Here is a 55,096-nt window from a genome sequence, read left to right as displayed (position 1 = left end):
TTGCGGGTCCACTCCGGATCCTCGCGGGTCTCGATCTTGTGCCAGAGGCGGACGGTGTCGGCGCGCTGGGCCCGCTTCGGGGCGTAGCTGTCCACGTGGTGCCAGCGGCCGTCCTGCAGGGCGACGGCGAAGATGTACATGATGGAGTGGTCCAGCGTCTCGCGGCTGGCCTTGGGATCCATCTTCTGCGGGTCGTTCGCCCCGGTGCCGATCACGTAGTGGGTGTGGTGGCTGGTGTGGATGGTGATGCGGGTGATCGCGTCCCAGTCCTTGATCTTCTCCCGCATCCGGAAGGCGAGGTCGATCAGCGCCTGGGACTGGTACTCGGCCGAGTGCTCCTTGGTGTAGCTGTCGAGGATGGCGCGCTTCGGCTCGCCTGGCTCGGGCAGCGGGACCTCGTAGTAGACCGGGTCGTAGACAGTCTTGCGGCCCTTGCTGTCGGCCTGCGTCCGGCCCGACAGCACCCAGGCGATGACGCTGTCCTCGCCTTCATAGATGGGGGACGGCGCGCCCTCGCCGCGCATGCAGCGGTCCACCGCCTCCACCGCCAGCTTGCCGGCATGGGCGGGCGCATAGGCCTTCCAGGAGCTGATCTCGCCCTTGCGGGACTGGCGGAAGGAGATGGAGGTGTGCAGCGCCTGCTGGATGGACTGGAACACCACCTCCTGCTTCAGGCCGAGCAGCGTGCCGATGCCGGCGGCGGCGGCGGGGCAGAGATGGGCGATGTGGTCCACCTTGTGCTCGTGCAGGCAGATCGCGCGCACCAGGTCGATATGCAGCTCGTAGCCGGTGGCGAGGCCCCGGATGAGGTCCTTGCCCGACCGGCCCATGGTCTGGGCGACGGCAAGGATGGGCGGGATATTGTCGCCGGGGTGGGAGTAGTCGGCGGCGAGGAAGGTGTCGTGGAAGTCGAGCTCGCGCACCGCCGTGCCATTCGCCCAGGCCGCCCATTCGGGGCTGACCGTCGTCGCCGACTTCACGCCGAAGACGCTCGCGCCGCCCTTGCGGGGATGGCCGAGCGCCATGCCGCGGGCGGAGACCACGGGGCGGCGGTTGATCGCGGCGATCGCGACCGAGGCGTTGTCGATGATCCGGTTTATGATCATCGCCTGCACGTCCTTCTGGACGGCGACCTTGTCGGTGGCGACCGCGGCCATCTTCCAGGCCAGCTGCTCCTCGCGCGGCAGCAGCGCCTTGGAGGGGTGGACCTTCACCGCATGCTTCTTCACGTCTCTTCCTCTTCCTTGCTTCGACATCCGGCCGTGGGACGGAACGGTGCCTTGATGCGCCCGCCCGGCATATTCGTCCAATCCGATCACGCAAGCGGGACGATATGGATTTCGTATGGAAGCCAGAGTAAAACGGCGCGGCAAGGTTGAGGCAGGCCCGAAAAGAACAACGAAGGGCCGCACGGCACCGCCATGGATTTCCGACTCGTCCGCCGCCTGGGCCATTTCCTCGCAGTCGCGGAGGAAGGGCATTTCGGCCGCGCCGCCGCCCGCCTCGGCATCTCGCAGCCACCGCTGACCGCGCAGATCCAGGCGCTGGAGAAGGAGCTCGGCGTCCAGCTGCTGGAGCGCACCGGCAAGGGCGCGCGCCCGACGCGGGAGGGCGAGGCGCTGATCCCGCTCGCGCGCCGGCTTGCGCAGGACGCGGGAGAGCTGGAGTCACTCGCGCGCGAGCTGCGCGCGGGACGGCACGCGCCGGTGTCGATCGCCTGCGTCACCTCGGCGCTGTTCGACTACCTGCCCCCGCTGGTCCGCGCGCTGCAGGCGGCGCGGCCGGACGCGGCGGTCAGCGTGCGGGAGCTCGACACGACCGACGCGGTGGAGGCCCTGCGCCGCGGCGAGGTTGACCTGGCGCTGCTCAGGCTCGAGCGCGACCGCCACCCGGTGAAGCTGCGTCCGCTCGGGCGCGACGTGCTGGCGGCCGCGCTGCCCTCGGGGCATCCGCTGGCCGAGAGCAATGCGCCGCTGCCGCTGGCCTCGCTCGCGGACGAACCGCTGCTGATCCTGCCCCGCGGCATCAGCCCGGCCTATTCGGACGCGATGGTCGCCGCCTGCCGCGCGGCGGGCTTCACGCCGCGGGTGGTGCGCGAGGTCGGCAGTGCGATGGCGCAGCTCGGCTTCGTGGCGGCGGGGCTTGGCGTCGCGCTGGTGAGCGCGGGCATGGCGCGGCTGCGACCGCCCGGCGTCGCCTTCCGCGAGTTGGAAGGGCCGATCCATGCGGTCGGCGTCGCGCTCGCCTGGAACGCGGAGCGGGAAAGCGAGGCGACCCGGCTCGCGCTCGACTTCGCCGAGATGCTGTTCCCCTCGGCGCAATAGGCCGTCGCGCCTCGCGCTCGGGACTTGGAAAGAACGCGCCTTCTTGCCGCTTGAGGCGACGGAAGGCAGGGTCACCCGGCTGGTGCGCGGGTCGATTCGGGCGGCCCGCGTGCCGGACTGGGCATCGGGCGCAGCTCCGCAACGTGGCAGACGGGACATGGCGGAGAAACACACCACCGGCGAACCCGCTGCGCTCGCCACTGTCGTGCGTGTTGCAACGCCGGGCGAGACACGCGGCCTCGAGCGCGTGGTGCTGATCCTCGGCCTGCCGGCACTCCTCCTCTTTCTTGGGGTGCTGCTGCCGATGCACATCTTCTCGGGTGGCGGGGAGGCGGGGGCGCCACCTGTCGTTGACTTCGCCGTATTCTGGATGGCGGGGCGCATGGCGCTCGCTGGCGATGCGCCACTCTCCTATGACTGGACCACCTTCGCCGCCGCCCAGTCGGCCACATTCACACAGGACTTCGCACCGGGCGGCCTTCCCTGGCTGAACCCGCCGAGCTTTCCTCTGCTTCTCGCGCCGCTTGCGACACTGTCCTATCCCTGGGCGTGGCTCGTCTGGTCGGTGTTCTCGGTTGCCCTGGCCGTCGTTGCGGCGCGTGCGGTGCTGCCGCGTTGGTCGGCCGGCGTCGCCTTCCTAATCGCGCCCGGGTCGATCTTTTCTCTGCTGCTCGGACAGAACGGACTCGTCACTGCGTCGCTGCTCGGGCTCGCACTCGCCTTGATGGACAAGCGACCAATCGCAGCGGGCGTCTTCTTGGGCCTGTTGTCATACAAGCCGCAATTCGGTCTGCTGTTCCCCATCCTTCTGGCCGCGACAGGACGCTGGCGCGTCTTCTTCGCGGCAGCGGCGACGGTCATCACGCTGGTGCTCGTCTCGGGTCTAGCCTTCGGCGTCGGAAGCTGGGCGGCATTCCTTGGCGCGATCGGTCCAATCGCGGGCCTCATGGAGGCTGGCGCAGCCGTTATCGTCGAGTTCCAGTCGGTCCGCGCGATCCTGGTGGGGCAGGGCGTGCCGGGTTCCATGGCCTCGGCAGCGCACGCCGGCATCGCCCTAGCCTCTGCCGCCCTCGCAGTCCTCCTGTGGAAAGCGGCCGGGCCAGATCGGGACGAAGCAGCGGCCGCGGCCACACTGGCAGCCTTGTTCCTCGCGACGCCTTACAGCCTGCCCTACGACACGACGATCCTCGCCCTCGCCTGCGTCTTCCTTGCGCGCGCAGGACTGCGCGACGGCGCTCTGCCAGGCGAGTTGGCGTTCGGTTTCGGTGCCTGCCTGCTCACGGCGCTGCCGCTCTGGCTGGACACTCATGCCGCAGGAGCCTGGGCGGCAGCGATCCTGCTCGCGCTGGCGGTCCGACGGGGCCTGGCGCACCGCATTCCCCTTGCGGGGAATCGCATCTAGCGTGGGCGCTCAGACCATGGAGCAAGCTGCATGACCGACGCCGCGCCCTTCGACCTCGTGCTGACCGGCGACGTGGTGCTGTCGGACCGGGTGGTGCCGGGCGGCTATGTCGCGGTGCGGGGCGAGACGATCGCCGCGATCGGCGAGGGCGCGCCGCCGCCGGCCAAGACGATCGCGGACTACAGCGGCCGGCTGATCCTGCCCGGGCTGGTCGACGGGCACATGCACACCTCCAGCAGCACCGGCTGGCCTGGGATCGAGGGGGCGACCATGTCGGCCGCGGCGGGTGGCGTGACCACCGTCTGCGACATGCCCTACGACGTGCCGCAGCCCGTCACCTCGGCGGAGATCTTTAGGGAGAAGGTCGGCTGGGTCGAGCGGACGTCGCATGTGGACGTCGCGCTCTACGGGACGATCAAGAAGACCGGCGGGCTCGACGACATCGCCGGGCTGGCCGAGGCCGGCGCCTCGGCCTTCAAGGTCTCCACCTATGAATATGACGCGCACCGCTTCCCGCGCATCGACCACCCGACGATGCTCGCCGCCTTCGCGGAGATCGCGACCACCGGCCTGATGGTCGCGGTCCACAACGAGGACCAGGAGCTGGTGGTGAAGCTGACCGAGGCCGCGAAGGCCGCGGGCAACACCTCGCCGATCTGGCATTGCCGCACCCGTCCGCCGATCACCGAGACGATGGCCGACCTCGAGATCTTCGAGATGGCGCTGGAGACGGGGGCGCATGTGCACATCGCCCACTCCTCGCTCGCGCGCGGCTTCGAGCTGGCGCGGATGTACCGCGGCCAGGGGGCGAAGACCTCGGGCGAGGCCTGCATCCAGTATCTCTGCATGACGGAGGAGGACATCGTCCGCCTCCAGGGCTTCGGGAAATGCAATCCGCCCTTCCGCACGGCGGCCGAGGTGGAGCGCATGTGGGGCGCGATGGCCGAGGGCATCGTCGCCTATGTCTCGACCGACCATGCGCCCTGGCCGCGGGAGCGGAAGGAATATGCGGGCGACATCTTCGCCGTCGGCGCGGGGCTGACCGGCATGCAGAGCTACGCGCCCCTGATGTACACGCTGCTGGTCGAGCGCGGCCTGCCGCCGACCGTCATGGCCCGCATGTGCTCCGAGGAGCCGGCGCGCTTCCACGGCCTCGATCCGAAGAAGGGCGGGATCCGCCTCGGCGCAGATGCCGATTTCTGCGTCCTGCAGCCCGGCGACCATGCCTTCGACGAGCGCGAGATCCGCGACCGCGAGGATGCCCGCTGGTCGCCCTGGCATGGGCGGGTGATGAAGGCGCGGGTCGCGGCGACCTGGCTGCGCGGGACGCAGGTCTGGGACGGGGCGCAGGTGCTGGCGAAGCCGGGTGATGGCCGTTTCGTGCCGCGCCAGCACCGCCGCTCGGCGCTCGAGCCGTGAGCGACACGAGCCCGAGGCCGCGACGGGGCGGCATCTTCGAGCCGGAGGTCGACGAGAAGGCGCGCGCGAAGCTCCTCAATGGCCTCCCCAATCCGCCGCCGGAACCGGCGGTGCGCTGGACGCCGCTCGGCATCCTCGGCGCCGTGCTGCTCGGCGCGGCCGGGCTCGGGCTCATCGGCGTGATGGCGCTCGGCCTCCCGCTCGCGCTGGTCGGCGGGAAGCTCGCGATCATCGTGCCGATCCTGGCGATCGCCCTGCTGCTGCGCGGCCGGCGCTGATGCCCGACCCGCGCATCCCGCCCCTGCCCCGCGCCGCCATGCCGGAGCGCTGGCGCAAGGCGGCGGAGACGGCGGATCAGGTGCGCGGCGAGGCGACGCTGATCGAGGTGCTCGCCCAGGCGCCGGAGCTGCTCGGCTGGTATTATGACGGCTTCTACGCCGAGGTCTTCTTCAAGGGGCGCGTCGAGCGCCGCGCGAAGGAGCTGCTGCGGCTCCGCCTGTCCACCCTGCATGGCTGCGCCTTCTGCAACCGCGGCAACACGCGCTCGGCCGAGGAGGCGGGCGTGACGCCGGCGCAGATCGCCGCCATCGGCGATCCCGCCGCACCGGTCTTCGATGCGCGGGAGCGTGCGGTGCTGGCGCTCGCCGACGAGATGGCGCTGCCGAACATGGCGGGCGAGGTGACGCCGGCGCTGGCCGCAGAACTGCGCCGCTTCTTCACCGAGGCCGAGCAGGTGGAGCTCGCGATGGTGGCGGCGGTGCTGACCGGCATGGCGAAGATGCTCTTCGTCTTCGACCTGGTGAGCCGCGAGGCCAATTGCCCGATCGGGCCCGCGGCGGTGCGGGGCTGACGGCCCACCGGCCCGGGTCTAAACCTCCGACCGCATGTCCGACCGTCCGAAGCACCAGCGCTGGATCAAGCGGCCGCCGCGGCCCTCGCGCCCTGCGCCGCCACGCGAGGCGCGGAACAAGCCGGGGATGACGCAGTTCATGCTCGCCTGCGGCTTCGGGTTGATGGCCGGGCTCCTTGGTGCCGCAGTCGGTCCGTCGTTGATCCCGGACCGACCGGGCATGGGCGGGCTCTTCGCCGGCCTCGGCTTCGTCGCCGGCTTCATCGGCCTGTGGCGGGGCTTCGGCGGCACGCGCCAGGACATACGGGACCTCTTCCGATGAGCCGCATCCTCACCGTTGCCGGCGCCCAGATGGGCCCGACCCAGCGCGCCGACCGCCGCGAAGCGACGCTCGCCCGCATGATCGTGCTGCTCGAGCAGGCGGCGGCGCGTGGCGCAAAGCTCGTCGTCTTCCCGGAGCTCGCCTTCACCACCTTCTTTCCGCGCTGGCCGATGGACCGCGACGACCCGGAGCTGCTCGGCTGCTTCGAGACGGCGATGCCGAACCCGCGCGTCCAGCCGCTGTTCGACCGGGCACGCGAACTCGGCGTCGGCTTCTATGTCGGCTATGCGGAGCTCACCCCGGATGGCCACCGCTTCAACAGCGCGATCACGGTCGGGCCGGACGGACAGATCCTGTTCAAGTACCGCAAGGTCCACCTGCCGGGCTCCGACCGGGTGAAGGACGGGCAGCGCTACCAGCAACTCGAGAAGATGTATTTCGAGTATGGCGACCTCGGCTTCCCCGTCGCGCGCGGGCCTGAGGCTTGGGGCCGGCCGGTGCTCGGCATGCTGGTCTGCAACGACCGCCGCTGGCCGGAGGGCTGGCGCGTGCTCGGCCTCGGCGGGGTCGAGCTGGTGATGGTCGGCTACAACTCGGCCGCCTACGACCCGAACGGGGGCGAGAGCGAGAGCGCGGAGCTGCGCACCTTCCACTCGACGCTCGCCGCCCAGGCCAATGCCTACATGAACGCGACCTGGGCGGTGGCCGTGGCGAAGGCGGGCAACGAGGACGGCGCCGGGCTGATCGGCGGCTCCTGCATCGTGGACCCCAACGGCGTTGTGGTGGCGCAGGCCAAGACGCTCGGCGACGAGGTGATCGTGGCGGAGGTGGATCTCGACGCCTGCCGGCAGGGCAAGGAGAAGATGTTCAACTTTGCCCAGCACCGCCGGCCGCAGCATTACGGCGCGATCGTCGAGAAAGTTGGCGCGACGCCGCCCGACTGAGGTCGGCGCACGCGGCCATCGGCGTGCTCAGCGCGTCCAGACCTCGAGATGCGGCTCGGTGGACTGGAGCCGCCAGCCCGCCGCCGGCAGTGCCGCGTGCAGCGCCTCCACGGCGAGTTCGCCGCTCACCTCCACGAAGGTGACGAGCAGGATGCGGCGCGCCGAACCCAGCCGCGCGAGGAACTCGCCCGCCGGATTGTGCTCGTTCACCACCGCCATCGGCCAGTCGTCCGGCGCTTCCCAGAGATAGGGGGCGTTCTTGCCGATCCCGTCGTAGCCGATGGGCACCGCGAGGACCGAGGCGCCCGGTTCCCAGTGCCGCGACGCCGCTGCGACGATGCCCCGGAACTCCTGCTGCGTGGCAGGCCAGACGACCTGCGATCCGGCCCCGACCACCTGCCAGAACAGCACGTAGCCGAGCATCACGCCGGCGAGCCGCGGCCGTGCCCTGGCGATCTCGCCGAGCCCGGCAGCGAAGCACAGCGCGACAAAGGGAATGCCATAGCTGAAATAGCGGGAGACGAAGGGCGCGCGGTCGGTCAGCGCGCCGAGCACCACGAGCCCGACCGGCATGGCCAGCGCCCCGGCCAGCAGCATCCGGCGAACGGGATCGGTGAGGAGCCGGCGCGAGGCGGCCAGCAGGGCGAGGCCGACGAGGAGCAGGCAGGGCGCGATCGCGAGCGCGAGCAGCGCGCGCCAGGGCTCGTCGAACAGCACCGGCGTCCGCGCGAACAGCGCCGCCGCCTGCACTTCGACGAGGCGGACGAGGTCGCGCGCGGGCTCGAAGTTCGGGTGGAACCACTCGGCCGAGCCCTGGTCCGCGCGCACCGCCAGCACGGCGACGAAGGGCGGCAGCAGGCCGAGCCCCGTGAACAGGACCGGCAGGGGCCGCCGGCGCCATAGCGCGCTTGCGGCGAAGCTGCAGAGAAGCGCCGTCGCGGTTAGCATCGCCAGGTAGTGCGAGAAGCCCGCGAGGCCGAAGGCGAGCCCGGCCGCAAAGGCCAGCCACCCCCCGTCGAGGCGCTGCCGCGGCCGCTCCTCCTGCATCTCGCGCAGCAGGAGCGCCAGGGCGAGGCTGCCCGCAAGCGTCAGCAGCAGCGCCAGCGCGTAAGCGCGCGCGAGCGTGCCGGGGTAGAAGACGGCGTAGGCAAAGGCGGTGCAGGCCAGGGCGGGCAGCGGCGGCACGCGGGCCACCCTGGCCAGGATCGGCACCAGGGCCAGCGCGCCGGCCGTGCAGAGCACCGAGAAGACCCGCGCCACCAGGTGGCCGGGTCCGAAGACCTCGCGCCACAACGCCATGATCCAGAAATGCAGTGGCGGATGGTGCTCGAGTTCCACCAGGTCGCTGGCGATGCGGCCGAAGCCGGCCGTCTGCCCCTCGATCCAGCCTCGCAGGATGCCGACCGGCAGGGGCTCGATCGGCCAGGCGAGTTTGGCCAGGCCGGCGACATAGAAATGCAGATAGGCCTCGTCGTATTCGAAGCCGCGGATCGCGGCGGCAACGGCCATCAGGCTGACCACCAGCGCGCCGAGCGCGATATTCCGGCCGACCGGCGGGCGCAATGCAAACCAGGCGGACCGGTGCTGGCGATCGGCAGATCGTGTGGCCGCGCCCTCAGTCCGGGCGACGACGTGCCACAGGCGAGGGGCGGTAGCGGGAGCCAGGGGTGCTGGGCTCTGACGAGGGCGCACGACCCCTCCACCCCCGGGATACCTCGATTTCGGGGCCAAGCGGGCGCTCCGGATCCACTCGTATACGTTTGCAGCTAACGCTTGTCGCTACGACCCGGAGGACTGGACGGAAACCGAAAACTTCGTGTGCGCGCCGCCTGCCAGTGCGCGCGCTGCCGGGGCAGGGCTGCAGGGGACGGGCGGTCTGCGGCTTCTTGACCGCCCGGTCGCGCTTGCGCGCGGGTGACGCGCCTGCGCGGCGGCGAGGCGGTCGCCGCCTCGGCCCTCGCGGCTCCCCGAGCCGAAACGCAGCCGGAGTGAGGCGCCGTCAGAACCGGTAGCGGTAGCCGATCATCAGGACGTTGGAGCCTTCCCACACGCCGTTGAAGCTGCCGAAGATGCCGCTGCGATGAGCGTAGCGGATCGCTACCTCGTGCTGCGGCGCGGAGGGCAGGGCGAAGGCGATCTCGGGCGAGAAGTAGTGCAACCACTTGGAGCGGTTCGGCTCGGGTTGCGCCGCGGTTCCCGTCTCGACCTCCGGCAGGCGGTTGATCCAATGCAGGCCGGTGGACAGGCCGAAGCTGGTCAGAAGCGTGTTGCGCCAGGGGAAGCCGTCGAAGCGGACATAGAAGGCGCCCCAGGCCTCGGGCGTGTCGGTGCCCCAGCGGTAGCCGGCGCCGACCTCGCCATCGAGAGTGAAATGCGTCCAGAAGCGGGTGATGCGGCCGCTGTAGGTGACGCCGGCAAACTGGTCGCCCCAGTTCGCATTCCAGGGCTGGGTCGCGATGTCGCGCAGGATGCCGTCCTCCGCGGCGCGGCCGTACCACACGCCGATCGCCCGGTCGCGCCGATCCTGGATCAGGCGCGGGTCGTTCGGCTGGAGTTGCGCCTGGGCCGGCGCAGAGACGAGCGTCGCGACAAGGGCTGCGGCGCAGGCAGCCTGGAGCAATGACTTCACGGATCCGTGTCCCCTGACGCTCCGTCCCTAGAGGCTGCATGGCGTCCCCGCAAGGGCGGGCCGGGGTGGCAGGCTGGTCGTGATGCGGGGGGCACGTTTATGTCGTCGGCTCTCGGAGTTCAGGGAATCCGTCGCATGTCGCGCCGCCTCGTCGTCGCCGCCGCCCAGATGGGGCCACTCCAGAAGGCCGAGGGCCGCGACGTCGCCGTCGCGCGCATGGTCGCGCTGATGGAGAAGGCGGCGCGCCGCGGCGCCGAGGTGGTGGTCTATCCCGAGCTCGCGCTGACCACCTTCTTCCCGCGCTGGTACCACGAAGACCTCGCCGAGGCCGACCACTGGTACGAGCACGCGATGCCGTCCAACGCGACCGCGCCGCTGTTCGATGCGGCACGCCGGCTGAACATCGGCTTCCACCTCGGCTACGCGGAGAAGACGCCGGAGGGCCGGCGTTTCAACACGGCGATCTACGTGCACCCCTCCGGCCAGGTCGCGCTGAAGTACCGCAAGGTCCACCTGCCGGGCCATGCAGAGTACGACCCGGTGCGCCGCGTGCAGCACCTGGAAAAGCGCTACTTCGAGCCGGGCGACCTCGGCTTCCCGGTAGTCCGCGCGCCGGTCGGAAGCGCCGGGCCGGTCAATATCGGCATGATGATCTGCAACGACCGCCGCTGGCCCGAGGCGTGGCGCGTGCTGGGGCTGCAGCAGGTCGAACTCGTCATGCTCGGCTACAACACGCCGAGCCTGAACATGGAGAACCGCGGCTTCGAGGCGCATCACCTGCGCGTCGCACACAGCCATCTCTCGATCCAGGCCGGCTGCTACCAGAATGCCTGCTTCGGCGTCGGCGTCGCGAAGGCGGGGACGGAGGACGGCCACGAGCTGTTCGGCCACTCGATCATCGTCAACCCGCAGGGCGAGATCATGGCCCAGGCGACGAGCTGGGACGACGAGGTGATCACCGCCGAATGCGACCTCGGCATGTGCGAGCTGGGCCGCAGCACGATCTTCAACTTCGCCCGCCACCGGCGGCCGGAGCACTACACACGCATCACGAGCCAGGTGGGCAGCGAGCCGCCGCCGGTCTGGACGCCCTGAGGTCCGGTTGACGAGGGCGCGGCCCAGCCTTCGCGCACCGCGCCGCCTTTGCCTTGAAACGCCGCGCGCGCCTTTGTGCGTTGCGCGTACATAGCCCTCAGCGGCCATATGTTGCGCGGCGGTCCAGGCTCCCGTCTCCCGGCGCCCGCGCGGGACGAGACCGGGTCGGGCCGTCGCGCGTCCTCGCGGGCCGTCAGAGGTGCCCGCAGCCGCCCAACCGGCCCGCGCCCTCGACCGGCGGATGGCCGCGGCGCCTCCTCAGCAAAGAGGAGAGCGACATGATCAGGCCTGTCTTGCTCGCCGGCGCCGCCGTCTCGCTGGGGCTGGCCCTTCCCGCGACGGCGCAGTCGCCGCCCAGCGCCGCGGACCGCGCGGCGATGATCGAGAGCGCCCTCAGCGCCGCGCCCGCAACGCTGCGCGGCACCGTCCGCGTCGCGGATTTCGACGGCAACGTCCTGCGCGAGGGGCCGCCGGGCTTCACCTGCCTGCCGGCGCCTCCCGGCATCGCCGGCCCGATGTGCGTGGACGAGGTCTGGATGGGCTGGATCCAGGCTTGGTCGAAGCGCGAGCCCTTCACCGTCCCGCGCGTCGCCTTCGCCTACATGATGGCCGGCGACAGCGCGACGGGCGGCGCAAGCAACATCGATCCGCACGCGACGACGCCGTCTGCGGCCAATGACTGGATGGTCGAGGGCCCGCACATCATGATCCTGACGCCGGATGCCGCATCGCTGCAGGCGATCGGCGCCGCGCATCACCATGGCGGCCCTTATGTGATGTGGGCCGGCACGCCCTATGCGCACATCATGGTGCCCGTCGGGCCGCGGCCCGAGCAGCGGAGCGTCGCCACGGCGCGCTAGGCGCACTGCGCCGGCGCCGCTGAACGGCAGGCCCTGGGCGGGATTGGGGCCTGCCGGCCAGGCGACCTTTCCGCGGCACGGGCCGCGGGCGGGCTCAGGAGAGCTTCCCCTTCCGCGTGATCTTCACCCCGAGGCCGCAATGGTCGGTGACGGTCACCGCGCCGGAGGACTGCGAGAGGTAGGCCAGGTCGTCGAGGGCGCAGAGGTCGGAGCGGTACACCGCGATGTCGTAGATCTGCGTGCCGGTGCTGTTCGTGCCGCCTTGCGTGACGAGGTAGTTGTCCACCGGCGCGATCTTCTTGCCCTCGAGGGCGTTCCTGTAGGCGGCAGTGTTGAAGCTGCTGTTGAGCGCCATGACCGTGTGGGCGGCGTTGGGCTGGTTGGTGTCCCCGATGACCAAGTGGATCGGATGGCTGCCGCCGATCGCCGCGGCGATGCCGTTGTAGAAGGTCGAGGTTGCGCCCTGGCTTCCGGCGAGCTTGTTCGGGACATGGACGAAGGCGACGACGAGACCGCCCACCGAATACACGACATAGCCGACGCCCGTCGCCAGGACTGCGAGCTGCGAGGCGACGGCGGTCTGCGAGATCACCGTGAAGGACTGGCTCGCCTTGTTGTTCGCATGCGGCGACACGCGCACATTGGGGTCGCTGATCATGCCGGCGAAGTCGCTGTGCGACGTGTCCAGTTCGCCGATGGTCATGATGTCGGGCATCTGGCCGAAGCTGCGGTAGAAGTTCTGCCACGCCAGGGTGATCTGGGTACCGAAGACGGTGTTGCTGCCGTGCGAGCCGGCGCCGAGCGCCTCGATCGGACGGAGATGCGCGGGCCCCTCGACGGGCGCAACAAGGTTGCCGGGCGCCGTCGGCAGCACCAAGGCGCCATGCTGCTCCCGCGTCACCCTCGCATTGGTCTGCTTCGTGAAGTGCTGGTTGCTGATCGACTGCAGGTTGTGCGTCGTGGAGGAGTTCGCATTGAAGGACTGATACGCAATGACCGGCATCGCCGCTCTCCCCGCCACTGCGCGGACGGCGCCAGCGGCCGCGCGACGCTCCACCCCGCGCCGAGCCGGGACGCTAGCATCCCGCGTCCAGGTTGAGAACGGATGCGATGTCCGATCCTGCCTGGCAGGCGCTACCCTTTGCGCGCCGCCACCACCGCCTGGATCGCCAGCGCCGCCGCGGCCTGGCACGGCTCGATGACCGGCACGCCGCAGGCGTGCTCCACCGCCGCGCGATGCCCCGCCATGCCGGCGCAGCCCAGCACCACCGCCTCGGCGCCCTGCGCGACGAGTTGGCGGGCCGCGGCGAACAGCGCCTCGCGCGGCGCCGCGGGATCGGTCAGCGTGTCCATCGGCAGGTTGAGCGGGACGTGACCTGCGACGCGTGCCTCGACCCCCATCGCCGCCAGGCTGCGCCGCTGGCGCTGGATGGAGGGCGTGGCGAAGGCGATGATCCCGACGCGGTCGGCACGCGCGAGCGCGGCCGCGATGGCGCTGCGGAACGGCCCGAAGACCGGCGCGCGCGTCACCGTCCGCATCGCGTCCACGCCCGGGTCGGACACGCAGGCGACGACGTAGGCGTCGGCGGCCTCCCGCTCGGCGAGCCGGCACAGCGGCTCGGCCACCGAGAACCAGTCGCGCCAGGTAACCACCGCCGGCGGCCCGCCCTCAAGCTGCACCACCTCGAGCCGCGGCAGGCCCGGCGCCCCAAAGCCGGACAGGGCCGCCTCGATCCCGACGGTGCAGGACGCCGTACTGTTCGGGTTCACCACAAGGATGCGCTCGGGCATGGACCTGTCCTGCGGGCGGGGCGTTGGCGCAGGATCCGGGAGGCCCCGCCAGGGCGCAAGCTGGCCCGGCGCGGGCCGCGCTTGATCGGGATCCGTGCAAGGCTCATGATGCACTGCACCATGGCGCTGTCCCACGGGAGGGCCAGCGGGCGGGATGGCCGCCCGCGCTGCCTGCCCCGTCGCTTATCGGCCCGGGCCAGAACGCCGGAAGGAACGCCTGATGCGCTGGGAGCCCGACCGCTCGGCACCCGCCCTGCCCTATACCCCGCCCGATAGCTTCTGGACGGCGGTCTCGCGCGGCGCGCGGAACCGCTGCCCGGTCTGCGGCGTCGGCAAGGTCTTCGATGGCTACCTGAAGGTGGTGCCGGCCTGCTCAAACTGCGGCGCGCCGCTCGGCCGGCTGCGGGCAGACGATGCGCCGCCCTACTTCACCATCTTCCTTGTCGGCCACCTGCTGGTGCCGCCGGTGCTCTGGGTGGAGAAGGCCTACCAACCGGCCATGTGGCTGCACATGGCGGTCTGGCTGCCGCTCTTCACCCTGGCCTGCATCCTGTTGCTCCGCCCGGTGAAGGGCGCGACGGTGGGGTGGATGATGCGGCTCGGCTTCACCGGTTCGGAGCATGGCGGCGACACGCCCGAGGATCGGCGGTAAGGGAGCGCATGGCCGAGAGGGACCTGATCCGCGTCGTCCTGCCGGACGCCCAGCCGCTTCCGAGCGCCTATGCCGAGGCGGACCGGCGCCAGGCCGTGGAGGATCTGCTCGCCGGCAACGTGTTCCGGCCGAAGGGGCTGACAGGGCCCTTCGCGCTCTCGCTCACGGTGCGCGAGGGGCGGCTCGGCTTCGACATCCGCGATAGCGAGGACCGGCCGCTGCATGCCCTCGTCCTGGCCCTCGGGCCGTTCCGGCGGCTGATCAAGGATTATCACCTGGTCGTCGAAAGCCACGAGAAGGCGGTGGCGGAGGGCGGGTCCGAGGTGCGGATCCAGGCTATCGACATGGGCCGGCGCGGCCTGCACAACGAGGGCGCGACGCTGCTCACGGAGCGGCTGGCCGGCCGGATCGAGCTGGATTTCGAGACGGCGCGCCGGCTCTTCACCCTGGTCTGCGCGCTTCACCAACGAATATAGGCAAGGCAGCCCGCGCAGCAGGCTGAGGCCGCGAACGCGGCCCGCGGCGAGTGCCGCGAGCCAAGCGCGCGGATGCGCGCGCCGGCGCCTGAGGGCGTTGGCGCGAAGCGCCAACGCGGAGCAAGACGATGAAGATCGATGGCGTTCCCTATCGCAGCGTCTGGGTGGACCGCGACGACGGCTGGTCGGTGCGGATCTTCGACCAGACGAAGCTCCCCTGGGCGCTCGACATCCTGCGGCTGACGGACGAGGACCAAGTGGCGCATGCGATCAGATCCATGCAGGTCCGCGGTGCGCCGCTGATCGGCGCGGTCGCCGCCTATGGCGTGGCGCTGGCGCTGCGGCGCGACGCCTCCACGGCCAATCTCGAGCAGGTGGTGGAGATGCTAGGCAGGACGCGGCCGACCGCGGTCAACCTGCGCTGGGCGCTGGATCGGATGCGGGCGGCGCTGCACAACCTCGCGCCTGCCGACCGCGCGGCGGCCGCCTATGCCGAGGCCGGCGCGATCTGCGACGACGACGTCGAGACCTGCCGCCGCATCGGCGAGCACGGCCTGCCGCTGCTGCAGGAGATCGCGGCGCGCAAGCCTGGCGGGCGGGTGAACGTGCTCACCCACTGCAACGCCGGCTGGATCGCCACCGTGGACTACGGCACGGCGCTGAGCCCGATCTACCAGGCGCATGACCTCGGCCTCGACTTGCATGTCTGGGTGGACGAGACGCGGCCGCGCAACCAGGGCGCGGCGCTGACGGCCTGGGAGCTCGGCCGGCACGGCGTGAAGCACACGGTGGTCGCCGACAATGCCGGCGGGCACCTGATGCAGCATGGCGAGGTCGACATCGTCATCGTCGGCACCGACCGCGTGACGCGGCAGGGCGACGTCGCGAACAAGATCGGCACCTACCTTAAGGCGCTGGCCGCGCGCGACAACGGCGTGCCCTTCTGGGTGGCGCTGCCGCACTCCACCCTCGACATGTCGGTGCGCGACGGCGTGGCGGAAATCCCGATCGAGGAGCGGAGCGCGGCGGAGGTGACCGACCTCACCGGCCGCACCGCCGATGGCCGGATCGAGACGGTGCGGGTGGTGGCCGAGGGCAGCGCGGCGGCGAACCCTGCCTTCGACGTGACGCCGGCGCGGCTGGTCACCGGCCTTATCACCGAGCGCGGCCGGACCGAGGCGTCCGAGGCGGGGCTCGCGGCGCTCTACCCGGACAGGCTCTGACGGTCGCGGGGCTCGAGCAGGCATAGACCGCCGACCAGCGCGACGCCGCCGAGGCCGGCTAGCAGCGCGGCCGCGAAGGGCGGCAGGCGGCCGGGCAGCGTCGCATCCCCCATCACCAGCACGACGGTGAGGAGGATGCAGGCGAGGCCCGCGACGACGAGGCCGAAGGCGATCCGGGGCATGGTGGCGCGGTTCCTTCGCGAGTTCATGCTGCTCTTGTCGCCTGCGAGGCGGGCGGTCTCGCGACGACGCGAGGGCCGGATTGTGGCGCCGCATGCGTGAATTCTTCTCCACTCATGCGCCCACGGCGTGGCGCAACGGCTGGTCGGGTGGAAGCATCGGAACCGGTTGCAGGAAGGGAAGATCCGATGCGCCACAGCCTGCTTGCGGTCGCTCTGTCGCTGGGCCTTGCCGGCCCGGCCCTGGCCCAGGGGACGACGCCCGGCAGCCAGCCGCCACTGCGCTGCGCGGTGGACGGTACCTTCGCGCCGCACGCCTTCCCGACCCTCCAGGGCGGTGTGCAGGGCTTCAATGTGGACCTGTTCCGCGAGGCGGCGCGCCGCATGGGGCGCGAGCTCGTGGTGGACAGCGCCAGCTTCTCCGGCCTGATCCCGGCGATGAATGCCGGGCGCTACGACTTCCTGTGCGCGCCGACCACGGCGACGGCGGAGCGCGCGGCGAACATGCTGTTCACCGAGGGCTACCTCTACACCGCCTTTCAGTTCGGCATCCGGCGCGGCTCGGCGCCGATCACGAGCCTGGACGAGCTGCGGGGCAAGGCGATCAGCGTGAACAAGGGCAGCGCCTACGACGCCTGGGCCCAGGCCAATGCGGCGCGCTACGGCTTCACCGTGCAGACCTACGACACGCAACCCGACGCGGTGCAGGCGGTCGTCTCGGGGCGGGCCTACGCGAATCTCGGCGGCAACACCGTGGTGCGCTACGCCGCGACGCGCACGCCGCAATTCGTGCCGGACTTCGTGATCCGCGAGACGCGCGCGCATTGGTCGGCGCCGCTGCCGATGGGCGCGACCGCGCTGCGCGTGCAGCTCGAGAACGCGCTGGAATGCATGAAGCGCGACGGCACGATCGCACGGCTCTCGCAGCAATGGTTCGGCTCCGCCCCGGCCGAGGACGACGCGGAGCACGTGGTCTTCCCCGGGACCGGTGTTCCCGGCCTCCCCGGCTACGACGCGACCCCGCGCGAGCCGCGGTGCTGATCCGGACTTCACCAGAGGCGGCCGGCGCTCTCTCGCGCCGGCCGAGCGGCCGAATGGCCGCCGCGCACAAACCAGCCATCCCGTCCAGCTGAACAGTGGCCTGCGCGAAGCCAAGCGGCCGGAGGCCGCGCCCGGCGTCTGAGGACACACACACGTGAGCGGCTGGGAGGGGTTCGCGTTCAGCTTCCTGAACGCGCGCGTCGCGGCCGAGTACTGGCCCAAGATCCTGGAAGGGCTCGGCGTGACGGTGGCGCTGGCCGTGCTGGTCGTGGTCAGCGGCCTGCTGCTCGGCCTCGGGCTAGCGGTGCTGCGCTGCCTGGGCGTGCGGCCACTGAACTGGGCGATCGTGTTCCTGGTCGACCTGTTCCGCGCCCTCCCGCCGCTGGTGCTGATCGTCCTGATCTACTTCGGCCTGCCGGCGGCGGGGATCGGCTTCTCGGGCTTCTGGGCCACCTGGCTGGCACTCACGCTGGTGCTGACCGCCTTCGCGGAGGAGATCTTCTGGGGCTCGATCCGCGCGGTCCCGAAGGGACAGTGGGAGGCCGGCCGCGCGCTCGGACTGCGCTTCCTGCCGATCCTCCGCCGCATCGTGCTGCCGCAGGCGATCCGCATCGCCGTCCCGCCGCTCACCAACCGCACCATCGCGATCACCAAGGGCACGGCGCTCGGGTCGGTGGTGGCGGTGTCGGAGATCCTGGGCGCGGCGCAATCGGGCATGGCCTTCTCGGGCAATCCGACGCCGCTGATGCTGGGCGCCGCCGCCTATCTCGCGCTGTTCCTCCCCGTCGTGGTCGCCGGCCGCTGGGTCGAGACGCGCTTCGCGTGGCGCCGCTGATCGGATGGCCGACTTCGCGGACGCCTTCCTGAACGCCGAGATCGCGGTCGCCGCCTGGCCGATCCTCTGGCTCGGGCTGCAGCAGACCGTGCTGCTGGCGCTGCTCGTCGTCCCGCTCGGGCTGGCGGCGGGGGTCGGATTCGCCCTGCTCTCGACGCGCAGGGAGCCCTGGCTGCGCTGGCCGCTGATGGCGATGATCGACATCTTCCGCGCGATCCCGCCGCTCGTGCTGCTGATCCTGCTCTATGCGGGCCTGCCCTTCGCCGGGCTCGACCTCGGCGCCTGGGGCGCGGTCGCGATCGCCTTCCTACTGAACACCGGCGCCTACTACGCGGAGATCCTGCGCGCAGGCATCGAGAGCGTGCCGCGGGGCCAGGCCGAGGCCGCACGCGCGCTCGGGCTGCGGCGCTGGCAGGTCTGGATCTTCGTCGTGCTGCCGCAGGCGGTGCGGAACGTGCTGCCCGACCTGCTCGGCAACACGCTGGAGGTGGTGAAGCTGACCTCGATCGCCTCGGTCGTCGCGTTGCCGGAGCTGCTCTTCCAGGCGCGCCAGGCCCAGAGCGTGACCTTCAACGCCACGCCAATCCTGGTCGCCGCGGCGGCCTATTTCCTGCTGCTTTGGCCGCTGGTGCGGCTGCTGTCGCGGCTCGAGGACCGCAAGCTCGCCGCGCAGCGATAGCCCTCAGCGGATCACGTGCACGTCGTAGATCGGCCCCTGCGGCGGCCGCTGGCCGATGGCGACGGCAAGCACCCGGTTCAGCCATTCGAGCGGCCCCGCCCCGGTCTCGAAGCGGATCGCCGTGCGCATGTAGTACTCGGCAGGGTCCACGCTCTCGCCCGCCGCCAGACGGGCCAGCACCTCCGGCGGGCCGGCGCGCAGGCCGGTGTAGGTGATCCCGACCAGTTGCCCATGATCGGCGCGCAGCACCGCGCGCACATCGAGCCGCGTGGCGCCATCCGGGCCGGTCAGCATCCAGTCTGCGCCGCCGGGCAGCACCTCGCCCCGCATCGCCGGCCCCTCGAAGCGGCCGCCGGTGATGAGCCCGACGCGACGATCGCCGAGCGGGGTCGGGCCGAGAACCGTCGGCTCCACCGTCATCTCGACCCGGAACAGGAACTCGGTGGCGAGCGGGAGCGGCACGGGCTTCACCGCTGCCGCCAGGGCAAGCCGTCGGCCTTCCAGCCGGCGACGGTCCCGCGGTGCCCTTCGGCATCCACCGGCCCCTCGAAGCCGTCGGCGACGTTGAAGGCATGCGGGAAGCCGGCCTGCTGCGCCGCCTGGCCCGCCGCGAGCGAGCGCGCGCCGGAGCGGCAGATGAAATAGAGCTTCGTCTCCGGCGTGGCGCCGGCGCGCCGCAGATGCTCGGCGAAGGCGCCATTGACCTGCATGCTGGGATAGAGCTGCCAGGGGATCAGCACCGCCTGCTTGCCGAGTTCGGCGAGATCGGGGACGCCGACGAAGTTCCATTCGGCGTCGGTGCGGCAATCCACCAGCATCGCGTTCTCCTCGCGCGCCAGCTCCTGCCAGGCCGCGCGGGGCGAGACGTCGGGCACTCCGGCCATGTTCAGATCTCCCGGATCGGCGTGTCGTTGGGGGGAAGATGGCGACCGCCGCGGGGCGGGGCAACCTCCGTCCGCGCGGGTCAGGCCGTCTCCCGGAAGATCTCGCGTCCGATCAGCAGGCGCCGGATCTCGCTGGTCCCGGCCCCGATCTCGTAGAGCTTGGCGTCGCGCAGCAGGCGGCCGGCGGGATAGTCGTTGATGTAGCCATTGCCGCCGAGGATCTGGATGGCGTCGAGCGCCGCCTTCGTCGCAGCCTCGGCTGCGAAGAGGATCGCGCCGGCGGCGTCCTTGCGGCTCGCCTTGCCGCGGTCGCAGGCCCGCGCGACGGCATAGACATAGGCCCGCGTCGCGTTCAGCGCCGTGTACATGTCGGCGACCTTGCCCTGGATGAACTGGAACTCGCCGATCGACTGCCCGAACTGCTTCCTGTCGTGGATGTAGGGCACGACGAGGTCGAGGCAGGCCTGCAGGATGCCGATGGGGCCCGCGGCCAGCACCGCGCGTTCGTAGTCGAGGCCCGACATCAGCACGCGCACGCCGCCATTCACCTGGCCGAGCACGTTCTCCTCCGGCACCTCGCAATCCTCGAAGACCAGCTCGCTGGTCGGGCTGCCGCGCATGCCGAGCTTGTCGAGCTTCTGGGCGGGGCGGAAACCCTTGAAGCCGCGCTCCACGATGAAGGCGGTGATGCCCTTCGGGCCCGCATCCGGCTCGGTCTTCGCATAGACCACCATCGTCTCGGCGTAGTGGGCGTTGGTGATCCAGAGCTTGGTGCCGTTCAGCACGTAGCGGTCGCCGCGCTTCTCGGCGCGGAGCTTCATCGAGACCACGTCGGATCCGGCGCCCGGCTCGCTCATTGCCAGCGCCCCGAGATGCTCGCCGGAGACGAGCTTCGGCAGGTAGCGGCGCTTCTGCTCCTCGGTGCCGTTGATGCGGATCTGGTTCACGCAGAGGTTGGAATGCGCGCCATAGCTCAGGCCCACGGAGGCGCTCGCCCGGCTCACCTCCTCCATGGCGACGGTGTGGGCGAGGTAGCCCATGTCGGAGCCGCCATACTCCTCCGGCACGGTGATGCCATGCAGGCCAAGCGCGCCCATCTCCGGCCAGAGGTGGCGCGGGAACTCGTCGGTGCGGTCGATCTCGGCGGCGATGGGCGCGATACGCTCATCGGCGAAGGCGCGGACGCTGTCGCGCAAAGCGTCGATCTCGTCGCCGAGCTCGTGGTCGAGCATGGGCATCTGGTTCGCGGCCATCGGCTCTACTCCCGGGCGAGTTGGCGTCGAAGCACGCCTCGCATGATCTTGCCCGTCGCGGTCAGCGGCAGGCTGTCGGCGAACTCAACCTGTCGCGGGTAGGCGTGGGCGGCAAGGCGCGTGCGGACGAAGTCCTGGATCCCGGCCGCGAGAGTGGCGTCCGGCGTGACTCCCGGCTTCGGGACGATCACGGCCGTCACGCGCTCCGTCCGCAGCGGGTCGGGCAGGCCAATCACCGCGGCCATCGCGACAGCTGGATGGCGGAGCAGGCAGTCCTCCACCTCGCCGGGCCCGATGCGGTAGCCGGCCGAGGTGATCACGTCGTCGTCACGGCCGAGGAAGTTCAGGTAGCCCTCCTCGTCCGTGAGGCCGCGGTCCCCGGTGAGCAGCCAGTCGCCCCGGAACTTCTCGCGCGTGGCCTCCGGCTTGTTCCAGTAGCCGAGGAACATGACGGGGTCCGGCGCACGGATCGCGATCGCGCCTTCCGTGCCGGGCGGCACGGGGGCGCCGTCGGCGCCGAGGATCGCGACCTCGTGGCCCGGCACGGCGCGGCCCATGCTGCCGGGCTTCACCGGGAAGAGGGCGGCGCTGTTGGAGACCACCAGGTTGCACTCGGTCTGGCCGTAGAACTCGTTGATCGTCAGGCCGAAGGCAGAGCGGCCCCAGTCCAGCACCTCGGCGCCGAGCGTCTCGCCGCCCGAGCCGAGGCTGCGCAGGCGGTGGCCGAAGCGCGCGGGATCGGGCACGGCGCGCAGCATCTTGAGCGCGGTCGGCGGCAGGAAGGCGTTGCGCACGCCGTGGTCGGCCATCAGGCGAAAGGCGAATTCCGGGTCGAATTTCGCCATGCGATGCGCAAGCACGGGGACGCCGTGGAACAACGACGGCAGCAGCACGTCGAGCAGGCCGCCGATCCAGGCCCAGTCGGCGGGCGTCCAGAACAGGTCGCCCGGCTGCGGGAAGCGCTCCTGCGGCAGCTCGACGCCCGGAAGGTGGCCGCGCAGCACGCGGTGGCCGTGCAGCGCGCCCTTCGGGCTGCCCGTGGTGCCGGAGGTGTAGATGATCAGCGCCGGATCGTCCGGGCCGGTCGCGGCGCAGGCGTGGCTGTCCTTCGCGCGCGCCATCCCGGCGCCGAGGTCGAGCGCGCCGCCGCCGCCACCGACGGCCAGCACGCAACGCAGCGCCGGCAGCTGGTCGCGGATGGCGGCGATCTTCTCGAGGCCCGCCGCGTCGGTGAGCAGCGCAGCGGCGCCACAATCCGCCAGCCGGTACTCCAGCGCGTCCTCGCCGAACAGGAGAAACAGCGGCACGGCGATCGCGCCGATGCGGTAGGCGGCGAGATGGGCGACCGCAGCCTCGGGCGATTGCGGCAGCAGCACGCCGATGCGGTCGCCGCGCGCGATGCCCTGCGCCTCGAGCAGATTGGCGAGCCGGCACGTCCGCCGGTGCAACTCGTCGAAGGAGATCCGCTCGACGCCGTCCTCGCGGAGATGCATCAGCGCGGTCCGGCCCGAGCCCACCCAGCGCTCGCAGGCCTCCTGCGCGATGTTGCAGCGCGCGGGGATGTCCCAGCGGAAGCGCGCGCGGACCTCGTCGTAGCTGTCCCCAGGCGGGAGCAGCGCCGTGCTCACCCCCGCCTGTCCTCGATGACCTTGCCGTCGTTCGGCAGAGCGCCCGGCTCCTCCAGCCGCACCTCACCACGCAGGCGCGTGATGCCCTGCAGCGACGCGGCCAGGCTTTCGACCAGGGCCGCGTCGCGCACCGGCGTCTCGACATGCAGCGCCATGGTGTCGCGGCCCTCGGCGCTGCCGACCACGAGCCGCGCGCGGCCGAGGCCGGGATGGGCGCGCAGCACCTCGGCGACCTGCTCGGGACGCACGAAGAGGCCGCGCACCTTGGTCGCCTGGTCGGCGCGGCCCATCCAGCCCTTGATCCGCATATTGGTGCGGCCGCAGGGCGAGGGCCCGGGCAGGATCGCGGAGAGGTCGCCGGTGGCGAAGCGGATCAGCGGGTCGGGGCTGTCGAGCGTGGTCACGAGCACCTCGCCCGCCTCGCCTTCCGGCACGGGATCGCCGGTGCCGGGGCGGACGATCTCGACCAGCACGCCCTCGTCGACGATCAGCCCCTCGCGGGCCTCGGATTCATAGGCGATCAGGCCGAGATCGGCGGTGCCGTAGCTCTGCAGCACGGTCAGGCCGCGTTCGGCGTAGAAGCTACGCAGCGCGGGCAGGTAGGCCCCGCCGGTGACGTGGCCGATCCGGAAGCTGGACAGGTCGAGCCCGAGCGCGTCGCCCGCCTCCAGGATCGCCTTCAGGTAATCGGGCGTGCCGGCGTAGCAGACGGGGCGCAGATGCGCGGCGGCCCGGGCCTGCGCCTCGGTGTTGCCGGGGCCCGCCGGGAAGACGGGACAGCCGAGGGCGCGCGCCCCGCTCTCCAGCATCATCCCCGCCGGCGTGAAGTGGTAGGCGAAGCAGTTGTGCAGAAGCATGCCCCGGCGCAGCCCCGTGGCATGCAGCGCGCGGGCGAAGCGCCACGGGTCGGCACCATCCGCCTGGGCCTCGTAAATCGGGCCGGGCGAGGCGAAAATGCGGGACAGGTCGCGCAGCGGCGTCACGTTGAAGCCGCCAAGCGGCGGGGTCTCCGCCTGCAGGCGGATCAGCTCGGATTTGCGCGTGACCGGGAGGTGGGACAGCACCTCGAGATCCACCACGCCCTCAGGGTGCACGTCGTGCAGCAAGTCGTGATAGGCGGGCGAGAGCTGCGCCCGCGCGACCGCGGCCGGTAGCTGGACGGAGAGCGCGGCAGCGCGGGCCGAGGCGCTGCGGGTCTCAAGCCCGTCGTGGAAGTCGGTCACAGCCAGCGCTTCCGTCGCTTGAACGACTTCAGGTTGCGGAAGGACTTCCGCTCGGCGCCATGGCCGCCGAGGTAGAATTCCTTCACGTCCTCGTTGTTCGCCAGAGCTTCCGCCGTGCCGTCCAGCACGACCTTGCCCTGTTCCATGACGTAGCCGAAGGAGGCGACGGAGAGCGCCATGCGCGCATTCTGCTCGACCAGCAGGATGGTGATGCCGAGCTCCTCGTTCAGGCGGCGGATGATGCCGAAGACCTCCTTCACCAGCAGCGGCGAGAGGCCCATGGAGGGCTCGTCCATCAGGATCAGCTTCGGACGCGCCATCAGCGCCCGGCCGATGGCGAGCATCTGCTGCTCCCCGCCCGAGAGATAGCCGGCGAGGCCGGTGCGTTCCTTGAGACGCGGGAAATAGGCGTAGACCATCTCGATGTCGCGCTTCACGTCGCCGTCGCTGCGCGTGAAGGCGCCGAGGCGCAGGTTCTCCAGGCAGGTCATGTCGGCGACGATCCGCCGGCCTTCCATCACCTGGAAGATGCCCTTGCGGACGATCTGATGCGCCTCGACGCCGTTGATGCGCTCTCCCGCGAAGCGGATGTCGCCGCGGGTGACCTCGCCCTCCTCGGTCTTGAGGAGACCGGAGATGGCCTTGAGGGTGGTGGACTTGCCCGCGCCGTTGGCGCCGAGCAGGGCGACGATCTTCCCCTTGGGAACTGCGAGCGAGAGGCCGCGCAGCACGAGGATGACGTCGTTGTAGACGACCTCGATGTTGTTGACCTCGAGCAGCGGCTCCTCCGCCGGGGGCGGAGGAGCCTTGCGGTCGAGGGTCGGCGCCTCGCTCACCAGCCGAGCCAGTCGCGACGCCGCTCGAGCTCGACCGTGGTGACCGGCTCGAGGCGCATGGTGCCGGCGCGCATCAGCTCATCGACGCTGCCCTGCGCGGTGTTGCCGGTGACGACGGAGCGGTACAGCTGCACGCGCAGCGTCCCGCGGTGATCCTCGGGGGTGAAGGTCGAGGGGTTGCAGACGCCTTCGAAGCCACGCGGCACCCAGTTCTGACGCGCGTAGAAGCCCTCGCGGATCCGCTCGCCGGTGACCTGGCCGCCATTCGCGGCCGCGTGCTCCATCGCCTCCACCATCAGCATCGCGCTGCAGATGCCGGCCAGGTAGTGCACCGGGCGATAGGCGTTGCCCGAGCTGTCCGAGGTGCGCGAGATGGCGCGGACGTTCTGCATGCCCGGCGCGTCCTGGCCCCAGACGGAGGCGGTGCGGACCGGGAAGACGACGCCGTTCGCGGCGGTGCCGGCGGCCTTCATCGCGTTCTCGTCCATGCCCCAGACATTGCCGAGGAACTGCACCTGCACGCCGGCCGTCTGGCAGGCGCGCAGGACCGAGATGTTCGACCCCGCGGTGTTGCCGAGATAGGCGTAGTTGGCGCCCTGCTGGCGCAGCGTCAGGCATTGCGCGGTGTAGTCGCCGGGCGTCAGCGCGAACTGGATGGCCGGCAGCACCTCGAAGCCGAGCTCGCGCGCCAGCGTCTCGCCGGCTTCCTTCGGCGAGTTCGGATAGGGATGGTTGGCGCCCATATGCACGTAGCGCGGACGGCCCTGCTGGCCGCGCGCCTGCCAGTCGCGCTGCGCCCAGATCAGCATCGCGCGCAGCGCGTCGGAGTAGGACGGGCCGTAGAAGAAGTTGAAGGGCGCCGCTTCGACGCCCGGGCGGCCGGACCTGCCGGCCGCATCGGTCAGCGCGGCGGAGTAGGAGCCGGAGATATAGGGGATACGGTCGCGGGTGACGAAGCGGATCAGCGCCTCGGTGTCCACGGTGCCCCAGCCCTGGATCGCGACAACGCGGTCGCGCGACCAGGCCTGGTACTGGCTGATGGCGCGCGGCGCCTGGTAGCCGTAGTCGAAGCCCGAGACGTTGAGCTGGCGCCCGGCGATGCCGTTGCGCGACTGGTTCACCCAGTTCAGCGCGTCGCGCACGCCCTCGCCATAGGGCACGCCGACGTCGGAGGTGGGCCCCGAATTGTCCATCAGATGGCCGACCGGGATGCGCTGCTGCGCGCTGGCCGGCAGCGCGATGGCCAGCGCGCCCACGGCGGCCAGCAGGGTCTTGCGTGTGATCATCTCTTGTCGTCCTCCCCTGTTGTTCAATGCGAGTACGGGTAGAGCTTCCAATACGCCTTGATCAGGCGCCAGCGCCGCGCGAGGCCGTCCGGCTCGAAGATCAGGAACAGGATGATGGCCGCGCCCAGCGCCATCTCGCGCAGGTAGTTGATCGAGGTGCCGAGCTTGAGCGCGCGATCGATGGCGCCGCCCGAGAGCGCATCCGCCAGCCCTTGGACGACCTCCGGCAGCAGCACCATGAACGCCGCCCCCATCAGGCTGCCCATCACGCTGCCGAGCCCGCCGATGATCACCATCCCGAGGAACTGGATGGAGAAGAGGATGTTGAACGCCTCCACGCTGACGAACATCAGGTAGTGCGCGTAGAGCGCGCCGCCGATGCCGGCGTAGAGCGAGGAGATCGCGAAGCTCAGCGTGCGGTAATAGGCCAGGTTGATGCCCATGATCTCGGCCGAGAGGTAGTGGTCGCGCACTGCGACCAGCGCCCGCCCGTCGCGGGTGCGCATCAGGTTCGCGGCGCCGACGAACATCACCACCACGAAGAACAGCACGACGTAGAAGTAGCTCTCCTCCCGATCGAAGGCGTAGCCGAAGAGCACCAGCGGCTCGGTGATGCGGCCGGCGACGCCGCCGGTGAACCAGCGGGCGCGGGCGAAGAAATCCTCCAGGATGAACTGCGCCGCGAGCGTCGCGATGGCGAGATAGAGGCCCTTCAGCCGCGCGGCCGGCGCACCGAAGACCAGACCGACGAAGGCGGTGATGACGCCGGCGAGCGGGATGCAGGCCCAGACCGGGATGTGGAAGGCCTCGTGCAGCCAGGCGGAGGCGAAGGCGCCGACCCCGAAGAAGGCCGCATGGCCGATCGAGATCTGGCCGGTGAAGCCGACCAGGATGTTGAGGCCGAGGGCGGCGATGCCGAGGATGCCGATGTTGATCATCAGCGACAGCTCCCACCGCCCGAGCAGCAGCGGGCAGAGGCAGAGCAGCGCGATGCCGAGGATCATCGCGATGCGGCTGTTGCGCGTCGGGAAGATCGTCGTGTCGGCGGCGTAGGTGGTGCGGTAGTCGCCGGCCGGGTGCAGGGAGACGGTGGCCATCAGACGCGCTCGATGTTCTTCGTGCCGAACAGCCCGTAGGGCTTCAGCATCAGGATCAGCACCAGCGCGTAGAAGGGCGCGATCTGGAACATGTTGCCCCAGTTCAGCCACTGGCTGTCGACGTAGTGGGCCCAGTTCTCCAGCAGCCCGATGATGATGCCGCCCAGCACCGCGCCGAGGATGGAATCGAGCCCGCCCAGGATCACCGCCGGGAAGACCTTGATCCCGTAGAAGGAGAGCGCCGAGGAGACGCCGTTCACCACGCCGACCACGACGCCGGCGACCGCGGACACCACTGCCGAGATCGCCCAGGACATCGCGAAGACCTTGGGCACGGAGACGCCGAGCGACTGCGCGACCTGCTGGTCGAAGGCGGTCGCCCGCATCGCCAGCCCGTGCTTCGAGGAGGTGAAGAACCAGGCAAAGGCCAGCATGATGAGCAGCGAGATGCCGAGCGACAGCAGGTAGACCGTCTGTACCTCCAGCCCCAGGACCTGCACGCGCTCCACCGGAAAGATCGGCGGGAAGGGCTTGGCGAAGACGCCGAAGATCCACTTCATCAGCGCCTGGAAGAAGATGCCGAGGCCAATGGTCGCCATGATCACGCTGATCACCGGCTCGCCGATCAGCGGCCGCAGCACGACGACCTGCAGCACGAGGCCGAACAGCGTCATGAACACCAGCGTGAACAGGAAGCCCGCCCAGAAGGGCAGCTGCCAATCCACCAGGAACCACCAGCAGACCCAGGCGCCGACCAGCAGGAACTCGCCCTGGGCGAAGTTCACCACCTGGGATGCCTTGTAGATCAGCACGAAGCTCATCGCGACGACGCCGTAGAGCGTGCCGACGATCAGCCCGTTCAGCGTGAGCTGCACCAGCAGGTTCAGGTCCATACGCGCGCCCTTCCCTACTCGGCCGCCAGCGCGGGACGCGCGGCATCCATCCGCGCCACCGTGAGCGTGGTGCGGATGCGCTGCTTCGTGCCGTCCTGGAAGGTGATGGTCGTGTCCACCGGGATGGCCGGGTCGCCGCGGTAGATCGCCTCGATGATGTCGCCGTATTTCTGGGCGATGACGCCGCGGCGCACCTTACGGGTGCGGGTCAGCTCCTCGTCGTCGGCGTCGAGCTCCTTGTAGAGCAGGACGAATTCACGGAGCTGCTGGGCCGGCGGGAGCGTCGCGTTGACCTTCGCGACCTCGGCGCGCAGCAGGTCGAGCACTTGCGGCCTCGCGGAGAGGTCGGAGTAGGTGGTGAAGGCGATGCGGTTGCGCTCCGCCCATTTGCTCACGATCGGGAAGCGGATGCAGATCATCGCCGCGAGGTGCGGCTTGCCTGCGCCGAGCACGACGGCCTCCGCCACATAGGGGCTGAATTTCAGCTTGTTCTCGATGTATTGCGGGCTGAAGCGGTCGCCGCCGGTGGTCTCGGCGATGTCCTTGATCCGGTCGATCACGACGAGCCGGCCATCCGGGCGGCGGTAGCCCGCGTCGCCCGTGTGCAGCCAGCCCTCGCGCAGGTCCGGGTTGTCGTTCACGCCGAGATAGCCGCTGAACATGTTCGGATGGCGCGTCACGATCTCGCCGACGCCGTTCGGGTCGGGCTGATCGATGCGGAGCTCGATCGTCTCGTCGAACTCCACGCCGACGCTGTCGAAATCCACCTCGCCCGCGCGGTGCAGCGTGTAGGCGCCGAGCAGCTCCGTCTGGCCGTAGAGCTGCCGCAGCGGGACGCCCATGGCCTGGAAGAATCGGAAGGTGTCGGGGCCGAGCGCCGCGCCGCCGGTGGCCGCCGAGGTCAGGCGCGAGAAGCCGAGCCGGTCGCGGAGCGCGCGGAACAGCAGCATGTCGGCCGGTGACGAGCGTTGCCCCTTGTCCACCGCCTCGAGGCCCATCCGCATGCCGAGGTCGTACATGCGGCGCTTGAAGGGCGAGGCGTCCATCACCTTCGCGCGCACCTCGGCCGCGAGCGCTTCCCAGACACGCGGGGCGAAGAGGACGAAGGTCGGGCCGATCTCGCGGAAATCGGCCATCATCGTCTCGGGCTCCTCGACGAAGTTGACCTTCATGCGGGAGATCAGGCCCCAGCCGAGGACGTAGATCTGCTCCATGATCCAGGGCAGCGGCAGGACCGAGACGTATTCGTCCTGTGGCCCCTTCGGATCGGCCTTGAGATAGGCGCGGCAGTGCCGGACCAGCGCGCCCGAGGTCAGCATCGCGAGCTTCGGGCGCGCCGTGGTGCCGGAGGTGGTGCAGAGGATCGCGATGTCCTCCGCCTGCGTCGCGGCCACCATCTCCTCGTAGAGGCGCGGCTGCGCGAGCCCGTGCTCGAGCCCCTGCTTGATCAGGGTTTCCAACGGCAGCAGGCGCGGATCGCTGTACTTCCGCATGCCGCGCGGATCGGCATAGACGATGTGCTCGAGCGTCGGCACGCGGTCCGAGATGTTGAGCAGCTTGTCGACCTGCTCCTCGTCCTCGGCCAGCACGATCTTGGCGCCGGCGAAGGCCAGGAGATAGGCGACCTCATCGTCGAGGGCGTCGCGGTAGATGCCAAGGGAACGCGCGCGCACCGCATGCGCCGCGATCTCGCCCATCACCCATTCGGGACGGTTGTCGCCGATCAGCCCGACGACGTCGCCCTCACCAATGCCGAGGCGGGCGAGGCCGAGCGCGATGGCGCGGGTTCGCTCTTGGTACTCCGCCCAGGTCAGGCTGCGCCAGATGCCGAACTGCTTCTCCCGGAGCGCCACCTCGCCGCCGTGATGCGCGGCGTTGTGCGCGAGCAGCTTCGGGAGCGTGTCGAGATCGGCGCTCACACGGTTTCCTCCGCCGGCTGCGTCACCTCGTCCGCCTCGCCGAGATAGGCGCGGCGCACATGCGGGTCGGCCAGCACCTCTTCCGGTCGCCCCTCCGCGATCTTGCGGCCGAAATCAAGCACCATCACGCGGTGGCTGATGTCCATCACCACGCCCATGTCGTGCTCGATCATCAGCACGGTCATGCCCCACTCCTCGTTCAGGTCCACGATGAAGCGGGCCATGTCCTCCTTCTCCTCGAGGTTCATGCCCGCCATCGGCTCATCCAGCAGGATCAGCTTCGGCTTCACCGCCATGGCACGCGCCAGTTCGACGCGCTTGCGCAGCCCGTAAGGCAGCGTGCCGGCAGGAGCCTTGCGGACATGCTGGATCTCGAGGAAGTCGATGATCTCCTCGACCTCGCGGCGGTGCTCCAGTTCTTCCCGCTGCGCGCCGCCGATCCAGTACAGCATGCCGCGCAGGAAGCCGGCCTTCAGCAGGTGGTGCCGGCCGACCATGATGTTGTCGAGCACGCTCATGTGCCCGAACAGCGCCAGGTTCTGGAAGGTGCGGCCGATGCCGAGCGAGGCGCGGCGGTTGGGCCCGAGGCGCGTGATGTCCTGCCCCTCGAAGGTGACGCGCCCCTCGGTCGGCCGGTAGCGGCCGGAGACGCAGTTCACCATGGAGGTCTTGCCGGCTCCGTTCGGGCCGATGATCGAGAAGATCTCGCCTGGCCGAACCTCGAAGGAGACGTCGGTCAGCGCCCGCACGCCACCGAAGCGCAGGCTGACATGCTCGGCCGCGAGGATCGGCGCCTCTGCCACCCGGACGTGCTCCCTTCGACGTGTTCCTCGTCTTGGGAGAAAGTCTAGCTGTGCATCGCGCGCGGCGGCAACCCGCCGCGTCTCACCCCCCGCGCTCGGCCCGCAACCGGATCGCCAGGGGCGGGTCGTCGCTGGCGAAGATGTCCACGCGAAGATCGAGCATGCGCCGGATCGAGGCCTCGTGGTTGGCGCCCCAGGTGCCGATTCCGAGGCCCGCAGCGCGCAGCCGCCCGACCAGCGCTGCGTCCAGCACGCTTTCATGCATGCCGATCTCCGCGAAGCCGCGCGCGCGCGCCACCTCGATGACGGCATCGAGCCCGAGGTCGGTGAGCGTCGGGATCTCCACCAGCCAGGCGACGCCTGCGAGGCCGCCGGCTGCCTGCGCCTCTGCCATCGTCTCGGCGTTGAACCCGATGATCCAGCTGCGCTCCCGCTGCCGCGCCGCGTCCAGCAGCGCGAGGGTCCGGCGCACGATGCCCGGATAGGGCCGGCGAGCGCCGTCCCCCTTGATCTCGATCCGCGGCGCAACGGGGCTCGCGCCCAGGATGGCGAGATACTCGGCGAGCGTCGGCGGTGCCTCGCCCGCGGTTCCGCGCACTCGCGTCTGGCGGAACTCGGCCGCGGTCCTCGCCGCCACTGGACCCGTGGCATCGGTGGTGCGGTCGAGCGTCGCGTCGTGCATCACGACGACCTCGCCATCGGCCGTCATGTGCACGTCGCACTCCGCCTGCTCCAGCGCGAGGCCGGCAGCTTCCCGGAAGGCGAGCGCGCTGTTCTCGGGCCAGAGGAAAAGGCCGCCGCGATGCGCGGCGATCAATGTTGCGTGCGTCATGCGCGCCATGGTGGCGCCGCGGCGGCGGCGAATCCAGACCGGGACGGAACCGTTGCCGTATCCGTGCGCTCTGCCTCCCGCCGGGGGGTGTGAGCCACGCCGCGGCGTCGAGACCGTCCGGCCCAAGGGATCCCGCTTGCGACTCCCCAACTCCCGATCCCCTGCCTGGGTGCTGGCGGAGACGGCGACCGCTGCCGTCTTCTCCCTCCTGTCGATGCTCGTGATCGGCCGCGTCATCGGGCCGGAGGCGGCCGGCACCGGGATGATCGCCATCGCGGCCTTCGCCCTGCTCGACCTGCCGGGCGCCACTTTGTTCACCGACGCGCTGATCCAGAGCCGCCGGCCCGAACGGCGCCACATCGCCAGCGCGCTTACCGTTGCCTTCCTGGTGGGCGCGGCAGCCGGCGCCGTGCTCGCGCTGGCCGCCCCCCTGCTCGCGCGCTGGTCCGGGGCGCCTGGCGTCGAGGTCCTGTGCCTCGCCCTCGCGCCCCTGCTTCCCCTATCGGCCTTCGCCGGCGCGACGTCGGGTCTGGTCCTGCGGGAGCATCGGTTCGGGCTGCTGGCCAGCCGCGTCCTGATCGGACAGCCGCTCGCCCTGGCGATCGGCCTCTGGCTGGCGGCCGAGGGGCACGGTGCCTGGGCGATGGTGGGCAACCAGGCGGTGGCCTCGCTCACCAGCTTCCTCCTCATGCTGCTGTTGAGCCGGGTCGCGCTGCGCATCGCCATCGACCGCCGCGCGCTGGCCGATCTCTGGCCGGTCGCGGTGCCGCAGGTGATGGCGGTCGTGGTGCTGGCCGGGCGCTACCGGCTGTTCCTGCTAGCGCTCGGCCTGGCGGCGAACGAGGCCGTGGTGGCGATCAGCCACTTCGCCTTCCGCATGCTGGACGCAGCGCTGATCGTGGTCTGGCAATCGACGGGACGGATCGCGATGCCACGGCTCTGCGCGATGCAGGGCGACCGGGAGCGCATGGCGGAAGCCTTCGGCGACCTGGCCCAGTTGCAGGCCCTGCTCGGCATGCCGATCGCGGCGGGCATCGCGCTGACGGCGCCGTATCTCGTGCAGGCCCTGCTCGGACCTGACTGGGCCGGCGCGGCGCAGGCGGCGCAGATCGTCGGTGCGACGGCGCTGCTCACCTTCGTACATGGCGATACGATCAGCTTGTTCGTCGCCAGGGGGAAGGCGCGCTGGAACCTCTACGTGAACCTCGGAGCCATGTCGGTGGCTCTCTCGGCCCTGATCCTCCTCCAGCCCGGCACGCCGACCATGGCGGCGCTTGCCTGGGCGTCGCAGAGCCTGGTGCTGCCACCGCTGCTGACCTGGCTCGCGCTGCGCGAGGTCGGACGGCCGCTTGGCTGGCTGCTCCGCCGGATCGCGCCGGCGATCGTCGCCACGACCGGCATGGCCGCGACGGTGCTGGCCTTCGAGGCGTTGGTACAGCTTCCCGCGGGACCGGAACTGCTGGCGTCCACGGCGATCGGCGCGGCTGTCTATGTCGCGCTCGCCTGGATCATGCTCGGCGGCAGGCTGCCCCGCGCGCTGCTGCCGCAGCCAGCGCCGGCCGCCGCTTGATCGTCGCCATCCCCAGGAGGCGCCGGCCTCAGAGCAGGGCGATGCGCGGCAGCGGGAGCGCCAGCCGGACGTCGCGGTCGGCCTCCGCCTCGGTGTCCTCGGGCCGCGGGCGGGGGCCGGACCAGCCGAGCAGCAGCAGGACATCCGGACGTGCCTCGCGTAGCGCCGATGGCGGCAGCACGGGGATCCGGCTGGCCGGCAGCAGCAGGCCGTGCCGGCCCGGAAGCGGGTCGACGACGCAGGGCAGCAAGTCCGGCCCGATGCCACAATAGGACAGCAGTCGGTCCGCTCCTGGCGGCGCCCCGAAGCCGAGCACGCGCCGGCCGGCCGCCCGCAGTCCGATCAGGAAGTCGAGCAGCGCGCATTTCGCGTCCGCGACCTCTGCCGCGAAGCGCTGCCGGCGCGCCGCGCGATGCAGGCCGGCGCGCAGTTCCGCCTCGCGCCAGTCGGCGACGGCTGCCGTGACGGGCCTGGCGTGATCCTCGAGGTGGCGGACGAAGACCCGCAGCGCGGGCTCCTCGCCGACAGCATCCTCCAGGTCGAACACCGCCAGGCGGTGCTCGGCGAGCAGCATCTCGAGGGTCGCGAGAGAGAAGTAGGACCGGCGCTCGAGGCTGATCGCATCGAGGCGACACTCGTCCACCAGGCGGAGCAGGTTCGGAACCTCCGCCACCAGCGTTCCGCCCGGCGCGAGCAGGATGCGCCACCCGGCAGCAAGGTCGTGCGGATCAGGCGCCTCGGCCAGCGCGCGGCGCGCGCAGATCAGCGCGGGGGCATGCCCGACGCCACGCAGGCGCCGCGCGAGCCCGCTGCCGAAGACCGCGCCGCCGCGGCCACGCGCCTGAGCATCGCCCGCAAGGGCGAGAACGGCGGCGCCGGATGCGGCAAGGCCGGCGGCAAGCGCCTCCTCATCCGCGCCGTGCACGATGGCCTCCGTCTCGGCGCCGAGCCCGAGCCGCTCCACGAGCCGCGCGGCCAGTTGGCGGCCGCCACAGGCGGGTCGGGAGCGCATCTCGCACGTCCCCGCACTCGCGCCGTCGTGTTCGCCAAGCTGCACGAGCCCGCATTCGGCACAGGCGAGCACCTGCAGCGGATGCAGCACGACGGGCGACGCCGCACCGATCTGGACAGCGGCATCGCCCGCGGGCGAAAGGCCGAGATCCAGGACCGCCTCGGTCACCGGCGCGCCGCAAACGCGGCAGGCCGGTGCACGCCACGCATGACTCGACGGCGGCAGGGCGGCGTGGGCCAAGCCAGCGACGCGCATCTCGCTCAGCCGCACAAGAGGGACGGAGCCCCGGCCAGGACGGGTGCGTCGCAACCCCGCGTGATCCGTGCCGCCATCCGCCACAGCTCCTGGCCCGTTGTTCCTCACCCGTGATGGGCAGAACGGCAGAAGGAGCGGCAGGCGGAGGGGGACGGTTTCCCGTCTCACGCAGATGCGATGGCGAAGTGCGGCGTAACGGCCGACCGCACCCTGTCGAGCGCCGCACCATGCGGGCAGGATGCCGCGTCGCCAGCCATTCCACGCCGTGACGCGGCGGCGGCAACCATCACGGGGAGGCGGCGTTCGCGGGATGCAACAAGGCGCGGACACGACACACGGCATGCACGCGCGGTCCCCCGTGCCCGGCATCCTCGAGCCTGACACAATCGGCCCGGCCGATCCCCGCGCGGGGACGACGCAGGTCGACCGCCAGGCGCGTCGCGCAACGGGCCTCGCCCTGCCACAGGGTCTGCAGGTGATCGGCGCCGCTCCGTCACCGCGCCCTGGCGACATCATCGCCCTGATCGTCGCGCGGGAGGAGGCGCTCCGGCTGCCGGATGCGCTGGCCGCGGCGCGCGCCCTCGGCGTGCACCGCGCGATCGTCATCGACAATGGCTCCGACGACGGGACGCGCGAGATCGCGGCTGCAGCCGGCGCCCATGTGATCCTGGCGGAAGAGGACTACGCCGCTTCGAATTTCGGCGTGACATGGACCAATGCGGTGCTGGACGCCTGCGCGCGGGGGCACTGGGTCCTGGTGATCGATGCGGACGAGCAGCTTGTCTTCCCCGGCAGCGACCGCGTCGGGCTGCCGGCACTCACCGCCCATCTCGACGCGCTGGGCAGCGAGGCGCTGCGCACGGTCATGCTGGACTGCTTCCCAGCCGGGCCGCTGGCCGAATGCGGCTATCGCGGCGGGATGAAGCTCAGCGAGGTCGCGGCGATGTTCGAGCCGCCGCGGCTGCGCAGCGAGGCGATCGGCGACTTCCCCTACCGGCTTGAGTATGGCGGGATCCGGGAGCGGCTGTTCTTCCCGGAGACCGATCCGGCCCGCCCGACCCGATGGATCTGGCAGAGGCTGTTCAACCTGGGCCTCAGGATGCCGAGGCTCCGGCACAGCGACGGCTATCGGCGCCTTGCGCCGCCGCGCTCGCCGACCGTCACGAAGGTGCCGCTGCTGCGCTGGCGCGAGGGGGCGGCGCTGCTCGGCTCGACGCACCGGGTGGCGCCGATGGCGATGGCCGAGGAACAGCCGACCGGCGTGCTGCTTCATTTCAAGTTCCTGCAGGATTTCCATGCGCGTGCGCTGGATGCGGTCCGGCGCGACGCGCATTTCGACGGGTCCCGGGAGTACCGGCGCTACCTGGCCCGGATCCGGGCGGAACCCGGCTTCAGCCTCGCCGGGCCGGAGTCGCGGCGCTACGAGGGACCGGAGCAACTCGCGCGGCTCGGCCTCATGCGCGACACGCCGGCCTGGCGGGCGGCGCGCAGAGAGGGATGAACGCGGCCGCGGACATCGTATAGTGGGCGTGACCCTGTCGCGCGCCGGAGTCGCCATGCCGCTGCATCTCGTCATTCATCGCCCCCCGTCGCCGGGCACCGAGGGCGAGGCCTGTCGGGCCGCGCTGCGCGAAGCGGTCTGGGAGGTCGCGGAATCGCACTGGGCGCCGGGCGACGAGGCGGTGCTGGTGTCGAGCGACCTGTCCTCGGACTATCTGCTGTCGCATTTCCGCCGGTCGCTCGCGCGGCGCGGCTTCGATGATCCGGGCATGCTCATCGTGGCGGCCACCTCCCACATCGCCATGCATGGCCTGCCAAGGGAGGCACAGGACTGGATCGCCGCCGTCCCGCAGGACGAGGACGCCTGAACCGGCTAGCCGGCCTCGGCCGAGGCCGCGGATAGGCTGCGGGCTCGGTGCCACGCGAGCCCAGGCTCAGTCGTCGAGGATCGCCACGGCACGGGTGAAGCCCGCCGAGCCGCCCTTGATCTTGAAGGGGAAGCAGGCGACTTGGAAGCCGGTCGGCGGCAGTTGGTCGAGGTTCGCCAGCTTCTCGATGTGGCAATAGGCGCGGACCATGCCCGCGCGGTGGCCTTCCCAGATCAGCCCCGCATCCCTGGTTTCGGCGTAGCGCCGGGCGGTGTGCAGGAAGGGCGCGTCCCAGGACCAGGCATCGGTGCCGCAGACCTTCACGCCGCGCTCGGTCAGCCACAGCGTTGCCTCGCGCCCCATGCCGCAGCCGCGCGCGAGATAGTCGGGCTGGCCGTAGCGGGCGCCAGCCGCGGTGTTCACCAGCACGATGTCGAAGGGCTGAAGCGTGACGCCGATGCGTGCGAGCTCCGCCTCGACCTCCGCCGCCGTCGCGACATGGCCGTCCTCGAGATGCCGGAAGTCGAGCTTCACGCCACGGCCGAAGCACCATTCCAGCGGGACCTCGTCGATCGTCCAGGCGGGCTTCCCGTTATCCATCGTCGAATGGAAGTGGTACGGCGCGTCGAGATGCGTACCCGTGTGGGTGGTGAGGTTCAGCCGCTCGATCGCCCAGCCTTCGCCGCCCGGCAGGTCCTCGACACGCAGGCCCGGGAAGAAGCGCGCCATGTCGGGCGCGCTCTGGCGGTGGTCGATATAGGTGATCTCCGGCGTGTGGCCCGGCGGGTCGGAGGCGATGCCGGCCTCCAGCGCGACGGAGAGATCGAGGATCCGACGCGGCATCTCAGGTGACCAACGCGGTGGCGAGCCAGGGCACGAACGCGATCAGGAGCAGCGCCGCGCCCATCACCGCGACATAGGGCAGCGCACCGGCGAAGATCGTCTCGATGCCCACCTTGGGGTCGTTCAGTGTCGCTTTGACCGTGAAGACCGAGATGCCGAAGGGCGGCGTCAGCAGGCCCATCTCGACGGCGATGATCGTGATGATGCCGAAGTGGATCAGATCGAAGCCCATCCCGGCCGCGATCGGCGCACCGATCGGCACCATGATCAGCAGGATCGAGGTGCTGTCGAGGATCATGCCCATCAGCAGGACGACGATCACGAAGACGAGCAGGAAGCCGTAAGGGCCGAGGCCGAGATGCTCCACCATGTCGCCGATCGCCTGCGGCACGCCGGCCATGGAGAGCATGCGGGAATAGAGGCCGGCTGCGATGAGCAGGAACAGGATCGCCGCGGATACCAGGCCTGTCTCGCGCAGCACGCGCCAGAACTTCGGACCGTCGAGCCGCCGGCGCAGCAGCGCCAGAACCAGTGCGCCGGCCGCGCCGACCGCGCCCGCTTCGGTAGGAGTGAAGAAGCCGCTGTAGAGGCCGCCCAGGATCAGCACGACCAGGGCCAGGATCGGCAGCGACTTCACGGCCATCTCGCCGGCCGGCATCGGGCGCTGGCTGAGCTCTGGCTGCACCGCGCGGACCATGATGCGCGAAGGGAAGAAGGCGGCCGAGACCCAGATCATCAGGGCGAAGCCGAACGCGATGATGAGACCCGGGATCACCCCGGCCACGAACATCTTGCCGATCGAGACCTCCGCCAGCACGCCATAGACGATCATCAGCAGCGAGGGCGGTATCAGCATGCCGAGGATCGAGGATCCGGCGACGGTGCCGGCCGCGAAGCGCATGCTGTAGCCGTGTCGGACCATCTCGGGCACCGCGACCTTGGTGAAGACGGCGGCCGAGGCGATGGAGACGCCCGTGACCGCGGCAAAGACGGCGTTAGCACCGACAGTTGCCATGCCGAGGCCGCCGCGTATGCGCCGCAACAGGGCCTGCGCGACCTCGAAGGTGTCCTTGCCGATGTCCGATATGCTGACCAGCAATCCCATCAGGACGAAGAGGGGAATGGTCGCGAAGATGTAGTCCTGGATGCCCGAATAGGTCGCCATGGCGGTGAAGCGGAAGGCGAGGTCAGGGTTGTCGCGGATCAGCCAGACGCCGACCGCGGCGGTGGAGATCAGCGAGAGTCCGATCGGCAGGCCGAGCACGATCAGCGTCACCATCGCGCCGATCAGCAGGAAGCCGATGGTCGTGTCTTCCATCGATCAGCTCCGCGCCGGCCGCAGCGCGCGGCGCAGCTCGACGAACAGAAGCGCCGCATAGGCGAGAGCGCCCGCCGCGCCGCCAAGCACGATCAGCGCGCGGAACGGCCAGGTCGGTACGGTGAAGAGGCCCTGCACGCCGAAGAACTCGCGCGCCGCCATGGAATTCCAGAGCCCCGGCCAGGCGGCTTGGGCGATGAAGGCCATGATGACGGCACCGAGCAGCATGAAGGCCACCTCGATCGTGCGGCCCAGGCCGGGCGCGGCGCGATGGATGCGCTCGATCAGGAAGTCGGCGCGCGTCATGCGGCGGCTGTAGACGGTGGCGCCGAGCTGGAGGAACACGATGCCGACGACGGAATGCGCGGCGATCTCAGCGACGCCGGTGATCGGCGCGTTGAGGAAGGAGCGCCCGATCACGTCGGCGCAGATCAGGCACATCAGCCCGAAGGTCCAGATCGTGCCGATCGCGGCAAGCAGGTCGAGCAGCAGCCGCACCGGGTCGAAGCCCTGTCGCGCGGCGGCCGCGTCGAGCGCCGCCATGTCGATGTCGTCGGCCATGGCGGCGCAGACCCTTACGAGGTCAGTTCGCGATCCCAGTTGCGACCCGGCGTCTGCCCGGCTGCGCGGATCGCGCCAAAATAGGCGTTCAGCACGTCGCGCGAGGCAGGGCCCGAGGATTGCGCCCAGGTCTGCGCCAGGTTGGGCAGGCCGCGGATCCAACGCTCGCGCTCGGCCGCCGGCAGGGTCGTCACCTGCGCGCCGCGCGCCACCATCTCGCGCTTCGCCGTCGCGATGCGATCGGAGACGTCGGTGATGTGCGCTGCGGTCGAGGCGCGGCCAGCTGCGACGCAGGCGCGGCGCATCACCTCCGGCCAGCGCTCGAAGCGCTGGCGGTTGGCGGCGATGCCGCCGACATACATGGCGCCGACGTCGCATTCGGTGATGAAGCGCGCCACCTCATAGACCCGCGTCGGCAGGATGCCGACATAGAAGGACAGCGCGCCTTCCGAGACGCCGGTCTGGATGTCCGTGTAGTAGGTGGTGAGCGCGCCATCGACCGGCGTCGCACCCGTGCCCTGCAGCCAGTTCGCCGAGGTGCCGGGCGCCGAGATCTTCCGGCTGCGCAGGTCGTCCAGCGTGCGGATCGGGAAGTTCGACCAGATGTGGTAGGTATCTGTGATGTAGGAGCTGAGCGGGACCATGTTCAGCCCGCTCCAGTTCTGGCGGATCGCCGGAACGTTCTCGTTCATCCGCTCGAAAGCGTTGGCGATCAGGCCATGGTCGCCGGTCGCGAAGGGCGTGAAATAGGTGACGTTCTGGAGGGGCATGGTGCTGCCCTCCCACAGCGTGCCGACATAGCCGATGTCGGTGATGTTGTCGCGCACCGCCTCCATCGTGTCCTGGAAGCGATAGAGCGTGCCGCCATAGGCCTCACGCCAGTTGACGCGATGCGTGTTCCCGTTGTCGCGGAGGAACTTGTCCACCTCCGGCTGGAACACGTTCTTCATGATGTGGATCCAGAAATTCGCCACCGGGTGGCTCGCCGCGATGGTGATGTTCAGTGCCGACTGCGCGACGGCGGTGTGGGCGGCGAAGAGCGGCAGCGCGGCGGAGCCGGCGAGCAGATGGCGACGGCGGATGCTCATGGACGTGGTCTCCCTCATGTCGTTCTAGATGCGGCCGAGCGCGGCCAGGATGCGCGCCGGGGTGAAGGGCTGTTCGGTGACCCGCGCGCCGAGCGGACGGAGCGCGTCGTTGATCGCGTTCATCAGCGCCGCCGGCGCTCCGGCGGTGCCGGCCTCGCCCGCGCCCTTGGCGCCGAGCAGACTCTCGTTCGTCGGCGTCTCGACGTGACCGACATGCATCTCCGGCATCTCGGCCGACATGGGCACCAGGTAGTCGGCCATGGTGGTGGTCAGCAGGTTGCCCTGCTCGTCATAGACGCAGTGCTCGTACAGCGCGCCGCCGAGGCCCTGCACTATGCCGCCGCGCACCTGCTCGTCCACCAGCAGCGGGTTGATCACGCGGCCGCAATCCTCGACGCACCAATGCTCGAGCAGCTTCACTATCCCCGTCTCGACATCAACCTCGACCCAGCTCGCCTGGATGCCGTTGGTGAAGGCGAATGGATACTCCTTGGTGATGAAGTGCCGCGTCTGCACCAGCTCGCGCGCCAGGTCCTTGGGCAGCGTGTCGCCGCGGAAATAGACGATGCGCCCCAGCTCGCCTAGCGGCATCCGGGCGCGCCCGGTCTCCCGCTCCACCACCTCGCCCATGACGATGTCGAGAGAGCCGGGTGCGGCCTGCAGCATGGTGCCGGCCACCTGCAGGATCTGCTGCTTCAGCGCAATCGCAGACTGCAGCGCGGCCTCACCGCCGATGCCGGCGCCGCGGCAGGCCCATGTGCCGCCGCCATAGGGGGTCGTCTGGGTGTCGCCAGTGATGACCTTCACGCGCTCGACCGGCACGCCGACACCATGCGCGACGATCTGGCGCAGGATACCGTCGGTCCCCTGCCCTTGTTCGGTCACGCCGGACAGCACCACCACCGACCCGTCGGGATCCATGCGCACCGTCGCGCCGTCCTGCGCCGAGATACGTGCGCCGCCGATCCCGTACATGAAGGGCGAGGGGTTGGTGAGCTCGATGAAGCTCGCGAAGCCGAGGCCGCGATGGACGCCGCGCCTGCGCTGCTCCGCCTGGTCGGCGCGGATGCGCTCGACCGGCACCATCTCCAGCAGCTTGGCGAGCGCGGCGTGGTGCGACAGCCCCTCGAAGCGCATGCCGGGCGGCGAGGTGTAGGGATAGGCGTCGTCGCGGATCAGGTTGCGGCGCCGGATCTCGATCGGGTCCATCCCCAGCGCCTCGGCCGCGAGGTCGACCAGGCCTTCCGTCACCGCGGTCGCGATCGGATGGCCGACGGCGCGGTACTGGCAGGTCGGCGTCTTGTTCTGGAAGACGACCGTGGTGGTGCAGCGATAGTTCGCGAAGTCGTAGGGCCCGCCGCACAGGTTCACCACCTGGTTGCCCTCGATGGCGCTGGTGCGGGGATAGACGGAATAGGGCCCGATCCCGGTGCGGTCGTCGATGTCGAAGCCGAGGATCTTTCCCTCCGCATCCACGGCGATGCGACCCTTGATGCGGTGGTCGCGCGCGTGGATGTCGGAGACGAAGCTTTCGAAGCGGTCGGCGACGAACTTCACGGGGCGCCCCATGATCCTCGCCATGGCGGCGACGGCGACCTCGTCCGGATAGACATGCACCTTGATGCCGAAGGACCCGCCGACATCCTTGCAGATGACGCGGACCGCGCCCTCTTCCATCCGCAGCTGCTTCGCGAAGACGCCCTGCATCATGTGCGGCGCCTGCGTCGAATGGTGCACGGTCAGCGTGCCCTCGGCGCGGTTGTAGTCGGCCAGGATGCTGCGCGCCTCCAGCGTCACGCCGGTGTGCCGGCCGGTGACGAAGGTGGCTTCGACCACCTTGTGGGCGGAGGCGAAGGCGGCCGCCACGTCGCCCTTCTCGGCGGTGCGGGTGAAGACGAGGTTGTCGCCGAGCGCGGGATGGATCACCACCGCGCCGGGGTCGAGTGCGGTTTCCATGTCGAGCTGGGCCGCGAGCGGCTCCCACTCCACCGCCAGCGCCGCGACGCCGTCCTCCGCGGCCGCACGGCTGTCCGCGACGACGGCGACGACCGGCTCGCCCTGCCAGGTCGCGCGCTCGAGCGGCAGCGGATACTGCGGCGCGGACTTCATGCCCTTGAGATGCTCGAGCGTCGCGACCCATGGGTCGCAGACCTTGGCGAGGTCGGCGCCGGTGAAGACGCGCACCACGCCCGGCACCTTCGCCGCAGCGGCGGTGTCGATGGCGACGATCCGCGCATGGGCATGCGGCGAGCGCAGGAAGGCGGCGTGCACCAGCCGCGGCACCGCCACGTCATCCGTGTACGTCGCGCGCCCCTGCACCAGCTTCGGCACGTTGGGGCGCGGGACGGAGCGGCCGATATAGGAGTTCGGCAGGTCCTCGCGCGAGAGACCGATGGAGGCCGGCGTCGGCATGTCGTTCATCGCACGCCCTCCTTACGGGCCGTCAGCGTGCTCTCCACCGCATCCACGATCGCCTGGTAGCCGGTGCAGCGGCAGTAATTGCCGGAGAGATGCTCGCGGATCTCGGCGCGGGTCGCATCCGGATGGTGGCGCAGGATGTCTGCGGCCGCCATCACCATGCCGGGCGTGCAGAAGCCGCATTGCGCGGCGTTGCGGGCCACGAAGGCGTCCTGCAGGTCGGCGACCTCGCCGCTGTCGGACAGCCCCTCGATCGTCGTCACCTCGGCGCCGTCGAGGCTGGCGGCGAGGACGAGGCAGCCGCGCACGATCTCGCCGTCCACGCGCACCGTGCAGGCGCCGCAGACGCCGTGCTCGCAGCCGGCATGGCTGCCGGTGAGGCCGAGGTCTAGGCGGAGAAAATCGATCAGGTGGCGGCGCGCCTCGACGAGGCGCGTCACGCGCTCGCCGTTCACGGTCAGGGTGATATCGTGGCGGGTGCTCACGAGGCGGCCTCCGCGGCAGGCAGGAAGCGGGACAGGGCGCGCGCGGTCAGCACGCGGGCAAGGTGGCGCTTCATCTCGGGCGGCCCGTGCAGGTCGGATGGCGGATCGATATCGCGGGCGAGCGCCGCCTGCGCGGCCGCGATCGCGCCCGCGTCGAGCGCCTTGCCCTCCAGCGCCGCAGAGGCACCCGCGGCCAGCACCGGCCCGTTGCCGACGCCGAAATAGACGAGGCGCGGCGCTGAGACGCGGCCATCGGCGCCGAGCGAGAGCGACGCAGCCAGCCCGGCCATCGCATAATCGCCCGATCGGCGCGCGACCTCGACGATCGCGCTGCGTGAGGCAGGGGTCGCGGCCGGCACCTCGACGGCGGCGATCAGCTCGTCCGGCTTCAAGGCGGTCTCGAGCAGGCCGGTGAAGAACTCGCGCGCGGCGACGCGCCGTTCGCCGGCCGGCGAGGCCAGCACCAGCGTCGCATCGAGCGCGACGACGCAGGCCGGCAGCTCGGCCGCCGGATCGGCATAGGCGAGGCTGCCGCCGATCGTGCCGCGGTTGCGGATGGCAGGATGCGCGATGTAGGGGACCGCCTCGGCCAACAGCGGCGCGTGCCGCGCGACGAGCGGGTCGCGGCCCAGTTCGGCGTGACGGGTCAGCGCCCCGATGCGCAACGTCGAGCCCTGCACTGTCACGCCGCGCAGCGCCTCGATGCGCGTGATGTCCACCAGGACGGAGGGCTCGGACAGCCGGAAGGCCAGCGTCGCGAGCAGGGTCTGCCCGCCGGCGACGAGGCGCGCGCCCTCGCCATGCTCCGCACGCAAGCGCCACACATCCTGCAGCGTCGAGGCCCGCTCATAGGCGAAGGCCGGCCACTTCATGGACGTCGTTCCCTTGTCGCGTCGCCACGCGGCGGCGCCGTTTCCTTGTTGATCATCTGATCAGCAAATCATATCCCTCTGTCAAGCAGCCCGTTCCACAAGGGCGCTTCATGCAGGGAGGATGGCGTGGACGGCATGGCGCGTCCGCGAAGGCTGGAGCCGGAAGCGCGGCGCGAGCAGATCATCGAGGCGGCGATCGGCACCTTCGCCGAGGTCGGTTTCGGCGCCACCACGCGTGACCTCGCGCAGCGCGCAGGCATCACGCAGGCCCTGCTCTACCGCTACTTCGCCAGCAAGTCGGATCTCGCCGAGACGGTGTTCGAGCGCGTCTTCCTGGGCCGCTTGTCGCCGCACTGGATCGCCGAGCTGCGGGACCGGCGGGTGCCGCTGCATGGCCGGCTCTGCCGCTTCTACCGCCAATACACGGCGGCGATCTTCACCTATGAATGGCTGCGCATCTTCATGTGGGCAGGCCTCGCGGGCGAGGCCCTGAACCGCCGCTACCTCGGCCATGTCGAGGATCGGCTGCTGGCGCCGATGCGCGACGAGATCGCCGCCGAGCCCGGCATCGCGGCACCCGATATGGAGGCGATGTGGGCGCTGCACGGCGGCATCGTCTATATCGGCATCCGCCGCCACATCTACGGGCTGGAGACGCCTGCCGAGCCGGGCCCGGCGATCGAGGCGACCGTCGCGCGCTTCCTCGCCGGGCTGGCCGCACCGCTCAGCGGCGCAGCCGCTCCGCCCAGTCGCGCAGCGCGGCCAGCTGCTGGGCGATCAGCTCGCGCGTCTTCTCGTCGGTGAGCCGCCCCTCCGCATCGAAGCGCGTCGCGGACTGGCCAATCATCACCTCCGGCTTGTTCAGCACATGCCCGTTGAGGAAGACGAACACCTTGCGCAGGTCGTATTGCGCGCGCGCGGTGCCGAGCAGGCCGCCCGACGCGCCCATGATCGCCACCGGCTTGCCGTCGAAGGGCTGGTCCGGCGCGCGCGACGCCCAGTCGATCGCATTCTTGAGCACGCCGGGGACCGAGTAGTTGTATTCGGGTGTCGCGATCAGGATCGCGTCGGCCGCCTTGATGGCGGCGCGGAAGGCCGCGACGGCAGGCGGAAACCCGGAGCCCGCGCGCTGGTCGTCGTCATAGGGCGGGATGTCGCGCAGCCCCTCGTAGATCGTCACCTCGACGCCGGCCGGCGCAAGCTCGGCCGCGGCGCGCAGCGCGGCGGTGTTGAAGGACGCCTTCCGCAGGCTGCCCGAGATGGCGAGGATCCTCATCGTCGTCTCCGTTGTCGGTGTCACGCGGGCCAGCCCAGCGCCTCGCCGCGCAGCCAGGCGGCACCGGCGCGGTAGAGAGCCTCGACCCGCTCGCCCTTCAGTCCGGGCATGTCGCGCTTCACGTCGTAGCCGATCTGCGTCTGCAGGTAGGCGAGATGCCGGTAGCCCTCCGGGAAGCGCGCGAGCAGATCACGGTCCAGCTCCAGTCGCGCCGCCGGATCAACCGGGTCCATGCGGTCCTTCTCGTAGATCGGCTGACGCATGACGATGCCGAGGCGCCCGTCGCGCTCCTCGATGAAATCGTAGAAGCGGCCGGTGCAGACCACGTCCACCAGCACGCCATGCACCTCGGCGCGTTGGCTGATCGTCATCTTGGTCTGGGCGATGGCGCGGCGCCCCGCCACGTCCACGCTGATGCCGCCGAGGAAGTGCAAGATGGAGACGCCCTTCGCCCAGCCGGCCTGGCTCGCCGCGATGAACTGCGCGGCCGGCGCCTGGCACCAGGTGGCCATCATGAAGCCGTCCTCGTGCCAGCACGTCCGGAAGCGCTCCCAGTCGCCGGCATCGCGCCAGACGGCCCAGTTCTGCACGAGCTCCGCCACGCGCTGGCGCTGGAGCATGGCGGCGTCGGACATGCGGGGAACCTCCCTGGGTCGCGGCGCCGGGTAGAGCGCGGCGCGGACGCGGTCAATCCGGCCGCTTGAATGCGGGCGGAGCCCATGCGAAGGCCCGTGGACGGAGGAAACCACGCATGATGCCCGCCCTGCCCCGCCGCGCGCTGCTCGGCGCTGCCGCGCTCCTGCCCCTTGGCGCGCAGGCGCAGCCCGCCCGCCGCGCCTGGCCCGACCGGCCGATCCGCTTCCTGCAGGGCTTCGCGCCGGGCGGCGCGACGGACATCATCGCGCGCACCATCGCACCCGCCATGGCGGCCGAGTTCGGCCACCCGGTGGTGGTGGAGAACCGGCCGGGCGCGGGCGGCACGCTGGCGGCGGAAGCGCTGGCCCGCGCGCCGAAGGACGGCCACACGCTGATGCTGATCAACAACGGCTTCGCCGTCTCCGCTGCGCTCTACCGCCGCCTGCCCTACGACCCGGTCGCGGATGTCGAGCCGGTCTCGATGGTCTGTTCCGTCGCGCTCGTGCTGCTGGCCGGCCCCGCCGGCACGCCCGATGCGATCGCCAACTTCGCCGAGCTGCGCCGCCGCGCGCTGGCGGCGCCGGAACGCCTGAACGTCGCGACCGTCGGCGTCGGCAGCACGCAGCACCTGGTGGCGGAGGCGGTGCAGGCCGCGGGCAATTTCCGCCTGACGCATTTTCCCTACCGCGGCACACCCGCGGCGCTGATCGGGCTGCGCAACGCGGAGGTGCAGCTGGTGGTGGAGCCGGTCTCCGCCGTGCTCGGCCAGATCCGGGACGGCGGCGCACGGCCGCTCGCCGTCACCTCGCGCGAGCGCTCGCCGCTGCTGCCCGACGTGCCGACGGTCGCCGAGCTGCTCGGCCAGCCCGATTTCGACATCCAGACCTGGTATACCGTAGCCGCGCCCGCCGGAACGCCGGAGGAGGTGCTGCAGCGCATCGACGAGGTCACGCGCCAGGTCGTCGCGCAGCCAGAGATGCGGGCGCGGCTGCTCGAGCTCGGCGTGGCGCCGCGCAGCTTCGCCACGCGCGCCGAACTCCGCGCCATGGTGCATGGCGAGATCGGCCGCTGGACCCGCGTGGTCGCCGCCGCGCGGATCGAGCAGCAGTAGCGACCTCAGCCGGCCGCCATCGGCGGCTGGCGCCGGTGCCAGTCGGTCGCCTGCTGGAAGGCGTGCGCGGCGCACAGGACCAGCGCATCGGCGAAGGCCGGACCGCCGATCTGCATGCCCGTCGGCAGCCCGCCCGCGCCGAAGCCGGTCGGCAGCGACAGAGCCGGCCCGCCGGTGACGTTGAAGGGCGAGGTGAGCGAGCCGAGTTCCAGCACGCCCCAGCGCGACACCGCGCCGATCTCCGGCGCCTCGCTCGGCTGCGCGACGGACACGAGCACGTCGTGGTCGCGGAAGGCCTGCTCCATCGCGGCGCAAAGCGCGCGTCGACGGCGCTGCGCGTTCAGATAGGCTTCGCTGCCGATCGCGGCGCCGAGCACAACGCGCTCGCGGAACAGCGCGCCATACTGGGCGAAGCGCGTGCGCAGCCAGGGCGCGTGGATCGCGTGCGCCTCCGCGAGCATGATGGTGGCGCCGACGGCATGCCAGTCGGCCAAGGGCGGCAGCGTGACGTCCCGCACCTCCGCACCGAGGCCGCGGAAGACGTTGAGCGCGGCTTCGAGATTCGCCAGCACGCCGGGGCTCGCGCGGTTGTCCCGCTCGTGGAAGTGCCGCACAACGCCGATGCGCAGGCCCTTGACGCCACCTCCGAGCGTCCCGGCCACGCCCGCGGCATCGCGGCCCGCGCTGGCCGGATCCTCCGGATCCGCGCCAGCCATCGCCTCCAGCAGCAGCGCGCAATCCTCCGCGCTGCGTGCCATCGGCCCGACATGATCGAGCGACTGGGCGAGCGGGAAGACGCCGCTGCGGCCGACCAGCCCATAGGTCGGCTTCAGCCCGGTGATGCCGCAGAAATGCGCCGGCGAGCGGATGGAGCCGAGCGTGTCGGAGCCAGTCGCGGCGAGCACCAGCCCGGCCGCAATCGCCGCCGCCGATCCGCTGCTCGAGCCGCCGGTGAAGCGCGCCGTGTCCCAAGGATTGCGCGCCGGCGGCCAGGGCAGGTCGAAGGACGGGCCGCCGAGCGCGAACTCATGCGTCGTCAGCTTGCCGAGCAGCACCGTGCCGGCCTCCGCCAGCCGCGCCGCCGCATGCGCGTCGCGCGCCGGCACCTGGCCCTGCATCACGCGCGAGCAGGATGTCGTCGCGATGCCGGCGGTGCCCACGATGTCCTTGTGCGCAAAGGGAATGCCGTCGAGGGGCCCGCGCGCCTCACCGCGTCCGATCCTGGCTTCCGCCGCGCGCGCATCGGCCAGGGCGCGCTCCTCCGTCACCGCGACGAAGGCGTGCAACTGGGTGTCGAGCCGCGCGATGCGGGCAAGGCACTCTTTCGCCAGTTCGACCGGCGAGAGGCTACGCGCACGGAAGGCGGACGCCGCCTCGGCGATGCTCATCGGCATCATCGCGGAGCCTCCGGGCGAAAGACGGTAGCCGGCTCGGCCTCCGGTGCGGGTGGGGCGAGGCGCGCCAGCATCGTCTGCAGCAGCGCATGCGCGTGGCCGAGATCGGCCAGCGTCCCGGCCGGCAGGTCGTAGCCCGCGCGTCGGAGGATCTCCGCCACGGGCGGTTGCGGCTGGTCGGGCATGACACCTCCTCGTCTCGCGGCGCCGAGGCTAGGACGGAGACGGCCGGATTGCGAAGCCGCCCCCCTTGGCGTCGCCGCTGCAGCCTGGGAGAAGGCCCCATCGAGGGAGGGCCCCATGCGCGCAGCCTGGTACGAGCGGAACGGTCCGGCACGGGAGGTGCTGGTCGTGGGCGAGATGCCGACGCCGACACCGGCAGCGGGCGAGGTTCTGGTGCGGCTTGCCACCTCCGGCGTGAACCCTTCGGACTGGAAGACGCGGTCCGGCACGCGGCCGATGGCGGCGCCCCGCGTCATCCCGCACAGCGACGGCGCCGGCGTGATCGACGCCGTGGGGCCCGGCGTGGACCACGGCCGCATCGGTCAGCGCGTCTGGATCTGGAACGGCCAGTGGAAGCGCGCCTTCGGCACGGCGGCGACCCACATCGCCGTGCCGACGGAGCAGGCCGTGCGCCTGCCCGACACGACATCCTTCGAAGCGGGCGCCTGTCTCGGCATCCCGGCGCTGACCGCCTGGCGCGCGGTGCAGACCGATGGCGGCGTCGCGGGGCAGACGGTGCTGGTGGCGGGCGGCGCGGGCGCCGTCGGGCATTACGCGATCCAGATGGCGAAGCTGCTGGGCGCGGCGCGGGTGATCGCAACGGTCAGCTCCGCGGCCAAGACGGCGCATGCGCGGGCCGCGGGCGCCGACGAGGTGATCGACTACCGCGCCGAGAACGTCGTCGAACGCGTGCGCGACCTGACGTCGGGACGCGGCGTGGACCGGGTGGTCGAGGTGGACCTCGCCGCCAACGCCGCGCTGCTGCCGCAGATCGTCGCCCGCGACGGGTTCTGCGCCTGCTACGGCTCCGGCAAGGCCGAGATGTCGCTGCCCTTCGGGCCGATGATCCTGTCCGGCGCGGCGATCCGCTTCTTCATCGTCTACGAGCTTCCCCCGGCAGCCCGCGAGGCAGGCGTGGCGCAGGTCAATGCGTGGCTGGAGGCCGGCGCGCTGCAGCATGCGATCGGCCGCGTGCTCCCCCTCGCCGACATCGTCGCCGCGCATGAGGCGGTCGAGGCCGGCGCGGTGATGGGCAACGTCGTGCTGGACTGCACGGGCTGATCAGCGGGCGGGCGCGCCAGGATCGAGATCGGCGCGCTCGACCACGCCATGGGCGCCGTGGTGCAGGACGATCCGCCGCGCGGCGCGCAGCGCGGCCGGGTCGATCGGTTCCGCCCGCAGCTCGGCGACGAGTTGCGCATCCGTCGGCTCCGGCGCCGCGCGACGCCGGTCGGCGCCGGCGAAGCGCCGACGGTCCAGCATGGCACGTGCCGCCACGAAGACGGTGCCGAGCACGGCGACGGCAGCGCAGCCGAGCACGATCTCGATCATCCGCCGCGGCGACTCCGGCGGCTCGACCGGCAGCAGCTCGTGGACGAAGGGAGGCAGCCAGAACACCCCGATCGCTGCGACCAGCAGGTAGAGCCAGCCGCACCAGACCAGCATGGTGAGCAGGAGATCGCGCAGCATCGCTGCGCGGCGACGCGCGCCCGACCGCAGGATGAGCGGTGCGACGAAGGGCGCCTCCCCCGTCGGCGGGGGCATGAAGGAGGGCTCGGGCGGCATCGTCGTCATCGGAAGCCGCGATCCGGGCTGACCCATCGCGCGCGCTGGCCGCTGCGCCGCGCGAGCGCACGGGGGAAGCCCACGATGGCGGCGCCGGCCGACAGCAGCCAGAACGCCACGGGATACCAGATCACCCAGAACAGCGCCCGCCAGCTGCCCGACCCCGGCGGCTCGTAGCGGCGGTCGATCGCCAGGCTCGTCCAGAACTGGACCAGGCAAGCGACCGACAGCAGCATGCCCCAGATCGAGAGCAGTTCCGGCACGGGCTGGAAGGACGCCGGCAGCAGGCCCGCGAGGCCGAGCAGCGCCAGGGCGGTCGCCAGCACCATCGCATAGCACCAGACGAGCGTGATGAAGTACTCGCCCACCACGCCCCACATCCGGCGATCGGTCCAGGTGAGCAGGTCCGGCGCGTAGCGGAGGAAGCTCTGCGCCCCCCCCGTGGCCCATCGCACCCGCTGCTTCCACAGGCCCCGGAGCGTCTCCGGCATCAGGATGTAGGCCAGCGCGTTGGGCTCGTAATGCACCGTCCAGCGGCGGCGCTGCAGCTTCCAGGTGACGTCGACATCCTCCGTCAGATTGTCGTCGGTCCACCATCCCACATCCTGCAGCGCGGCCTTGCGGAAGGCGACGACGACGCCCGAGACTGTGAAGACGCGCCCGTCCACCCGCTGCGTGCGCTTGATGAGCCCGATCGTGGCGGAGAACTCGCCCACCTGCAGCAGCCCGAGCAGCGAGGACCGGTTGCGGATGCGCGGATTGCCGGTGACCGCGCCGAGCCGCGGCCGGTCGGCGAAGCGGTGGACCAGCCAGGCGACGCAATGCGGATGGAGGATCGCGTCGCCGTCGACGCAGACCAGCACCTCGCCCCGCGCCGCAAGCGCGCCGGCGCGCAGCGCCATCGCCTTGCCCTGGTTGCGCGCGAGATGGACGACGCGCAGGCGGGGAATTTCCGCCATCAGCCGGTCCAGCACCTCGGCCGTGCGGTCGCGCGAGCCGTCGTTGATCGCGATGACCTCGAGCGCCGGATAGGCCTGCGCCGCAAGCGCGCGGATCGTCTCCTCCGCGTTGTCCTCCTCGTTGAAGCAGGGCACCAAGACGCTGACGGTCACTGGCGACGGCCCGAGGTCGGGCAGCGTGTCCCAGCGCGGCGCCCGGCGCTCGTGCAGCCAGTAGAAGGCCAGGCCGCCGGTCAGCCAGACGAACATCATGAAGAGCGGCCAGATGCCGACGAAGGCCATCAGCGCGAGGAAGAGAAAGGCCGGGATGTCCATGCCGCCCGCTCAGCGCCGAAACGGGAAGCTTGCCGCGCCGATCACGTCGGCGACCGTCGCGGCGTCCGGATGGTTGCGCAGGAAGTCGTCCGGGTACCAGCCCATGTGCCAGGCCCCGAGGCGCTGCAGGAGCCGGAGTTGGGCGCGCAGCGTCGCAGCCGGCACCGGGCGGGCCGGGCGGCTGCGCCAGTCGGTCGCCTGCAGCTCGAACACCGTCTTCTCCATTGCGCCCGGATGCGCCGCGACGGCGGCGTGCAGCCGGCGGAGCCAGGCCTCCGGGTCGCGCGCACCCTCCATCAACGGCATCGCCATCACCGCCGTGCGGTCATAGGCGGCGAGGAAGGCCGGCAGGGACTGCGCGAACCAGGCCTCGCTCTCCGGCTGCAGGACAGGGAGCGCGAACATGTTGCGCGCGGTCCGCAGCGGCACGCGCCAGCGCAGCGCGCGCATGTGCAGCTCGCGGGTCAGGTCCACGAGCGTCCGCGTCTTGAGCGCCGTCCAGCGCGCGAGCAGCGCGGCATCCGCACGGATGGCCGCGATGTCGGCCGGCAGCCCCGCCTCGCGCAGCGCGGCACGTCCCGCCGGGCTGGCATCCTCGAAGTCGGACAGCACCGCGTCGTCGTGGAACAGCAGGCCAGCCATGGGCGCATGCTTGGCCAGATCCTCGTAGATCTCTCCGATGCGCGCGCGGATGCGCGGATCGAAGGGCGAGAGGCGCCGCGGCCAGTCCGGATGCGCGGCGCCGGTGTCGGACCGCACCACCACCTCGGACGGATCGCGGGGCGGGAAGGCGAGAACCGGCATCCAGGCATAGACCTCGACACCGGCGCGGGAGGAGAGCTGCCAGGAGACGCGGTTGAACAGGTCGGCGCGCATCGGCAGATGGCGGTTCGGGAAATACAGCGCCTCCGCCGCGCCGTCCCCGTCCGGATCGGCGAAGGCCTGGAGATAGACGGCGCTGGGCCCGAGCCGGGCGACGCGCTCCACCAGCGCGTCCAGGTTGCGCTCCTGCTGCGCGGCGTCGGCATCGTAGACATGGTCGAGGTCGACATGCAGCACGCGCTCGCGCCCGGTCTCCTCGAAGCGCAGCCGCCGCGCCAGGTCGGGCACGTTCGGGTCGTTCATCAGCAGGAGCCGGCCGATGCTCTCCAGCCGGTCGAGCCGCCCCAGCTCCGGATCGAGCGTCAGCGCGACGGGCATGCCGAGCCGACGCGCGATCGCCACCGCCTCGCCATTCGTGCGGCCATAGGGCCAGACCATGCTGCGCGGCGCCCGTCCGAGGCGTGCGCGCATGATCTGCACGCAGCGGGCGAGATCGGACTCGACCCGTCGCGTCCAGGCGGCATCGGTCTCGTAGCTCCCCGTCGCGCGGTCGAAGATGCGCGTGGGCAGCGCGGGCTGCACGTTGCCCTGCGGATTGGCGGGCACGCCGCGATGCAGGTCGTGGGTGTGGGCGGCGAATTCGCACAGCCCGCTCGCCTGCATCTCCCGCGCCTGGGCCCAGCTCATCAGCGCGCCGCGCGGCGTCGGCACGTCGCCATAGGCGAAGGTGCCGCCCGGCGGCACCTCCATCCAGGAGGTGACGAGGGCGAAGATCCCCGGCCAGCCGAAGGCGCGCAGCACGGGGAAGACGCGCGCGTGGAAGTCGTCGTACCCGTCGTCGAAGGTCAGCAGCGCCGCCTTCTCCGGCAGGGCACGGCGCCCGTCGCGTGCAGCGAGCAGGTCATCGAGCGACACCGCCGTCCAGCCATTCGCGCGCATCCAGGAAAGGTGCTGGACGAACTGGCTTTCCGAGATCGAGTAGTGCGGCCCGCGGCCGTCGAGGCCGACTTCATGGTAGCTCAGCGCCGCGAACCGGCCTGCACCGCGCGGCTGCGCGCCGCCCTGCCCCGGCAGAACGAGCAGCCCGGCGGGCGCGGCCATTAGCGCGCGGCGGGTGAGCGGGAGGACTCGCATCGTCACATCCTCCAGCGCAGCGCCGCGGTGAAGCTCACCGCATCCTTCACCACGCCGTCATAGTCGCGCCGGGTCCAGCCGGCGCCATAGGCGATGTAGGCGGCGTCGCTCAGCGACTGCCGGTTCTCCCAGCGGAGCGCCAGCAGCGGCGACCAGCCGAAATCCTCCTGCCAGTAGCCAGCGGCCGTCGCCTGTCCGACCACGACGAGATCGCGCTCGTAGCGCCGCCAAGCGACCCAGCTCAGCTGCGCCGTCACGCCGGTCTCGAGGTCGCGGCGGGGGGCGAAATAGGGTCCACCGGGACGGCTGTTCTCGGTCGCATAGGCATAGGGCGTCAGGTCCAGGCGCCAATCCGGCTGCGACAGCACACGTTCGGTCCAGCGCGCGAAGCCGATCGTGCGGACGTTGTCGTCGGAGAAGCGCAGGACGCGAAGCTGCGCGCCGGCCTCGCGCCGTTCGCTGTCGCGCCAGACCAGCGCCGCCCCGCCGCCGCCGGCCGTGATGCCGTTGCGCAGCGCCCGGAGCGGCGTGTCGAAGGCCAGGGTCTCGCCGGACGCCTCGATCCGCCACTGGTCCGAGAGCCGGAGAACGCCTTCGGCGAGCGCACCACCGCGACTGACGCCGTTGGCATCGTAGGTACCGGCGACGCGCAGCACGAGCGCCGGGATGCGATACTCGAGGCCAAGCAGGCCGCGCGCGATGCTCTCCCGCCCCTCCGGCGTGTCGCCGCGGCGCAGCCCGCTGCCGACGAAAAGCCGCCAGTCATGGGCGATGGGTGGCGAATAGAGGCGTGCGGCCAGCGTGAACTCCGGCTCGGCATTTCCCCGCTCCAGGCCCGACCGGGCCTCGGCCTCCAGCTCCCAGCGGTTGTGCAACGCCCATCGTCGGGCGAGCCGCCGGACGGCCGTGTTCTCCGGATAGTCGCGCGCCAGCGGCAGGATCATCTCCTCCGCCTCGCGCCAAATGCGGAGATCCATCAGCGCCTCGGCGCGCGAGAGGCGCAGCCCGAGCGAGAGCGGCTCGAGCGACAGCGCCGCTTCCGCCTCCTCCAGCGCCGCGCCGGGCAAGCCGCGGGCGCGCCAGATGTCGGCGCGCAGCGTCCGCAGCGTGGTGTTGGCGGGCGCGGCGCGGACCAGCGCTTCGGCGCGTGCCTCGGCGCCCGGCAGGTCGTCCGCAAACAGGCGATGCAGCGCCGCAGCCCAGGCGGTGTCCAGCTTTTGCCAGTCGGCGACCTCCCCGGCTTCGCCGCGCGTCGCGCGGAAGGCCGGCGTCGCCGCGTCCAGGCCGTCGACGAGGGCCTCCGCCTCCGCCCAGCGGCGCTGCTCGACCAGCGCATAGAACAGGCCGAGGCTCGGCTGGACGGCGCCCGGCTCGGCCTCCAGCGCCGCGCGGAAGTCGTGCTCAGCCGCTTCGGGCTGGCGCAGCGTCAGGCGCGCGTCGCCGATCGCACCCCGCACATAGCCCGGCAGCGGCGCCTCGGCCGCCAGCGCCTCGGCCTCCGCGATCACCTCGGCCATGCGTCGGCGGTCCCGCAACGCGATCAACCGGTCGAGACGCGCGGTGCGCCGGGCCGAGGCTGCCTCCGGCCTGCCTTCCCAGGCTGCGATCGCGGCATCGAGCGCGGCCAAGGCGCGGTCGGTTGCGGCGAAGCGATGGGTCGGATCTTCGGGCGGCAAGGCAGGGCTGACGGCGCCCCAGCGGACCAGGAAGGCCGCAGCCCCGCCTTCAAGCCGGGCGATCACAGCCGCATCCACCAGGCCGGGATGGCGCCGCGCATCTTCCAGGGCCAGCGCGGGCGCGCCGGCCTGTTCCAGCGCGAGGATGCGCAGGCGTCGCGCGGCGCGATCACCCGGCGCGTGCGCGAGGCGCCGTTCGGCGATGGCGAGCGCGTCGAAGGGGCGGCGCGCCTCCAGCGCGGCGAAGTCCGGATCCGACGCCTGCGGGGCGCCGGCGAGCGCGCGCTCGACCTCGCGGGTCGCGTCCTCTCCCAGCAGCG

Annotated in this window: 55 protein-coding genes (1 of these 55 cut by a window edge); 21 read left to right on the top strand and 34 right to left on the bottom strand. The window is 71.1% G+C overall.

What is annotated here, in order from left to right:
• Positions 1 to 1,229, bottom strand: partial view of an MmgE/PrpD family protein gene (locus L2I40_RS00690; protein ID WP_237212928.1) — the 5' portion only. It extends 310 nt beyond the left edge of the window; the window shows 1,229 of its 1,539 coding nt (coding positions 1-1,229); the start codon lies at positions 1,227 to 1,229; its stop codon lies beyond the left edge, outside the window.
• A gap of 192 nt (positions 1,230 to 1,421) precedes the next feature.
• On the opposite strand from L2I40_RS00690, the gene L2I40_RS00685 reads away from it, so the two are divergent.
• From L2I40_RS00685 to L2I40_RS00655, 7 genes are all read left to right on the top strand, one after another.
• Entirely contained in the window at positions 1,422 to 2,324 is a 903-nt protein-coding gene (locus L2I40_RS00685; protein WP_237212927.1) for a LysR family transcriptional regulator, read from the top strand.
• A 157-nt stretch (positions 2,325 to 2,481) separates the two neighbouring features.
• Entirely contained in the window at positions 2,482 to 3,726 is a 1,245-nt protein-coding gene (locus L2I40_RS00680) for a glycosyltransferase family 87 protein (RefSeq protein WP_237212926.1), read from the top strand.
• 30 nt (positions 3,727 to 3,756) lie between these two features.
• Positions 3,757 to 5,145 (top strand): dihydroorotase, encoded by a 1,389-nt coding sequence (locus L2I40_RS00675; protein WP_237212925.1) that lies wholly within the window; start codon positions 3,757 to 3,759, stop codon positions 5,143 to 5,145.
• The gene (locus tag L2I40_RS00670; protein ID WP_237212924.1) at positions 5,142 to 5,423 is read left to right on the top strand and encodes a hypothetical protein; all 282 of its coding nucleotides are present in this window, start codon (positions 5,142 to 5,144) and stop codon (positions 5,421 to 5,423) included. The genes L2I40_RS00675 and L2I40_RS00670 overlap by 4 nt, the downstream gene beginning before the upstream one ends.
• Complete coding sequence (locus L2I40_RS00665) at positions 5,423 to 5,995, top strand: carboxymuconolactone decarboxylase family protein (protein WP_237212923.1); 573 nt, start codon at positions 5,423 to 5,425, stop codon at positions 5,993 to 5,995. Before L2I40_RS00670 ends, L2I40_RS00665 begins: the two co-directional genes overlap by 1 nt.
• Before the next feature lie 127 nt (positions 5,996 to 6,122).
• Positions 6,123 to 6,317, top strand: a complete 195-nt coding sequence (locus L2I40_RS00660; protein WP_237212922.1) for a hypothetical protein — start codon at positions 6,123 to 6,125, stop codon at positions 6,315 to 6,317.
• Positions 6,314 to 7,261 (top strand): N-carbamoyl-D-amino-acid hydrolase, encoded by a 948-nt coding sequence (locus tag L2I40_RS00655; protein WP_237212921.1) that lies wholly within the window; start codon positions 6,314 to 6,316, stop codon positions 7,259 to 7,261. The genes L2I40_RS00660 and L2I40_RS00655 overlap by 4 nt, the downstream gene beginning before the upstream one ends.
• Before the next feature lie 27 nt (positions 7,262 to 7,288).
• Here the strand turns inward: L2I40_RS00655 and L2I40_RS00650 are convergent, their stop codons facing one another.
• A complete protein-coding gene (locus L2I40_RS00650) occupies positions 7,289 to 8,770 on the bottom strand; it encodes a glycosyltransferase family 39 protein (RefSeq protein WP_237212920.1) in 1,482 nt (493 codons plus the stop codon).
• Between the two features lie 490 nt (positions 8,771 to 9,260).
• The gene (locus tag L2I40_RS00645) at positions 9,261 to 9,890 is read right to left on the bottom strand and encodes a hypothetical protein (protein WP_237212919.1); all 630 of its coding nucleotides are present in this window, start codon (positions 9,888 to 9,890) and stop codon (positions 9,261 to 9,263) included.
• Between the two features lie 135 nt (positions 9,891 to 10,025).
• On the opposite strand from L2I40_RS00645, the gene L2I40_RS00640 reads away from it, so the two are divergent.
• Positions 10,026 to 10,985 carry an N-carbamoyl-D-amino-acid hydrolase gene (locus tag L2I40_RS00640; RefSeq protein WP_237212918.1) on the top strand — a complete coding sequence of 320 codons (960 nt, stop codon included), beginning with the start codon at positions 10,026 to 10,028 and terminating at the stop codon, positions 10,983 to 10,985.
• A gap of 278 nt (positions 10,986 to 11,263) precedes the next feature.
• On the top strand, positions 11,264 to 11,845 hold the full coding sequence (locus L2I40_RS00635) for a hypothetical protein (protein WP_237212917.1): 582 nt from the start codon (positions 11,264 to 11,266) through the stop codon (positions 11,843 to 11,845).
• 94 nt (positions 11,846 to 11,939) lie between these two features.
• Here the strand turns inward: L2I40_RS00635 and L2I40_RS00630 are convergent, their stop codons facing one another.
• Both L2I40_RS00630 and L2I40_RS00625 read right to left on the bottom strand, forming a co-directional pair.
• Positions 11,940 to 12,848: a hypothetical protein gene (locus L2I40_RS00630; RefSeq protein ID WP_237212916.1), complete on the bottom strand. Its 909-nt coding sequence runs from the start codon at positions 12,846 to 12,848 to the stop codon at positions 11,940 to 11,942.
• Positions 12,849 to 12,979: 131 nt separating this feature from the next.
• Entirely contained in the window at positions 12,980 to 13,636 is a 657-nt protein-coding gene (locus L2I40_RS00625) for an aspartate/glutamate racemase family protein (protein WP_237212915.1), read from the bottom strand.
• 220 nt (positions 13,637 to 13,856) lie between these two features.
• On the opposite strand from L2I40_RS00625, the gene L2I40_RS00620 reads away from it, so the two are divergent.
• The 3 genes from L2I40_RS00620 to mtnA all read left to right on the top strand — a co-directional run bounded on the left by L2I40_RS00620 (position 13,857) and on the right by mtnA (position 15,987).
• Entirely contained in the window at positions 13,857 to 14,288 is a 432-nt protein-coding gene (locus L2I40_RS00620) for a DUF983 domain-containing protein (protein ID WP_237212914.1), read from the top strand.
• 8 nt (positions 14,289 to 14,296) lie between these two features.
• Positions 14,297 to 14,764 (top strand): UPF0262 family protein, encoded by a 468-nt coding sequence (locus L2I40_RS00615; RefSeq protein ID WP_237212913.1) that lies wholly within the window; start codon positions 14,297 to 14,299, stop codon positions 14,762 to 14,764.
• A 128-nt stretch (positions 14,765 to 14,892) separates the two neighbouring features.
• A complete protein-coding gene (gene mtnA / locus L2I40_RS00610) occupies positions 14,893 to 15,987 on the top strand; it encodes an S-methyl-5-thioribose-1-phosphate isomerase (RefSeq protein ID WP_237212912.1) in 1,095 nt (364 codons plus the stop codon).
• Here the strand turns inward: mtnA and L2I40_RS00605 are convergent.
• Positions 15,969 to 16,169, bottom strand: coding sequence for a hypothetical protein (locus L2I40_RS00605; protein WP_237212911.1), 201 nt, complete (start codon positions 16,167 to 16,169; stop codon positions 15,969 to 15,971). The two genes, mtnA and L2I40_RS00605, sit on opposite strands and share 19 nt — an antisense overlap.
• A 186-nt stretch (positions 16,170 to 16,355) precedes the next feature.
• Here L2I40_RS00605 and L2I40_RS00600 point away from each other — a divergent pair, with 186 nt between their 5' ends.
• From L2I40_RS00600 to L2I40_RS00590, 3 genes are all read left to right on the top strand, one after another.
• Positions 16,356 to 17,207, top strand: coding sequence for a transporter substrate-binding domain-containing protein (locus L2I40_RS00600; protein ID WP_237212910.1), 852 nt, complete (start codon positions 16,356 to 16,358; stop codon positions 17,205 to 17,207).
• 154 nt (positions 17,208 to 17,361) lie between these two features.
• Positions 17,362 to 18,042 (top strand): amino acid ABC transporter permease, encoded by a 681-nt coding sequence (locus tag L2I40_RS00595; RefSeq protein WP_237212909.1) that lies wholly within the window; start codon positions 17,362 to 17,364, stop codon positions 18,040 to 18,042.
• Positions 18,043 to 18,046: 4 nt separating this feature from the next.
• Positions 18,047 to 18,721 carry an amino acid ABC transporter permease gene (locus tag L2I40_RS00590; protein ID WP_237212908.1) on the top strand — a complete coding sequence of 225 codons (675 nt, stop codon included), beginning with the start codon at positions 18,047 to 18,049 and terminating at the stop codon, positions 18,719 to 18,721.
• Positions 18,722 to 18,724: 3 nt separating this feature from the next.
• On the opposite strand, the gene L2I40_RS00585 is transcribed toward L2I40_RS00590, so the two are convergent.
• The 12 genes from L2I40_RS00585 to L2I40_RS00530 all read right to left on the bottom strand — a co-directional run bounded on the left by L2I40_RS00585 (position 18,725) and on the right by L2I40_RS00530 (position 31,375).
• Positions 18,725 to 19,183: a DUF3237 domain-containing protein gene (locus tag L2I40_RS00585; RefSeq protein ID WP_237212907.1), complete on the bottom strand. Its 459-nt coding sequence runs from the start codon at positions 19,181 to 19,183 to the stop codon at positions 18,725 to 18,727.
• 5 nt (positions 19,184 to 19,188) lie between these two features.
• Positions 19,189 to 19,605, bottom strand: coding sequence for a rhodanese-like domain-containing protein (locus L2I40_RS00580; protein WP_237212906.1), 417 nt, complete (start codon positions 19,603 to 19,605; stop codon positions 19,189 to 19,191).
• Positions 19,606 to 19,685: 80 nt separating this feature from the next.
• Positions 19,686 to 20,858, bottom strand: a complete 1,173-nt coding sequence (locus L2I40_RS00575) for an isovaleryl-CoA dehydrogenase (RefSeq protein WP_237212905.1) — start codon at positions 20,856 to 20,858, stop codon at positions 19,686 to 19,688.
• A gap of 5 nt (positions 20,859 to 20,863) precedes the next feature.
• Positions 20,864 to 22,486, bottom strand: coding sequence for an acyl-CoA synthetase (locus L2I40_RS00570; RefSeq protein WP_456305720.1), 1,623 nt, complete (start codon positions 22,484 to 22,486; stop codon positions 20,864 to 20,866).
• The gene (locus L2I40_RS00565) at positions 22,483 to 23,709 is read right to left on the bottom strand and encodes a phenylacetate--CoA ligase family protein (RefSeq protein ID WP_237212904.1); all 1,227 of its coding nucleotides are present in this window, start codon (positions 23,707 to 23,709) and stop codon (positions 22,483 to 22,485) included. The genes L2I40_RS00570 and L2I40_RS00565 overlap by 4 nt, the downstream gene beginning before the upstream one ends.
• The gene (locus L2I40_RS00560) at positions 23,706 to 24,545 is read right to left on the bottom strand and encodes an ABC transporter ATP-binding protein (RefSeq protein ID WP_237212903.1); all 840 of its coding nucleotides are present in this window, start codon (positions 24,543 to 24,545) and stop codon (positions 23,706 to 23,708) included. Before L2I40_RS00560 ends, L2I40_RS00565 begins: the two co-directional genes overlap by 4 nt.
• Entirely contained in the window at positions 24,542 to 25,831 is a 1,290-nt protein-coding gene (locus L2I40_RS00555) for an ABC transporter substrate-binding protein (RefSeq protein ID WP_237212902.1), read from the bottom strand. The genes L2I40_RS00560 and L2I40_RS00555 overlap by 4 nt, the downstream gene beginning before the upstream one ends.
• Positions 25,832 to 25,854: 23 nt before the next feature.
• A complete protein-coding gene (locus tag L2I40_RS00550; RefSeq protein ID WP_237212901.1) occupies positions 25,855 to 26,928 on the bottom strand; it encodes a branched-chain amino acid ABC transporter permease in 1,074 nt (357 codons plus the stop codon).
• Positions 26,928 to 27,821: a branched-chain amino acid ABC transporter permease gene (locus L2I40_RS00545; protein WP_237212900.1), complete on the bottom strand. Its 894-nt coding sequence runs from the start codon at positions 27,819 to 27,821 to the stop codon at positions 26,928 to 26,930. The genes L2I40_RS00550 and L2I40_RS00545 overlap by 1 nt, the downstream gene beginning before the upstream one ends.
• Before the next feature lie 14 nt (positions 27,822 to 27,835).
• Positions 27,836 to 29,740 carry an AMP-binding protein gene (locus L2I40_RS00540; protein WP_237212899.1) on the bottom strand — a complete coding sequence of 635 codons (1,905 nt, stop codon included), beginning with the start codon at positions 29,738 to 29,740 and terminating at the stop codon, positions 27,836 to 27,838.
• Entirely contained in the window at positions 29,737 to 30,543 is an 807-nt protein-coding gene (locus L2I40_RS00535) for an ABC transporter ATP-binding protein (RefSeq protein ID WP_237212898.1), read from the bottom strand. Before L2I40_RS00535 ends, L2I40_RS00540 begins: the two co-directional genes overlap by 4 nt.
• An 82-nt stretch (positions 30,544 to 30,625) precedes the next feature.
• Complete coding sequence (locus L2I40_RS00530) at positions 30,626 to 31,375, bottom strand: glycerophosphodiester phosphodiesterase (protein WP_237212897.1); 750 nt, start codon at positions 31,373 to 31,375, stop codon at positions 30,626 to 30,628.
• 136 nt (positions 31,376 to 31,511) lie between these two features.
• Between L2I40_RS00530 and L2I40_RS00525 the strand changes: the two genes are divergently transcribed.
• Positions 31,512 to 32,945, top strand: a complete 1,434-nt coding sequence (locus L2I40_RS00525) for an oligosaccharide flippase family protein (RefSeq protein WP_237212896.1) — start codon at positions 31,512 to 31,514, stop codon at positions 32,943 to 32,945.
• A gap of 28 nt (positions 32,946 to 32,973) precedes the next feature.
• Here the strand turns inward: L2I40_RS00525 and L2I40_RS00520 are convergent, their stop codons facing one another.
• The gene (locus tag L2I40_RS00520; RefSeq protein ID WP_272910915.1) at positions 32,974 to 34,212 is read right to left on the bottom strand and encodes a methyltransferase C-terminal domain-containing protein; all 1,239 of its coding nucleotides are present in this window, start codon (positions 34,210 to 34,212) and stop codon (positions 32,974 to 32,976) included.
• A 340-nt stretch (positions 34,213 to 34,552) separates the two neighbouring features.
• On the opposite strand from L2I40_RS00520, the gene L2I40_RS00515 reads away from it, so the two are divergent.
• Together L2I40_RS00515 and L2I40_RS00510 are read left to right on the top strand one after the other, a co-directional pair.
• The gene (locus L2I40_RS00515; RefSeq protein WP_237212894.1) at positions 34,553 to 35,713 is read left to right on the top strand and encodes a glycosyltransferase family 2 protein; all 1,161 of its coding nucleotides are present in this window, start codon (positions 34,553 to 34,555) and stop codon (positions 35,711 to 35,713) included.
• Between the two features lie 28 nt (positions 35,714 to 35,741).
• A complete protein-coding gene (locus L2I40_RS00510; RefSeq protein ID WP_237212893.1) occupies positions 35,742 to 36,080 on the top strand; it encodes a hypothetical protein in 339 nt (112 codons plus the stop codon).
• A 66-nt stretch (positions 36,081 to 36,146) separates the two neighbouring features.
• Here the strand turns inward: L2I40_RS00510 and L2I40_RS00505 are convergent, their stop codons facing one another.
• The 7 genes from L2I40_RS00505 to L2I40_RS00475 are packed head-to-tail and all read right to left on the bottom strand — an operon-like array spanning position 36,147 to position 43,665.
• Positions 36,147 to 36,923 carry a cyclase family protein gene (locus L2I40_RS00505; RefSeq protein ID WP_237212892.1) on the bottom strand — a complete coding sequence of 259 codons (777 nt, stop codon included), beginning with the start codon at positions 36,921 to 36,923 and terminating at the stop codon, positions 36,147 to 36,149.
• Between the two features lies 1 nt (position 36,924).
• Positions 36,925 to 38,241 carry a TRAP transporter large permease gene (locus L2I40_RS00500; protein WP_237212891.1) on the bottom strand — a complete coding sequence of 439 codons (1,317 nt, stop codon included), beginning with the start codon at positions 38,239 to 38,241 and terminating at the stop codon, positions 36,925 to 36,927.
• Between the two features lie 3 nt (positions 38,242 to 38,244).
• The gene (locus L2I40_RS00495; RefSeq protein WP_237212890.1) at positions 38,245 to 38,802 is read right to left on the bottom strand and encodes a TRAP transporter small permease subunit; all 558 of its coding nucleotides are present in this window, start codon (positions 38,800 to 38,802) and stop codon (positions 38,245 to 38,247) included.
• 14 nt (positions 38,803 to 38,816) lie between these two features.
• The gene (locus L2I40_RS00490) at positions 38,817 to 39,890 is read right to left on the bottom strand and encodes a C4-dicarboxylate TRAP transporter substrate-binding protein (protein WP_237212889.1); all 1,074 of its coding nucleotides are present in this window, start codon (positions 39,888 to 39,890) and stop codon (positions 38,817 to 38,819) included.
• A gap of 24 nt (positions 39,891 to 39,914) precedes the next feature.
• Positions 39,915 to 42,311: a xanthine dehydrogenase family protein molybdopterin-binding subunit gene (locus tag L2I40_RS00485; RefSeq protein ID WP_237212888.1), complete on the bottom strand. Its 2,397-nt coding sequence runs from the start codon at positions 42,309 to 42,311 to the stop codon at positions 39,915 to 39,917.
• The gene (locus L2I40_RS00480; RefSeq protein WP_237212887.1) at positions 42,308 to 42,793 is read right to left on the bottom strand and encodes a (2Fe-2S)-binding protein; all 486 of its coding nucleotides are present in this window, start codon (positions 42,791 to 42,793) and stop codon (positions 42,308 to 42,310) included. Before L2I40_RS00480 ends, L2I40_RS00485 begins: the two co-directional genes overlap by 4 nt.
• Positions 42,790 to 43,665: an FAD binding domain-containing protein gene (locus L2I40_RS00475; RefSeq protein ID WP_237212886.1), complete on the bottom strand. Its 876-nt coding sequence runs from the start codon at positions 43,663 to 43,665 to the stop codon at positions 42,790 to 42,792. Before L2I40_RS00475 ends, L2I40_RS00480 begins: the two co-directional genes overlap by 4 nt.
• A gap of 135 nt (positions 43,666 to 43,800) precedes the next feature.
• Here L2I40_RS00475 and L2I40_RS00470 point away from each other — a divergent pair, with 135 nt between their 5' ends.
• A complete protein-coding gene (locus tag L2I40_RS00470; protein ID WP_237212885.1) occupies positions 43,801 to 44,469 on the top strand; it encodes a TetR/AcrR family transcriptional regulator in 669 nt (222 codons plus the stop codon).
• On the opposite strand, the gene L2I40_RS00465 is transcribed toward L2I40_RS00470, so the two are convergent.
• Positions 44,390 to 44,941, bottom strand: coding sequence for an NADPH-dependent FMN reductase (locus tag L2I40_RS00465; RefSeq protein ID WP_237212884.1), 552 nt, complete (start codon positions 44,939 to 44,941; stop codon positions 44,390 to 44,392). The two genes, L2I40_RS00470 and L2I40_RS00465, sit on opposite strands and share 80 nt — an antisense overlap.
• Before the next feature lie 20 nt (positions 44,942 to 44,961).
• Positions 44,962 to 45,576, bottom strand: coding sequence for a nuclear transport factor 2 family protein (locus tag L2I40_RS00460; RefSeq protein WP_237212883.1), 615 nt, complete (start codon positions 45,574 to 45,576; stop codon positions 44,962 to 44,964).
• A gap of 116 nt (positions 45,577 to 45,692) precedes the next feature.
• Here L2I40_RS00460 and L2I40_RS00455 point away from each other — a divergent pair, with 116 nt between their 5' ends.
• The gene (locus tag L2I40_RS00455) at positions 45,693 to 46,688 is read left to right on the top strand and encodes a tripartite tricarboxylate transporter substrate-binding protein (RefSeq protein ID WP_237212882.1); all 996 of its coding nucleotides are present in this window, start codon (positions 45,693 to 45,695) and stop codon (positions 46,686 to 46,688) included.
• A gap of 5 nt (positions 46,689 to 46,693) precedes the next feature.
• Here L2I40_RS00455 and L2I40_RS00450 read toward each other — a convergent pair whose 3' ends face one another.
• Both L2I40_RS00450 and L2I40_RS00445 read right to left on the bottom strand, forming a co-directional pair.
• Positions 46,694 to 48,085, bottom strand: a complete 1,392-nt coding sequence (locus L2I40_RS00450; RefSeq protein WP_237212881.1) for an amidase — start codon at positions 48,083 to 48,085, stop codon at positions 46,694 to 46,696.
• Positions 48,082 to 48,267, bottom strand: coding sequence for a hypothetical protein (locus L2I40_RS00445; RefSeq protein WP_237212880.1), 186 nt, complete (start codon positions 48,265 to 48,267; stop codon positions 48,082 to 48,084). The genes L2I40_RS00450 and L2I40_RS00445 overlap by 4 nt, the downstream gene beginning before the upstream one ends.
• Before the next feature lie 115 nt (positions 48,268 to 48,382).
• On the opposite strand from L2I40_RS00445, the gene L2I40_RS00440 reads away from it, so the two are divergent.
• Positions 48,383 to 49,366, top strand: a complete 984-nt coding sequence (locus L2I40_RS00440; RefSeq protein WP_237212879.1) for an NADPH:quinone reductase — start codon at positions 48,383 to 48,385, stop codon at positions 49,364 to 49,366.
• Here the strand turns inward: L2I40_RS00440 and pgaD are convergent, their stop codons facing one another.
• The 4 genes from pgaD to pgaA all read right to left on the bottom strand — a co-directional run.
• Positions 49,367 to 49,879 (bottom strand): poly-beta-1,6-N-acetyl-D-glucosamine biosynthesis protein PgaD, encoded by a 513-nt coding sequence (gene pgaD / locus L2I40_RS00435; RefSeq protein ID WP_237212878.1) that lies wholly within the window; start codon positions 49,877 to 49,879, stop codon positions 49,367 to 49,369.
• Positions 49,876 to 51,144 (bottom strand): poly-beta-1,6-N-acetyl-D-glucosamine synthase, encoded by a 1,269-nt coding sequence (gene pgaC / locus L2I40_RS00430; RefSeq protein WP_237212877.1) that lies wholly within the window; start codon positions 51,142 to 51,144, stop codon positions 49,876 to 49,878. Before pgaC ends, pgaD begins: the two co-directional genes overlap by 4 nt.
• 9 nt (positions 51,145 to 51,153) lie before the next feature.
• The gene (gene pgaB, locus L2I40_RS00425; RefSeq protein WP_237212876.1) at positions 51,154 to 53,100 is read right to left on the bottom strand and encodes a poly-beta-1,6-N-acetyl-D-glucosamine N-deacetylase PgaB; all 1,947 of its coding nucleotides are present in this window, start codon (positions 53,098 to 53,100) and stop codon (positions 51,154 to 51,156) included.
• Between the two features lie 2 nt (positions 53,101 to 53,102).
• On the bottom strand, positions 53,103 to 55,096 hold a 1,994-nt coding region (gene pgaA / locus L2I40_RS00420; RefSeq protein ID WP_237212875.1), incomplete at its 5' end, for a poly-beta-1,6 N-acetyl-D-glucosamine export porin PgaA.

The sequence above is a fragment of the Falsiroseomonas oryziterrae genome (genome assembly GCF_021864505.1).
In the GTDB taxonomy this organism is placed as follows: Bacteria; Pseudomonadota; Alphaproteobacteria; order Acetobacterales; family Acetobacteraceae; genus Falsiroseomonas; species Falsiroseomonas oryziterrae.
Note: the sequence above shows the minus strand (reverse complement) of the source record. Positions and strands in the feature narration are given on the sequence as shown.

Bases quoted from the DNA above. Each gene is read 5' to 3' on its own strand.
- L2I40_RS00685 (WP_237212927.1), top strand. From the start codon at position 1,422: ATGGATTTCCGACTCGTCCGCCGCCTGGGCCATTTCCTCGCAGTCGCG.
- L2I40_RS00680 (WP_237212926.1), top strand. From the start codon at position 2,482: ATGGCGGAGAAACACACCACCGGCGAACCCGCTGCGCTCGCCACTGTC.
- L2I40_RS00675 (WP_237212925.1), top strand. From the start codon at position 3,757: ATGACCGACGCCGCGCCCTTCGACCTCGTGCTGACCGGCGACGTGGTG.
- L2I40_RS00665 (WP_237212923.1), top strand. From the start codon at position 5,423: ATGCCCGACCCGCGCATCCCGCCCCTGCCCCGCGCCGCCATGCCGGAG.
- L2I40_RS00660 (WP_237212922.1), top strand. From the start codon at position 6,123: ATGACGCAGTTCATGCTCGCCTGCGGCTTCGGGTTGATGGCCGGGCTC.
- L2I40_RS00655 (WP_237212921.1), top strand. From the start codon at position 6,314: ATGAGCCGCATCCTCACCGTTGCCGGCGCCCAGATGGGCCCGACCCAG.
- L2I40_RS00650 (WP_237212920.1), bottom strand. From the start codon at position 8,770: ATGGCCGTTGCCGCCGCGATCCGCGGCTTCGAATACGACGAGGCCTAT.
- L2I40_RS00640 (WP_237212918.1), top strand. From the start codon at position 10,026: ATGTCGCGCCGCCTCGTCGTCGCCGCCGCCCAGATGGGGCCACTCCAG.
- L2I40_RS00635 (WP_237212917.1), top strand. From the start codon at position 11,264: ATGATCAGGCCTGTCTTGCTCGCCGGCGCCGCCGTCTCGCTGGGGCTG.
- L2I40_RS00630 (WP_237212916.1), bottom strand. From the start codon at position 12,848: ATGCCGGTCATTGCGTATCAGTCCTTCAATGCGAACTCCTCCACGACG.
- L2I40_RS00625 (WP_237212915.1), bottom strand. From the start codon at position 13,636: ATGCCCGAGCGCATCCTTGTGGTGAACCCGAACAGTACGGCGTCCTGC.
- L2I40_RS00620 (WP_237212914.1), top strand. From the start codon at position 13,857: ATGCGCTGGGAGCCCGACCGCTCGGCACCCGCCCTGCCCTATACCCCG.
- L2I40_RS00615 (WP_237212913.1), top strand. From the start codon at position 14,297: ATGGCCGAGAGGGACCTGATCCGCGTCGTCCTGCCGGACGCCCAGCCG.
- mtnA (WP_237212912.1), top strand. From the start codon at position 14,893: ATGAAGATCGATGGCGTTCCCTATCGCAGCGTCTGGGTGGACCGCGAC.
- L2I40_RS00605 (WP_237212911.1), bottom strand. From the start codon at position 16,169: ATGCCCCGGATCGCCTTCGGCCTCGTCGTCGCGGGCCTCGCCTGCATC.
- L2I40_RS00600 (WP_237212910.1), top strand. From the start codon at position 16,356: ATGCGCCACAGCCTGCTTGCGGTCGCTCTGTCGCTGGGCCTTGCCGGC.
- L2I40_RS00590 (WP_237212908.1), top strand. From the start codon at position 18,047: ATGGCCGACTTCGCGGACGCCTTCCTGAACGCCGAGATCGCGGTCGCC.
- L2I40_RS00580 (WP_237212906.1), bottom strand. From the start codon at position 19,605: ATGGCCGGAGTGCCCGACGTCTCGCCCCGCGCGGCCTGGCAGGAGCTG.
- L2I40_RS00575 (WP_237212905.1), bottom strand. From the start codon at position 20,858: ATGGCCGCGAACCAGATGCCCATGCTCGACCACGAGCTCGGCGACGAG.
- L2I40_RS00555 (WP_237212902.1), bottom strand. From the start codon at position 25,831: ATGATCACACGCAAGACCCTGCTGGCCGCCGTGGGCGCGCTGGCCATC.
- L2I40_RS00550 (WP_237212901.1), bottom strand. From the start codon at position 26,928: ATGGCCACCGTCTCCCTGCACCCGGCCGGCGACTACCGCACCACCTAC.
- L2I40_RS00545 (WP_237212900.1), bottom strand. From the start codon at position 27,821: ATGGACCTGAACCTGCTGGTGCAGCTCACGCTGAACGGGCTGATCGTC.
- L2I40_RS00530 (WP_237212897.1), bottom strand. From the start codon at position 31,375: ATGACGCACGCAACATTGATCGCCGCGCATCGCGGCGGCCTTTTCCTC.
- L2I40_RS00520 (WP_272910915.1), bottom strand. From the start codon at position 34,212: ATGCGCGTCGCTGGCTTGGCCCACGCCGCCCTGCCGCCGTCGAGTCAT.
- L2I40_RS00515 (WP_237212894.1), top strand. From the start codon at position 34,553: ATGCACGCGCGGTCCCCCGTGCCCGGCATCCTCGAGCCTGACACAATC.
- L2I40_RS00505 (WP_237212892.1), bottom strand. From the start codon at position 36,923: ATGCCGCGTCGGATCCTCGATCTCTCCGTCGCGCTGGAGGCCGGCATC.
- L2I40_RS00500 (WP_237212891.1), bottom strand. From the start codon at position 38,241: ATGGAAGACACGACCATCGGCTTCCTGCTGATCGGCGCGATGGTGACG.
- L2I40_RS00495 (WP_237212890.1), bottom strand. From the start codon at position 38,802: ATGGCCGACGACATCGACATGGCGGCGCTCGACGCGGCCGCCGCGCGA.
- L2I40_RS00490 (WP_237212889.1), bottom strand. From the start codon at position 39,890: ATGAGCATCCGCCGTCGCCATCTGCTCGCCGGCTCCGCCGCGCTGCCG.
- L2I40_RS00485 (WP_237212888.1), bottom strand. From the start codon at position 42,311: ATGAACGACATGCCGACGCCGGCCTCCATCGGTCTCTCGCGCGAGGAC.
- L2I40_RS00475 (WP_237212886.1), bottom strand. From the start codon at position 43,665: ATGAAGTGGCCGGCCTTCGCCTATGAGCGGGCCTCGACGCTGCAGGAT.
- L2I40_RS00470 (WP_237212885.1), top strand. From the start codon at position 43,801: ATGGCGCGTCCGCGAAGGCTGGAGCCGGAAGCGCGGCGCGAGCAGATC.
- L2I40_RS00465 (WP_237212884.1), bottom strand. From the start codon at position 44,941: ATGAGGATCCTCGCCATCTCGGGCAGCCTGCGGAAGGCGTCCTTCAAC.
- L2I40_RS00460 (WP_237212883.1), bottom strand. From the start codon at position 45,576: ATGTCCGACGCCGCCATGCTCCAGCGCCAGCGCGTGGCGGAGCTCGTG.
- L2I40_RS00455 (WP_237212882.1), top strand. From the start codon at position 45,693: ATGATGCCCGCCCTGCCCCGCCGCGCGCTGCTCGGCGCTGCCGCGCTC.
- L2I40_RS00450 (WP_237212881.1), bottom strand. From the start codon at position 48,085: ATGATGCCGATGAGCATCGCCGAGGCGGCGTCCGCCTTCCGTGCGCGT.
- L2I40_RS00445 (WP_237212880.1), bottom strand. From the start codon at position 48,267: ATGCCCGACCAGCCGCAACCGCCCGTGGCGGAGATCCTCCGACGCGCG.
- L2I40_RS00440 (WP_237212879.1), top strand. From the start codon at position 48,383: ATGCGCGCAGCCTGGTACGAGCGGAACGGTCCGGCACGGGAGGTGCTG.
- pgaD (WP_237212878.1), bottom strand. From the start codon at position 49,879: ATGACGACGATGCCGCCCGAGCCCTCCTTCATGCCCCCGCCGACGGGG.
- pgaC (WP_237212877.1), bottom strand. From the start codon at position 51,144: ATGGACATCCCGGCCTTTCTCTTCCTCGCGCTGATGGCCTTCGTCGGC.
- pgaB (WP_237212876.1), bottom strand. From the start codon at position 53,100: ATGCGAGTCCTCCCGCTCACCCGCCGCGCGCTAATGGCCGCGCCCGCC.